Annotated in this window: 49 protein-coding genes (2 of these 49 only partly in view); 16 read left to right on the forward strand and 33 right to left on the reverse strand. The window is 63.6% G+C overall.

Going from position 1 to position 57,671, the window contains the following annotated elements:
• The 7 genes from EPB08_RS14105 to EPB08_RS14135 all read right to left on the reverse strand — a co-directional run.
• A protein-coding gene (locus EPB08_RS14105) for a glycosyltransferase family 4 protein (RefSeq protein WP_165418506.1) crosses the window boundary here: on the reverse strand, positions 1-989 show its 5' portion. The gene continues 7 nt to the left of window position 1, outside the view; 989 of the gene's 996 nt are visible here — the first part of the coding sequence; it begins with the start codon at positions 987-989; its stop codon lies beyond the left edge, outside the window.
• A gap of 100 nt (positions 990-1,089) precedes the next feature.
• Positions 1,090-2,307 (reverse strand): hypothetical protein, encoded by a 1,218-nt coding sequence (locus EPB08_RS14110; RefSeq protein ID WP_130619732.1) that lies wholly within the window; start codon positions 2,305-2,307, stop codon positions 1,090-1,092.
• A 103-nt stretch (positions 2,308-2,410) separates the two neighbouring features.
• Positions 2,411-3,655: a UDP-N-acetyl-D-mannosamine dehydrogenase gene (gene wecC / locus EPB08_RS14115; protein ID WP_130619733.1), complete on the reverse strand. Its 1,245-nt coding sequence runs from the start codon at positions 3,653-3,655 to the stop codon at positions 2,411-2,413.
• Between the two features lie 14 nt (positions 3,656-3,669).
• Positions 3,670-4,860 carry a non-hydrolyzing UDP-N-acetylglucosamine 2-epimerase gene (gene wecB / locus EPB08_RS14120; protein ID WP_130619734.1) on the reverse strand — a complete coding sequence of 397 codons (1,191 nt, stop codon included), beginning with the start codon at positions 4,858-4,860 and terminating at the stop codon, positions 3,670-3,672.
• A 108-nt stretch (positions 4,861-4,968) separates the two neighbouring features.
• On the reverse strand, positions 4,969-6,405 hold the full coding sequence (locus EPB08_RS14125) for an undecaprenyl-phosphate glucose phosphotransferase (protein WP_130619735.1): 1,437 nt from the start codon (positions 6,403-6,405) through the stop codon (positions 4,969-4,971).
• Positions 6,406-6,669: 264 nt separating this feature from the next.
• The gene (locus EPB08_RS14130) at positions 6,670-8,871 is read right to left on the reverse strand and encodes a polysaccharide biosynthesis tyrosine autokinase (RefSeq protein ID WP_130619736.1); all 2,202 of its coding nucleotides are present in this window, start codon (positions 8,869-8,871) and stop codon (positions 6,670-6,672) included.
• Between the two features lie 98 nt (positions 8,872-8,969).
• A complete protein-coding gene (locus tag EPB08_RS14135; protein ID WP_130619737.1) occupies positions 8,970-9,413 on the reverse strand; it encodes a low molecular weight protein-tyrosine-phosphatase in 444 nt (147 codons plus the stop codon).
• Between the two features lie 339 nt (positions 9,414-9,752).
• Here EPB08_RS14135 and EPB08_RS14140 point away from each other — a divergent pair, with 339 nt between their 5' ends.
• From EPB08_RS14140 to EPB08_RS14160, 5 genes are all read left to right on the forward strand, one after another.
• A complete protein-coding gene (locus EPB08_RS14140; RefSeq protein WP_205746355.1) occupies positions 9,753-10,115 on the forward strand; it encodes a hypothetical protein in 363 nt (120 codons plus the stop codon).
• Between the two features lie 83 nt (positions 10,116-10,198).
• On the forward strand, positions 10,199-11,299 hold the full coding sequence (locus EPB08_RS14145) for a polysaccharide biosynthesis/export family protein (protein WP_229238348.1): 1,101 nt from the start codon (positions 10,199-10,201) through the stop codon (positions 11,297-11,299).
• A gap of 94 nt (positions 11,300-11,393) precedes the next feature.
• Entirely contained in the window at positions 11,394-12,068 is a 675-nt protein-coding gene (locus EPB08_RS14150) for a YjbF family lipoprotein (protein WP_130619738.1), read from the forward strand.
• On the forward strand, positions 12,065-12,850 hold the full coding sequence (locus EPB08_RS14155) for a capsule biosynthesis GfcC family protein (protein ID WP_229238349.1): 786 nt from the start codon (positions 12,065-12,067) through the stop codon (positions 12,848-12,850). The genes EPB08_RS14150 and EPB08_RS14155 overlap by 4 nt, the downstream gene beginning before the upstream one ends.
• 110 nt (positions 12,851-12,960) lie before the next feature.
• Positions 12,961-15,024: a YjbH domain-containing protein gene (locus EPB08_RS14160; RefSeq protein WP_130619739.1), complete on the forward strand. Its 2,064-nt coding sequence runs from the start codon at positions 12,961-12,963 to the stop codon at positions 15,022-15,024.
• A 394-nt stretch (positions 15,025-15,418) separates the two neighbouring features.
• On the opposite strand, the gene EPB08_RS14165 is transcribed toward EPB08_RS14160, so the two are convergent.
• On the reverse strand, positions 15,419-15,763 hold the full coding sequence (locus tag EPB08_RS14165) for a Rieske (2Fe-2S) protein (protein WP_130619740.1): 345 nt from the start codon (positions 15,761-15,763) through the stop codon (positions 15,419-15,421).
• Between the two features lie 78 nt (positions 15,764-15,841).
• Here EPB08_RS14165 and EPB08_RS14170 point away from each other — a divergent pair, with 78 nt between their 5' ends.
• From EPB08_RS14170 to EPB08_RS14185, 4 genes are all read left to right on the forward strand, one after another.
• Positions 15,842-16,114: a hypothetical protein gene (locus EPB08_RS14170; protein ID WP_130619741.1), complete on the forward strand. Its 273-nt coding sequence runs from the start codon at positions 15,842-15,844 to the stop codon at positions 16,112-16,114.
• A gap of 196 nt (positions 16,115-16,310) precedes the next feature.
• A complete protein-coding gene (locus tag EPB08_RS14175) occupies positions 16,311-17,177 on the forward strand; it encodes a methylated-DNA--[protein]-cysteine S-methyltransferase (RefSeq protein WP_130619742.1) in 867 nt (288 codons plus the stop codon).
• A 168-nt stretch (positions 17,178-17,345) separates the two neighbouring features.
• Positions 17,346-18,269 carry a drug/metabolite exporter YedA gene (yedA, locus tag EPB08_RS14180; RefSeq protein WP_130619743.1) on the forward strand — a complete coding sequence of 308 codons (924 nt, stop codon included), beginning with the start codon at positions 17,346-17,348 and terminating at the stop codon, positions 18,267-18,269.
• 88 nt (positions 18,270-18,357) lie between these two features.
• Positions 18,358-19,770: a short-chain fatty acid transporter gene (locus EPB08_RS14185; RefSeq protein WP_205746357.1), complete on the forward strand. Its 1,413-nt coding sequence runs from the start codon at positions 18,358-18,360 to the stop codon at positions 19,768-19,770.
• A 112-nt stretch (positions 19,771-19,882) separates the two neighbouring features.
• Here EPB08_RS14185 and EPB08_RS14190 read toward each other — a convergent pair whose 3' ends face one another.
• From EPB08_RS14190 to EPB08_RS14205, 4 genes are all read right to left on the reverse strand, one after another.
• Entirely contained in the window at positions 19,883-21,199 is a 1,317-nt protein-coding gene (locus EPB08_RS14190; protein WP_130619744.1) for an ABC transporter permease, read from the reverse strand.
• A 10-nt stretch (positions 21,200-21,209) separates the two neighbouring features.
• On the reverse strand, positions 21,210-22,376 hold the full coding sequence (locus tag EPB08_RS14195; RefSeq protein WP_130619745.1) for an ABC transporter permease: 1,167 nt from the start codon (positions 22,374-22,376) through the stop codon (positions 21,210-21,212).
• A gap of 10 nt (positions 22,377-22,386) precedes the next feature.
• Positions 22,387-23,073, reverse strand: a complete 687-nt coding sequence (locus EPB08_RS14200) for an ABC transporter ATP-binding protein (RefSeq protein WP_130619746.1) — start codon at positions 23,071-23,073, stop codon at positions 22,387-22,389.
• 70 nt (positions 23,074-23,143) lie between these two features.
• Positions 23,144-24,388 carry an efflux RND transporter periplasmic adaptor subunit gene (locus EPB08_RS14205; protein WP_130619747.1) on the reverse strand — a complete coding sequence of 415 codons (1,245 nt, stop codon included), beginning with the start codon at positions 24,386-24,388 and terminating at the stop codon, positions 23,144-23,146.
• Positions 24,389-24,603: 215 nt separating this feature from the next.
• Here EPB08_RS14205 and EPB08_RS14210 point away from each other — a divergent pair, with 215 nt between their 5' ends.
• The 3 genes from EPB08_RS14210 to EPB08_RS14220 all read left to right on the forward strand — a co-directional run bounded on the left by EPB08_RS14210 (position 24,604) and on the right by EPB08_RS14220 (position 27,527).
• Positions 24,604-25,290 (forward strand): fumarylacetoacetate hydrolase family protein, encoded by a 687-nt coding sequence (locus EPB08_RS14210; RefSeq protein ID WP_130619748.1) that lies wholly within the window; start codon positions 24,604-24,606, stop codon positions 25,288-25,290.
• Between the two features lie 230 nt (positions 25,291-25,520).
• Positions 25,521-25,937, forward strand: coding sequence for a large-conductance mechanosensitive channel protein MscL (gene mscL / locus EPB08_RS14215; protein WP_130619749.1), 417 nt, complete (start codon positions 25,521-25,523; stop codon positions 25,935-25,937).
• A gap of 150 nt (positions 25,938-26,087) precedes the next feature.
• Complete coding sequence (locus EPB08_RS14220) at positions 26,088-27,527, forward strand: M20/M25/M40 family metallo-hydrolase (protein WP_130619750.1); 1,440 nt, start codon at positions 26,088-26,090, stop codon at positions 27,525-27,527.
• A 187-nt stretch (positions 27,528-27,714) separates the two neighbouring features.
• Here EPB08_RS14220 and EPB08_RS14225 read toward each other — a convergent pair whose 3' ends face one another.
• The 3 genes from EPB08_RS14225 to EPB08_RS14235 all read right to left on the reverse strand — a co-directional run bounded on the left by EPB08_RS14225 (position 27,715) and on the right by EPB08_RS14235 (position 32,732).
• Entirely contained in the window at positions 27,715-30,813 is a 3,099-nt protein-coding gene (locus EPB08_RS14225) for an efflux RND transporter permease subunit (protein WP_130619751.1), read from the reverse strand.
• A 13-nt stretch (positions 30,814-30,826) separates the two neighbouring features.
• The gene (locus EPB08_RS14230) at positions 30,827-31,957 is read right to left on the reverse strand and encodes an efflux RND transporter periplasmic adaptor subunit (protein WP_324615291.1); all 1,131 of its coding nucleotides are present in this window, start codon (positions 31,955-31,957) and stop codon (positions 30,827-30,829) included.
• A 310-nt stretch (positions 31,958-32,267) separates the two neighbouring features.
• Positions 32,268-32,732 (reverse strand): MarR family winged helix-turn-helix transcriptional regulator, encoded by a 465-nt coding sequence (locus tag EPB08_RS14235; RefSeq protein WP_130619752.1) that lies wholly within the window; start codon positions 32,730-32,732, stop codon positions 32,268-32,270.
• A gap of 67 nt (positions 32,733-32,799) precedes the next feature.
• Between EPB08_RS14235 and EPB08_RS14240 the strand changes: the two genes are divergently transcribed.
• Complete coding sequence (locus EPB08_RS14240; RefSeq protein ID WP_130619753.1) at positions 32,800-33,324, forward strand: O-acetyl-ADP-ribose deacetylase; 525 nt, start codon at positions 32,800-32,802, stop codon at positions 33,322-33,324.
• Here EPB08_RS14240 and EPB08_RS14245 read toward each other — a convergent pair.
• The 11 genes from EPB08_RS14245 to EPB08_RS14295 form a co-directional block, all read right to left on the reverse strand.
• A complete protein-coding gene (locus EPB08_RS14245; RefSeq protein WP_130619754.1) occupies positions 33,308-34,996 on the reverse strand; it encodes a BatD family protein in 1,689 nt (562 codons plus the stop codon). The two genes, EPB08_RS14240 and EPB08_RS14245, sit on opposite strands and share 17 nt — an antisense overlap.
• On the reverse strand, positions 34,993-36,897 hold the full coding sequence (locus tag EPB08_RS14250) for a tetratricopeptide repeat protein (RefSeq protein WP_130619755.1): 1,905 nt from the start codon (positions 36,895-36,897) through the stop codon (positions 34,993-34,995). The genes EPB08_RS14245 and EPB08_RS14250 overlap by 4 nt, the downstream gene beginning before the upstream one ends.
• Positions 36,894-37,874 carry a VWA domain-containing protein gene (locus EPB08_RS14255; protein ID WP_130619756.1) on the reverse strand — a complete coding sequence of 327 codons (981 nt, stop codon included), beginning with the start codon at positions 37,872-37,874 and terminating at the stop codon, positions 36,894-36,896. The genes EPB08_RS14250 and EPB08_RS14255 overlap by 4 nt, the downstream gene beginning before the upstream one ends.
• Complete coding sequence (locus tag EPB08_RS14260; RefSeq protein ID WP_324615293.1) at positions 37,867-38,412, reverse strand: DUF4381 family protein; 546 nt, start codon at positions 38,410-38,412, stop codon at positions 37,867-37,869. The genes EPB08_RS14255 and EPB08_RS14260 overlap by 8 nt, the downstream gene beginning before the upstream one ends.
• Entirely contained in the window at positions 38,409-39,341 is a 933-nt protein-coding gene (locus tag EPB08_RS14265; protein WP_130619757.1) for a DUF58 domain-containing protein, read from the reverse strand. Before EPB08_RS14265 ends, EPB08_RS14260 begins: the two co-directional genes overlap by 4 nt.
• The gene (locus tag EPB08_RS14270; protein WP_130619758.1) at positions 39,338-40,333 is read right to left on the reverse strand and encodes an AAA family ATPase; all 996 of its coding nucleotides are present in this window, start codon (positions 40,331-40,333) and stop codon (positions 39,338-39,340) included. Before EPB08_RS14270 ends, EPB08_RS14265 begins: the two co-directional genes overlap by 4 nt.
• Before the next feature lie 155 nt (positions 40,334-40,488).
• Entirely contained in the window at positions 40,489-42,627 is a 2,139-nt protein-coding gene (locus tag EPB08_RS14275; protein WP_130619759.1) for a type IV pilus secretin PilQ, read from the reverse strand.
• 54 nt (positions 42,628-42,681) lie between these two features.
• Positions 42,682-43,224, reverse strand: a complete 543-nt coding sequence (locus tag EPB08_RS14280) for a pilus assembly protein PilP (RefSeq protein ID WP_130619760.1) — start codon at positions 43,222-43,224, stop codon at positions 42,682-42,684.
• Positions 43,221-43,925 carry a type IV pilus inner membrane component PilO gene (locus tag EPB08_RS14285; RefSeq protein ID WP_130619761.1) on the reverse strand — a complete coding sequence of 235 codons (705 nt, stop codon included), beginning with the start codon at positions 43,923-43,925 and terminating at the stop codon, positions 43,221-43,223. The genes EPB08_RS14280 and EPB08_RS14285 overlap by 4 nt, the downstream gene beginning before the upstream one ends.
• Entirely contained in the window at positions 43,922-44,659 is a 738-nt protein-coding gene (locus tag EPB08_RS14290; RefSeq protein ID WP_130619762.1) for a PilN domain-containing protein, read from the reverse strand. The genes EPB08_RS14285 and EPB08_RS14290 overlap by 4 nt, the downstream gene beginning before the upstream one ends.
• On the reverse strand, positions 44,659-45,717 hold the full coding sequence (locus EPB08_RS14295; RefSeq protein WP_130619763.1) for a pilus assembly protein PilM: 1,059 nt from the start codon (positions 45,715-45,717) through the stop codon (positions 44,659-44,661). Before EPB08_RS14295 ends, EPB08_RS14290 begins: the two co-directional genes overlap by 1 nt.
• A gap of 248 nt (positions 45,718-45,965) precedes the next feature.
• Between EPB08_RS14295 and EPB08_RS14300 the strand changes: the two genes are divergently transcribed.
• Together EPB08_RS14300 and EPB08_RS14305 are read left to right on the forward strand one after the other, a co-directional pair.
• Entirely contained in the window at positions 45,966-48,461 is a 2,496-nt protein-coding gene (locus EPB08_RS14300; RefSeq protein ID WP_130619764.1) for a penicillin-binding protein 1A, read from the forward strand.
• A 64-nt stretch (positions 48,462-48,525) separates the two neighbouring features.
• Positions 48,526-49,200 carry a hypothetical protein gene (locus EPB08_RS14305; RefSeq protein ID WP_130619765.1) on the forward strand — a complete coding sequence of 225 codons (675 nt, stop codon included), beginning with the start codon at positions 48,526-48,528 and terminating at the stop codon, positions 49,198-49,200.
• Positions 49,201-49,287: 87 nt separating this feature from the next.
• On the opposite strand, the gene EPB08_RS14310 is transcribed toward EPB08_RS14305, so the two are convergent.
• From EPB08_RS14310 to rpoZ, 7 genes are all read right to left on the reverse strand, one after another.
• Complete coding sequence (locus EPB08_RS14310) at positions 49,288-50,583, reverse strand: citrate synthase (RefSeq protein WP_130619766.1); 1,296 nt, start codon at positions 50,581-50,583, stop codon at positions 49,288-49,290.
• Positions 50,584-50,831: 248 nt separating this feature from the next.
• On the reverse strand, positions 50,832-51,077 hold the full coding sequence (locus tag EPB08_RS14315) for a type B 50S ribosomal protein L31 (RefSeq protein WP_130619767.1): 246 nt from the start codon (positions 51,075-51,077) through the stop codon (positions 50,832-50,834).
• Positions 51,078-51,185: 108 nt separating this feature from the next.
• Entirely contained in the window at positions 51,186-52,112 is a 927-nt protein-coding gene (locus tag EPB08_RS14320) for a nucleoside hydrolase (protein WP_130619768.1), read from the reverse strand.
• A 93-nt stretch (positions 52,113-52,205) separates the two neighbouring features.
• Positions 52,206-54,326 (reverse strand): ATP-dependent DNA helicase RecG, encoded by a 2,121-nt coding sequence (recG, locus tag EPB08_RS14325; RefSeq protein WP_130619769.1) that lies wholly within the window; start codon positions 54,324-54,326, stop codon positions 52,206-52,208.
• Between the two features lie 80 nt (positions 54,327-54,406).
• Positions 54,407-54,790: a RidA family protein gene (locus EPB08_RS14330; RefSeq protein ID WP_130619770.1), complete on the reverse strand. Its 384-nt coding sequence runs from the start codon at positions 54,788-54,790 to the stop codon at positions 54,407-54,409.
• Between the two features lie 86 nt (positions 54,791-54,876).
• On the reverse strand, positions 54,877-57,042 hold the full coding sequence (locus tag EPB08_RS14335) for a RelA/SpoT family protein (RefSeq protein ID WP_130619771.1): 2,166 nt from the start codon (positions 57,040-57,042) through the stop codon (positions 54,877-54,879).
• A gap of 130 nt (positions 57,043-57,172) precedes the next feature.
• Positions 57,173-57,463: a DNA-directed RNA polymerase subunit omega gene (gene rpoZ / locus EPB08_RS14340; RefSeq protein WP_038614834.1), complete on the reverse strand. Its 291-nt coding sequence runs from the start codon at positions 57,461-57,463 to the stop codon at positions 57,173-57,175.
• 193 nt (positions 57,464-57,656) lie between these two features.
• Between rpoZ and EPB08_RS14345 the strand changes: the two genes are divergently transcribed.
• Positions 57,657-57,671: the 5' end (the start) of an MlaA family lipoprotein gene (locus tag EPB08_RS14345; protein WP_130619772.1), read on the forward strand. The gene runs 822 nt beyond the window's last position; 15 of the gene's 837 nt are visible here — the first part of the coding sequence; the start codon lies at positions 57,657-57,659; the stop codon falls past the right edge of the window.

Here is a 57,671-nt window from a genome sequence, read left to right on the forward strand (position 1 = left end):
ACTTCTTTGATCACCGAAGACAGCCGATGGCGCGTCCGCTCAATTCCAAACGAATCACACACCCACTTCTTTCCGCTACCAGGCCTCATCTCGGAATTGAGGTCATTGGCTTTTTTGATGGCCATCGCGATTGCCTTGGGATTCAGGGAATCCACAAAAACGCCACCATGCTCCCGTATGACTTCAATCACAGGCTCATGTGCGTACGCCACGATTGGTACATCGTAGACCTGCGCCTCAATGAAGCTCATCCCGAATGAGTCCACCCTGCTGGGCAGGCAAAAGACGTCCGCCGACAGCAGTAGCTCCTCCTTCTTGTCGCCCTCCACCCAGCCACTCATCAAGACTCGGCGACGGAGGCCAAGACTGTCGATTGCTTCACCTATGGCCTCATTGAGCTCACCTTCTCCGGCAATGATCAGCCTGTAGTTCTCGGGCAAATGCGGCATGGCATACAGCGTCTCCATGAAACCCTTGCCCTCAACAAGGCGCCCCATGGCTAGCACGGTAACTCCGCCATCACGCGAGAGCTGTCTTTCCTTGCGTGCGTCCGATGGGCTGTAAGGATTGGGTACAACTCGTGTGGTGTCCGCAAGCCCATGCGCCTCAAGCAGACCTAGCGCATAGGACGTCAGAACGATCACTCGATCCGCACACTTAACAAGACCCGATAACACGCCCCGCCAGTACCAGCCATTGAGGTAGCGATCGAGATAAGGCGTATGCAGGTACACGAGCACCGGACGCCTCAGGCCGTAACGCACAATTGCGGCCAATATCAGCATCCTGATCAGACAGAAGCCGGATCCCGGGTGGAGGTGAAACACGCACCTGGCATCACGATGGCGTCGCTTCGCACCAATGACACGAGGGAACGCCTTGAGCCATGGCCAAAACTTTCCCAGCGGGCCACCGTCATGCGTGGGGATGAACTCTACCGCACCCATAGCACCCAGGACTTCAAGATGCATGGGGACGACGGTGGCCACCCCACCCTTCCCACCTTTGGGTTCCGTCGACAGAACCACGTTACACATTCTCATAGGGAACTCTCTCGGCCTACCCGGACAGGTATGCACGAAGGCACTGTCAACCAGCCACAGCCGCGGGAAGAAGAAGCGATGCACTCTGCCGCTTGAGCATCACGTTTCTGAGCAGTGTTATAGCCAGGCACACGGCCAGCGTGAAAGGGAAACTGAGCTTGCCCGTAGACAGGTAGAAGGCGCCTAGCGCTGCAACGAATGCACCACACGACACCAGGTTTATGGTCACGGACATCCGACTCTCTTCACGAACCATAAGCACGCTGCTATAGGCCATTCCGAGCATGCTGATACAACCCTGCGCACAGATCGCCAGGCCGCAGATCAACGTGTACCAGAAGGCATCAGCGTCGGCTCCCTTGTAGAGCACGATCATCAAGACAATTGCGCTGTTGACCAGAAAGGCCGCGCCACAGGCAAGCGCAACCTCGCGAGCCGTCTGCGTCGTCAGCATCGTCAATGGCTGACCATCGCTCACCAACCGACTCAACTCGGGCAATCGATACATGGATATCGCTCGCGGAATCAGCGCACTGATAAGGCTGAACGATGCGATGAGCGAGATGACTCCAGCAAAGCGTGCGCCATCCGCGATATTCGCGATGGGAACAAGACTTAGTGCGATGCCACCGGAAAGGAAATTCGTGAATCCGAACTCCAGCCCCTTGGGCTCGAACTTCCAGCCCTGAGGTAACCGCCCCGGCCACCCAATATTCATCAGCATGAAGATGCCAACGGCGGCCAGTGCGATGCCGAGCGGCCAACCCGCAGGCACGCCGATCCGGTGCAGCGCCACGACGAAGGACGCCGTCGCGGAGAGAAGAACGAGGTCATAGGCGATAACCCGGCGATACTTCCGGTGGGCAAGGAAATAGTGCCTGGTCAGCTGATACACCGACCAGCCGATGAGGATCGCGATGATCTCGTTCCCTGAAATGTCGGACCCAAAGAATCGAGCCCACAGCAGTACACCCGCACAGACAACGACGGCAGAAACACCTCCCATGCACAGGAGCTCGTAGAAGCGCTGGATCGCAGCGTCCCTGCCCCGCGCCGCCGGCACGCGAACGAGAATCAGGCTGGCCCAGCCTATAGCGGTGAAGTACGCCAGTATCTGCGCCACAGAAAAGGCGGAAGCGGCCGTCCCCAGCTCGCCTAGCGAATAGATCTTCTGAACGCCAAAGAATGCGATGACCCTGTAGAGACCGGGCATCCCGGTCGCTACGACGGCCTCAGCTTTTCCAATCAATCGTCCGTACTTCATCGCTTACCCAGCCCCACCGGAGGCAACTACCACATGCACCGTCAAATGCGGACGGCCGAGGCACCGTGTGAACGTCTGCAGGTTCGGCTCGCCATGTACTTCATCATCGGTGCGCTAGAACACCGCGCGTATCGATCACTACCTTTGCCTGGAAAAGAACCGGATCAATTCGCTTGAACTGCTCATGATCCACAAGGATGACGATCACATCCGCTTCCGTCATGGCAGTGCGCAGATCACATAGCTCAATCCGCCCGTCCAACCCCGCCGGCAAGCTGCTGATGTTCGGCTCCACCGCGACAATCCGGCCCGGGAACCGCTCCGCCAGCTCCGACGTGATCTCGACGGCAGGGCTTTCACGCAGATCATCGATGTTGGCCTTGAACGCCAATCCAAGGCACGCAATGAGCGGTTCGCGGAAGCGGTTCGCTGCTCGCTCCACGCGCTCGATCACCCAGTGCGGCTTGGCGTCATTCACAATGCGTGCCACGCGGATGAGTTTCGCCTGCTCCGGCGCAGAATCCACGATGAACCACGGATCGACCGCAATGCAATGTCCGCCAACGCCAGGACCCGGCTGCAGAATATTGACGCGCGGATGCCTGTTGGCCAGCTTGATCAGCTCCCACACGTTGACATCCAAACGGTCGCAGATCAGCGAAAGCTCATTCGCAAAGGCAATATTGACGTCACGGAAGGAGTTCTCCGTAAGCTTGCAAAGCTCGGCAGTTCGAGCGTCCGTGAGAATGCACTCGCCCCGCACGAATACCTGGTACAGCTCCCGCGCGAGCTCGCCACATCGCGGCGTCATACCGCCGATCACACGATCATTTTCAACCAGCTCTCGAATGACGTGACCCGGCAGGACGCGCTCCGGGCAATGTGCAACGCGAATATCCGACTGCTCGCCGGCCTGCTGTGGGAAGCTCAGATCCGGTCGCATATCGGCAAGCCATGCCGCGATCTTCTCGGTCGTGCCCACGGGAGAAGTCGATTCGAGCACGACGAGATCGCCCTTCTTGAGCACAGGGGCGATCGCCCGGCTCGCTGCTTCGATGTAGCTCAAGTCCGGTTTGTGGTCGGTACTGAACGGTGTCGGCACGGCGATCAGGAATGCGTCTGCGGGCTCGACCTTGTCCGTGGCACGCAGGTGACCCTGCGTCACGGCCGCGCGAACGACCATGTCCAGGTCCGGCTCAACAATATGCACTCCACCACTATTGATCGTGTCGACGGTGGCGCGATTCACGTCCACGCCCACGACGGTCTTGCGTCGTGCGGCAAACGCGGCTGCGGTCGGCAGGCCAATATAGCCCAGCCCAATAACAGAAATGACTTCAAATGACATCGATGAATCTCGCTCTACGCGGGCTGCATATTGAGTGTGGCCGAAGGGGTCGGCTGCTCGATCGAGTCGACATGCCTGGCCACTAGCACGTCTACAATCCGTTCGCTGGCTTTACCGTCACCATAGGGGTTGTGGGCGCGACTCATCGCGCCGTAGGCGGCAGGATCTTCCCAAAGCTCCGTCACGGCGCGGACCAGACGATCAGAATCCGTTCCAACAAGCCTGACGGTACCGGCAGCCACCGCTTCGGGGCGTTCGGTGGTGTCCCGCATCACAAGCACTGGCTTGCCCAGCGAGGGCGCTTCTTCCTGTATCCCGCCGGAGTCGGTCAGAATTAGCCAGGCTCGATCCATCAAGTACACGAACTGCAAGTATTCCTGCGGTTCGATCAGAACGACATTCTCAAGACCACCGAGGAGCCGCTCGACCGGTTCGCGCACATTGGGATTAAGGTGCATCGGATAGACGATCTGGCAATCCGGGTAGCGCGTGGCGATAGTCGCTAACGCGCTGCAGATCTGCTCGATGCCGCGTCCGAAGTTTTCGCGCCGATGCCCTGTCACCAGAATCATCCGGCGATCATCGGAGAGGTACGGAAATTCGCTGCGCATCCGCTCTGCCTGCCGCGGATCACGCTGCAACTGCTCGACAGCCAGATGCAACGCATCGATCACCGTATTTCCGGTTACGTGGATCCGATTGCCCGCTACACCTTCGGATAGCAAGTTCAGCTGGGATGTTTGCGTTGGCGCGAAGTGGTGAAGCGCGAGCGCTCCGGTCAACTTCCTGTTTCCTTCCTCAGGCCAAGGCGCATAGAGGTCTCCCGTGCGCAGGCCGGCCTCGACGTGCCCAATCGAGATCCGTCGGTAGTAGGCGGCCAGCGAGGCACCGAGTGTCGTCGCGGTATCACCGTGCACGAGGACAAGGTCCGGCTGGAAGTCCTCCAACACCGGATCAAGCAATGTCAGAATCTGCGACGTAAGCCCACCCAACGTCTGGCCAGCCCGCATAAGATTCAAATCGTAATCCGGCGTGATGTGGAACAGATCAAGGACCTGGTCAAGCATCTGGCGATGTTGCGCCGTGACGCATACGCCACATCGCACGCCCTCGGTCGCCTGCAGGCGCCGGACGAGCGGAGCCATCTTGATCGCCTCGGGACGGGTGCCGAAGACGACGAGAATATTTTGTTGACGAATAGTCATCTATTTTCCCGCGAAAAAATTCCATCCGAGCAGCGGGGATTAACACGCACCCTAGCCGGCAGCACGCCATTCAGCGAATGACCGCAGCCCAATATGGCCTCCTCGGCCTCAGTAAGCATTGGTACGCCTCAAGAGAATGAATGGTGTACAGAAGATGATTTTCAGATCGACCCAAATCGACCAGTGCTTGATGTATTGGATGTCGCACTGCACGCGCATGGCCATCTTTTCCGTAGTGTCTGTCTCCCCACGGAAGCCACGTATCTGCGCCAGCCCGGTCATGCCCGGCTTCACACCGTGCCGCTGCATGTAACCCTGAAGCTTTTCGCTGAATTGGCGATTGTGCTCGACGGCATGAGGGCGCGGACCAACAATCGACATGTCTCCACGGAGTACGTTGATCAGCTGAGGGAGCTCATCAAGGCTGCTTGATCGCAGGAATCTCCCCAGTGGAGTCACGCGCGCGTCGTCGCGCCTGGCCTGGGTTACCTCCCCCTTTGCTTCCGCGTGCATGCGCATGGAGCGGAACTTCAGTACCTCGAACTCCCTGCCACCCAGTCCGTGGCGCCTTTGCTTGAAGAACACCGGGCCCGCCGAACTCAACTTGACGCAAAGTGCGATCAACAGCATCAGCGGCCCAAGCAAAAGCAGCATCAGCAGAGCTATGGAGCGATCTTCGATGGCCTTCCATACACCCGCATGTCCCTCCACGCGGCTTGATCTCAACGTGATGACAGGAACACCAGCGACAGCGGCCGCATGGTGATTTATGAGTTCGTAGCCGAAGAAATCGGGCACCAACCGAACGGTGACGGGTGTATCCAGAGTCATATGCAGGATTTTCTGGATGGTCTCTTCGGCACGCATGGGCAGCGCTATCCATATCTGGTCGGGCGCACATGCCGAGATATTCGCGGCAAGTGTGGATAGATCACCGAGCTCGGTCACCCCGGCAATTTCAACCTGGTCGAATGGCGTGCTGATATAGCCAACCACATCAAGGCCGAGCCAAGCACTGCTGCGTGCCGCAGCGGCTATGCGATGCCCAGCCTGGGTTCCACCGACCAGCAATACGCGGCGTGAATCGGTGCCAGCGGCTCGAACGCGGCCCAGGACCCAGCGAAGGAAAAGGCGATCGAAAGTCAGCAGTGCACCGGTTGCAATGAACCATGCACCGGCTGCGACACGCGAGTACGTATCTGTTGTCTTCAAGGCCCACGCGATGGCAAGCAGGACAACCATGACACCAGTCCACGCCACCCAAAGACGACCAATCTCGGCCAACCGATTTTCGCCGCGCCAGCTGCGATAGAGTCCTGCCGCCGGGAAGATCACCAGCGCAAGCAATACCGTACGGATCAGGCCCGAAATGTAGTGAGTATCCATGACCGCGGTACCAAATTCGCTTCGGTACACAACGACAGCGGCAAGCGCTATGAACAGCACGTCGCTTACGCGTAGCGTTATGTCCAGAAGCGCCGCATATTTTGAAAAGAAATGGGACTCCGCCCGCTTCAATTGCGGGACACCAGGAATAGACAACATCAGCGCACTCCGTCCTTGACTTCAATTGCAACTGCGCAACCAGCCGCATGCCTTTCTCGGCACAACTTCGACGCGCTCGCGCAAGGCAGCCCATCCCTTGGGCCAAACCACTTTATTTCAGTGCCCCTCATTCATCCCCCCGGTGAAAGAGCTGCGAGATCATCTCTAGCTCGCGTCAAGCAACCAATAGACTGTTCGCACTAGGTGGGCCCTAAGGCCCCATTGATGACATCCTGTTTTTCAATATTGCTTCGCAGATCCAACTCAAGCGGGATTGCTGCCGTACTCGTAATAGCCGTACGAGTAATAGCCTGTGCTCCTGCGCTCTACCGCATTGAACACTGCACCCTTGACCTGCACACCGTTTTGCTCGAATCGCTGCTTGGCCAAGGTAATTTCGCGCGCCTGATTTACCCCGAAACGAACCACCAACAGGCTGGTACCGACATGGTGTCCCATGATGGCTGCGTCCGTTACTGCCAGAATGGGCGGCGTGTCGATGATGATCAGGTCAAATTGCGGCTTCGCCTTTTCCAGCAGGTCGCCGAAATTCGCATGCATCAACAGCTCGGACGGATTCGGTGGCACCTTGCCGCGGCTGATGAAGGACAGGCCATCCGCACCAGGCACTGGACGGATGGCCTCCTCAAGCGCCAGCTGACCGGAGATGATTTCAGACAGCCCCTTGTCGGGACGCCCGCCAATCACAGTGTGTAGCGCACCTTTGCGCATGTCGCCGTCAATCAGCAGGACGCGCTGCCCCCCCTTGGCGATCACAGCAGCCAGGTTGGACGAGATAAAGGTCTTACCGGCGCCAGGGCTTGCACCCGAGATCATCAGAATGTTGTTCTTGGCTTCAATGCGCGCGAAGTGCAGGCTTGTACGGAGGCTCCGCAGCGCCTCGATGGCGAGATCGGCGGGCGCGTTGACTGCTAGCAGCTTCTGCTTGCCATCGCCGCGACCGCGGCGTCCTTGCAGGAAGCTTTGCCGCTCCGCCTCACTGCTGGGAATGGATGCGTATACGGAGAGACCGAGCTCCTCAAGGGCAGATGGGTCCTCGACGCCACGGCTGAGCATCTGGCGAAGCAGAACGAAGGCCACGGCCAGGAATCCACCAAGCAAGGTGCCACCCAGAACAACCAGTGCCTTTTTCGGCTTAGCCGGCTTGGAGATATCCACAGAGGCTTCGTCGATCACGCGCACGTTGCCGACAGTGCCAGCCTTGGCAATGTCCAGCTGTTGTGCCTGGTTTAACAACCCGGTGTAGGTGGCATTCAGCACATCTGCGTCCCGCGTCAGGCGCAGCAACTCCTGTTGGGTATCAGGCAGACCGCCCACCTGCTTGTCGATGCCGTTTTTCTGCGCCTGCAACTGCGCAATCTGCTCCAACAACGCCTTGTAGGCTGGATGCTCAGTGGTGAACCGGCGCTCCATGTCCGCCTGTTGCAGGCGCAGCTGCTGAATGCTCGTTTCGATGGCAACAGCCTGATCCAGTAGACCCTTGGTCTGCATCGTGATGTCGACCGAACGCGCCTTGTTCTGGAAAGCATTCAGCGCATCCTGCGCCTTGTCCAGATCATGACGAATACGCGGCAGCTGCTCGCGCACAAACGCGAGGCTATTTGCGGCTTCCGCCGAATTGCGATCCACATTCTGTTTGACGTAGGCGCGGCTCACACGATCCAACAGTGCGGCGGCCAGGTCCGGATCTTCGTGGTCATACGTCAGCTGGATGATGCCCGAATCCTTTCCCTGCTCCGTTGCATTGATATCCAGCTGAAGCTGGCTGATCACGGCCAAAGCAGTGTGATGCCTAACGGCAAAGTGGGTGCCAGGATTGGCACGCAACTCACTTACCTGAATGCTGAAGCCGTGCCCACTGACAAGCTGACCCACTCGGCCGTTCAGCATTTCGTCGCCGCGGTAGTTAAGCGTGTAGGAGCCCTGCTCACCGGCAATCAGCACCAGTTTCTCGTCTTCAACCGCAGCGGGCACCTTCATCTTAAAGATGCTGAGCTTCGAGCCACCCCAGTCGTAGCGGCTCAGGCCAAGCATGGGCGCGGCGACATCGGAAGGATCGTCCAGCACGAAGTGCCGGGAGATCCAGCCTCCAAAAATCGGAAAGTGATACGGCGCCACTTCGATCTGCATGTTGAGTTCATCAACAGCCTTGCCGATGACCGAGCGCGAGGTGATGAGCGCGATCTCGGTTGTGGCCTCGGAACTCGACGCGCCCAGAGTTTGGGTGATGGCGCTTAAGCCAGGGAGATCCGGCACCTTCTGCTCCACCTGCACGAGAGCATCGGCCTCGTAGACCGGGGTACCTAGCACGGCATAGCCGACGCTTAGCACCAGGAACACACCCGTAACGATGCCGATCAACCACTTGCTGTCGATCAACGTGCCCAGCAGCTCGCGCAGGTCAATCTCGTCGTCTTGCTGCGCAGTGTTCTGTGTTGCGGTCATGCTCAAACGATCCAGTGCAAACGATAAGGTTGAAGAAACGGTGAAATCTTTGACATGAGCGTCCGTCGCCAAGATGCGTAGGCGTCGCCCTACAAATTCTAGGAACTACGCAGATAAGGGAGCCACGCAGAAACGGCACGCTCGATCATTTCGTAGACGTGCTCGAAAGCTTCGCGACTCTGCCGGTAGGGGTCCGCCACGTCGCCGCCCCGCACCCAGCGATCGAGCAGCATCACCTTGCCGCTCGCCTCGGGGGCCATCCGCATCATGCTTGCCACGTGATCGCGCTCCATGGCCAGCACCAGGTCTGCTTCACGCAACATGGCTGGCGTCAGTTGCCGCGCCTGATGCGCACTGGCATCTACCCCATGCTCGCTGAGCAACTGCATGGCCGTCGCATCCATCGGCTTGCCGACGAGCGCACCCAGGCCGGCGCTCTCGATGGAGGCACCAGCAGATGAGAGGTGATGACGGAAGAGATATTCCGCCGTAGGACTACGGCAGATGTTCCCCACGCAGACAACCAAGATCCGTTTGAACACGACACCCGACACTTCTTGCAACCACAACCACTGGCATCGGAGGTCGCCGCTCCCACGGCTACGCATCCATGCCAGACCCCTGTAACAAACGACCCACGACGTGTTCCGGGTATTCGTGGCTGGCAGATGGAGCCCTTCCCCTACACGAACAGGCCAGAGCCCCTCTTGCCAGTCAAGCCCACTTTTTCACAAAATCACGACATAAGGCTTGCATTCAGCTTACAATCATAACTGCTACTTAGCGGCCCCGTCACGGATTGGATACATGACAGGTTCCGTTCATTTTCCAGTAAGGTTGTGTTACAGATGCGCGCCGAACCACTACCGAAGGGAGTTCTTGTGAAGAAGTTGCTTGCCGTTGTGTTGTTGACCTGCATGGTTGGACAGACGTTTGCCCAGTCGGCCCCGACGCCGCCGCCGGCCCAGGCTGGCGCTGCTGGCAGTACGGGTACCGGGGCTGGTGCGGCCGGTGGCGCAGCGCCGGGAGCCGCTGGAGCTGGCGCCGCGGCAACAGGTGGTCTGAGTGCCGGCGCCATTGCCGGCATCGCGGCAGGCGTCGTGGCGGCAGCCGGCGCAGCCGCAGCTGCGGCGAGCAGCGGCAGCAGCAACCCGGGCACCTCGAGCACGCCTCCGGGCACCGGTGGCGGCACGGGTGGCACCGGCGGTACCGGTGGCACGACGGGCACGACCGGCACCCACTAAGTCCTTTTCAGGCAAAACCGCATCCGCGCCGGATTCGTCCGGCGCGGATGTTTGCTGTCTGCAAGTTACTGAAAGTAGAAGTCATGAATGTACGTAACGCCGTGGCCCTCGTCGCCGCGACTTTTCTGCTGCACGGCTGCGTCTGGGCGCCGGGTCAGCACATGTCCACCAGCAGCATGATGCGCACGGCGGATGAGAACAGCCGCGTCGACATCGTGACGATCACTCCCAAGCAGATCGCGATGGACAAGGCGGCGGTTGCCGCGTCCTCGCTGCCACAGGAGTTGCTCGCCTATGTACCCGAGTCGTATCGCATCGGCGCTGGCGACACGCTCTACATCACGGTATGGGATCACCCCGAACTGACGTCGCCCGCGGGACCGCAGCAGCAGACGCTGGCAAACGGCCGACTGGTTCGCTCGGACGGCACTCTCTTCTATCCTTATGTCGGCGAACTGAAGGTCTCTGGCCAGACCATCGAAGAGCTCCGCAAGGCCATCACCAGCAAGCTGGCCCGTTATGTGGAGCAGCCGCAGGTCGACGTCAACATCATCGGCTACGGCAGCCAGCGCATCACGCTGCAGGGCGCCTTCCTCAAGACCGACCCGCAGCCGATCACGGCCATTCCGATCACGCTCGCGCAGGCACTGGGCACCGCCACCATCAATACGGAACAGGCTGACCTGTCCTCGCTGGTGCTGACGCGCGATGGCCACGAGTACCACATCGACCTCGATGCTCTTGGCCAGAACAAGTCGGTTACGCAAGACATCTACCTGAAGCCCGGCGACCGCCTGTACCTGCCGTACAACGACCGCCACGAAATCTATGTCATCGGCGAAGTGAACCGTCCGGCGCCGCTCACGTTCAAGACTACCGACCTCACCCTGACCCAGGCGCTCGGTCGCGCCGGCGGCCTCAACCCGACGACGGCGAAGGGCAAGGCGGTCTACGTGATTCGCGGCATCGAGAACCTGGACCAGGCCAAGGGCACGGTCTATCAGCTCGATGCACGCTCGCCTGACGCCTTCATCCTGGCTGACCAGTTCAAGGTCAAGCCCGGTGACGTGGTGTTCGTTGGTCCCGCAGGCGTCACGCGCTGGAACCGCTTCCTGACCCAGCTGTTGCCGCTCACGGGCATCATCAGCAACGCGGCCAACGCGTCGTACAACCTCGACCACTGATGTTGCGGCACGGCCTGCTCCTTCACCGGCAGACGCCGGCGCGATTTGTCGCGCTCGGTGGGTACGTCGTGTGCGCGGCACATGAGCTGAGTCCATGAGGCGCCAGCACGTTCGCGTTGCCGTCGCCCTGGCAGGCTTGTTCTCCCTGGCGCTCGCCGGTTGCACCGACGTTTCGCGCAGTAGCCTGGAGTCGATCCGCCAGACATGGCGCGGCGCGCCCAGGATGACGCCCTCGGCACAAGAGGTGCAGGCCAAACCCTTGTTCCAGATGCATGTCACGGCTGGTTCGGGCGATGCCATCGTGATTCTCGGCAACGTCGATGGCCAGCGCCAACTCTGGTACGGCAAGGACGGCGTAGTGATCGTGCTGGAGCACGGACGTGTCACGCAGACGGTTGGCCTGATCCAGAACCTCGACGCGAGCCGCATGCGCTCGGCCAGCGACCCGTTTGCGACGGGCCTGCACAAGCTCGAAGCGCCCGCGACATTCGAACGCGAGGACGACTGGTCCCCCGGCTATCGCTACGACGTTGCCGTGGAGAGCCGGCTCACGCCGTCCGGAAGCGCGGATATCGACATTCTTGGTACGTCTCACCACGTGCTGCTGGTCACCGAGGATGTCACGGCGAAGGCTGCCGGCTATCACGCCGTCAACCGGTATTGGGTGGACCCGCAGGATGGGTTTGTCTGGATGAGCGAACAGGAAGTTCTACCTGGCTTGACGCTCAAGCTGGTGCAACTCAAGCCGTATCGCGAGGCTTCGTCATGACGCCACGCTTGTTCGCCGCCGTGATGTGCGCTGCGCTGTTGGGCGGCTTTTCCTGCGCAGCATCTGCCACGCAAGTGGAGCTGCGTGGTGCAGTAGACACCACTGGCTCCGTACAGCTTCCCGCCAAGGCACGCCTCAGCGATGCTGCCCTGGCTGCACATGTTCGTACGGACGCCTATATGGCCGGAGCCGCCTGGCTGCGCCTGTCGCTGATGCTCGAACAGCAGCGCGCAAAAGCCGGGCTGTTGTTCGACCTGGACAGCGTGAAGCGGCAGGCGTTCAAGGGCGAACGCGACAACTTGGCGCAACTGGCCGCCACGCTCGCGACATGGCTGAACGCCATGCCCGTCACGGGAAGGCAGGTGGCGCTGCTTGATCCGCGCGCGGTCGAGGTAAACGCACAGGAAAATCGCCCTGTCGGCGAAGGCGACACGCTCTACTACCCGCGACGCCCCTCAACCATCCGCGTGGTCGGCGCGGTGCTGCAGCCATGTGATCTGCCTCTAGTCGCCCTGCAGGATGCGCGCAGGTATCTGGCCGACTGCAAGCCTTCTCCCGAAGCCGATGCCGACTGGATGTACGTGATCCAGCCCGATGGCCGTGTCATCCGGCAGGGCATTGCCCTTTGGAATCGCAGCGCTCCGGTATCGCTCGCGCCTGGCGCGATTCTCTACGTGCCCATCATCGACCGACACGTGAGCGCCGTGGCGCCCGATCTCAATAGCGAACTGGCTGCCTTCCTGGCGACGCAGCTGCTTGCCGACCCGGAAGCACATCGATGAAGCAGTACCGGGCAGGACGTCCCGCCGGAAGCGTTGGTACCTCACGAAAGCAGCATGCTCGGTTCCGTCGGCGCTGCGGCTGCGTGCTGCCCTTGGTGGGCTGCCTGCTCATGAGCGTCGCCCACGCAGACGACGCGCCGACACAAAGCGACTTCGGTGGTACCGGCCTATGGCAGACACCGTCTGCGCGCATGGCGGAAGATGGTGAGCTGGCGCTGACGGCCAGTCACGTGCATCCTTACGACCGTTACAACATTTCACTGCAGCCGATGCCATGGCTGGAAGCCATTTTCCGCTATACCGCCGTGAGCAATCGCCTGTATGGTGCGCACGCGCTAAGCGGCACGCAGAGCTACAAAGACAAGTCGATCGATCTGAAGATCAGGCTATGGGCCGAAAGCCGTTACCTTCCGGATCTGAGCATTGGTGCTCGCGACGTTGGCGGCACAGGCTTGTTCTCAGGCGAATACGCGGTGATGAATAAGCGATTTGGTCCAATCGATGCCAGCCTCGGCATGGGTTGGGGGTACGTCGGCGGTCGAGGGGACATCAAGAACCCGCTCTCCGTGTTTGGAGATAACTTCAACTATCGCCCGGCCCCGGTAGGTACTGTCAACAACGCAGGCAAGTTTGGAATAAACCACTATCTGCACGGCCCTACCGCCCTGTTCGGGGGGATTAGTTATCAAACTCCCTGGCACTGGTTGGTGCTGAAGGCCGAATACGACGGCAACGACTACCAGCACGAACCACTTAAGAACAATCTGCCGCAGAACTCACCGATCAACGTCGGCGCGGTTTTTCGTCCTACCCGCTACCTTGACCTCAGTCTCGCGTACGAGCGCGGCAATACGGTCATGTTCGGGTTCACCCTGCACACCAACCTCGCGGAAGGCACCGGGCCGACCAAGTCACTGGATCCGCCGCCGGCTACCCGCGTAACGACCAAACCCACGCAAGATCCCGAACAGGTCGACTGGGCAAACGTGGCGCGTGAGCTGCGCAAGAACGCCGGCATCCAGGTGTCGAGCATCACGCGTCGCGGCCGCGAGGTGGTCGTCAGTGGCGAGCAGGAACAGTACTTCTACTCGGCCAAGGCTGTAGGCCGCACGGCGCGCATTCTCGACAACCAGCTTGGACCGGGCATCGACTGGTTCACGGTGGTTTCGCAGCTGGAGGGTCTGACGACAGCGGAAACCAGCGTCAATCGCCAGCGTTTCAATGAGCTGCTCGATCACGAGATCGACCTGACGGATTTCCGCAGAAGCGCCGAACAGAACGCTCCGACGCCGCGCAGCGAAGAAGTGCTGTATAGCGCACCGCTCAAGCGCGTGGATCAGTCGTTCGCTCTCGTTTACAGCCAGAGCCTAGGCGGTCCGGACAACTTCCTGCTTTACCAGATCTCGGCCGTCTACAACCTCGACTACCACTTCACCCCGAATTTCTGGTGGAGCGGCCTGGCGAACGTCACGTTGTTCGACAACTACGACAAGTTCAAATACGACGCGCCCAGCGAACTGCCGCGTGTGCGCACGGACGTGCGCAAGTACATCACCAGCTCCACCATCACCATGCCGGTGTTCCAGCTGACGGGATCACACCAGTTGGGCAATGACCTCTATGGGCTTGCCTATGCGGGCATGCTCGAAAGCATGTTTGGTGGCGCCGGTGGCGAAGTGCTGTATCGCCCCTTCGGCGAGCGCTGGGCGATCGGCACCGACATCAACTGGGTCAAGCAGCGCGGCTACGATCAGGATTTCTCCTTCCGCGGCTATCACGTGGTGACGGGACACGTGACCGGCTACCTGGACCTCGGCGGCGACCACGACATCACGGTGGCGCTGAGTGCAGGTCGCTTCCTTGCTGGCGACTGGGGCGCCACGCTGGACGTCTCGCGCGAGTTCCGCAATGGCGTGCGCATGGGTGCCTACGCTACGAAGACCAATATCTCGGCGCAGCAATTCGGCGAAGGCAGCTTCGACAAGGGCATCTACGTGTCGATTCCGTTCGACCTGTTGCTGCCGCGCTCGACCACCAGCCGTTCCGGCTTCGTATGGGATCCGCTGATCCGCGACGGCGGCGCACGCCTGGCCAAGCGCTATACGCTCTATTCGCTCACCAGCGACCGTGATCTGGACAACTTCAACGACAACCTGGACAAGGTGGTCGAGTAAAGAGCGAGGGCTCACCACGCGGGCGATGAGCCAGCGAGGTACTGCGCATCCAGGGCTTGATCCGAAGAATGCGCCGCTGCATAGCCGTCGAGAGGTCGAAGGCAAAGGCACTGGATGACCAGCCTTCGGCTGTTTTGAAGCTCTTCCAGCGTTCGCTGGAATGACGGTTAGGCGAGCCTGCGCAGATGGAGTTACTTGGACATCGCCTGAAGGTCTTGCGCATCCGGAGCCGAGGCTGAAGGATACGCCGTCACATTGCCGTCGGGCCCCGGAAGCCACAGGCACTGGATGACCAACATTCGACTGCCTTGGAGCGCTTCCAGCGTTCGCTGGAATGACGGTGAGGGCAAGTCTGCGCAGCGGCGGCTGCGGGGAGTCGATGCTGGACTCGGCGCTACTCGTCGAGCCACACCTCGCCCTCGGCAAGGCGTACGGATACGGCGCGCAGGTGCTCACCACGGCACGGGCCGCCGACGCACAGGCCGTCACCTTCCTGGAACGTCGCCCCATGGGCGGCGCAGATCAGCAGGTTGTCCTTGATCAGGAACTTGCCCGGCGCCCAGTCGAGACGACGGCCCGCATGGGGACAAACATTCATATAGGCGCGCACCGCGTCATGTCGACGCAGCACGATCACGCTCTCTTCGCCGTCACGCAGCACGGCATCGACGGCGATCGCGCCGCCATCGGGAATATCGTCCAGCCGGCAGAGCGCCTGGTCGGGGGTAGCTGTTTCCATCGGCACTTGCCTCTTGGGCCGTAAGGCCCCATCGTTACGCACGTAAGTCGTTGATTTTACCACACGGATTTTTAACACATGCGTTTTTCGCTGCCCCTGCCGCGTCGTTCCCGCCATCCGCTGGTCCGTGCCCTGTCGCTTATTGTGGGGTTGGCGGTGGTCGGTGTGTTGATGGTCTTTGGCCTGGTGGTGGCTGGCGTGTTGTTGGTCGGTGGCGCCATGGTATTCGCTCTGCGCCATTGGACGCGCAAGCGCGCCGCTGCATCGCCGGCTGGCCGTCCTGCACACAAGCCTGAGGTCATCGAGGGCGAATACGTCGTGCTGCATCAGACGCGGCACGCCGCGCACTGAGGCAAGCCCCACCTATCTCTCTGTAGGAGCGCACCCAGTGCGCGAAAGGCGCTTGGCCAGAAAGACGTCGCCAGCCCGCAATCGCGCACTGGGTGCGCTCCTACAAAAGATGAAGCGGTCGCGTCAGGCGCAAGATCCGGATGGTGACGATGCCGGGTCGACCGTAGGCTGACTCCATCGCATCAGGGACAACGCCATGAATGCCCGTGTCGCAACCGAGTCCGTCCTCGAACAGGTCCGCCTGCTGGTGGAGCGTGCCGATGAGGCGCCCACATTGCAGGCGCTGGCCGATGCGGTGCAGTTGAGCCCGAGCCATCTGCAGCGTGCATTCCGCCGCCACTACGGCATGAGCCCTTCCGAGTATCACCGGGCCCGACGCTTCGGCCAGCTCAAGACGGCCTTGCGGAAAGGCGCGGCGGTCACCGATGCGGTGTACGAGTCCGGTTTCGGTTCGGGCAGCCGCGTTTACGAACACAGTGACCGCCTGCTGGGCATGACGCCGGCGAGTTATCGTGCGGGCGGCGCAGGTGCGGATATACGCTACACGACCACGGGAACGCCACTCGGGCGCCTGCTGGTCGCCACGACCTCACGCGGCATCTGCTCGGTGACGCTCGGCGATACGGACCGCGAACTCGAACAACGTCTCGCCGATGAATTCCCCCAGGCGACGCGACAGCGCGTCGATGCAGGTCGGGAGGAATGGCTGGATGCGGTCATCGCGCGCATCGCGCACGAACTTGGCTGGAGCCAAGAGGACGCGCCGGATCTCCCTCCGTTGGATGTAGCCGCCACGGCATTTCAATGGCGCGTGTGGGACGCGCTGACTCGTATCCCCAGTGGCACCACCAAGAGCTATGGCGAACTCGCGGCAGAACTCGGCGTACCCAAGGCCGCACGCGCCATCGGCCGGGCATGCGGCAGCAACAAGCTGGCCTTGATCGTGCCCTGCCATCGCATCGTGCGCGAGGATGGCACGCTGGGTGGCTGGCGCTGGGGCGTGGAACGCAAGCGCGAACTGCTGGCGAGCGAGCGCAAGGACCCGGCGCGCTCCGCCGCCTGACGCATCAGCATCACCAGCAGCGCAAGCCGACGCGGCTCGACTTGAGCGCCACTCAACGCTGCCTTGCAGAAGCCTCGCTTCCGCCCGCTTCCTGGCCGGATTAACGTTGTGATGGCTGTAAACTATGGCTGGCATCCAGCGCGCGATGCTCCCTACCTACCCCATCCCATGAACGATACCGTTTCGACATCCGCCGCAGCTGTGGCGCCGAGTCCCGTTGCCGACGGCCGCCTGCTGGTGCCGCTGGCGCTCTTTGCGCTGTACATCATCTGGGGTTCCACCTACCTCGGCATTCGCTTCGCGCTGGAAAGCTATCCGCCGTTCCTGCTCGCCAGCGTACGTTTCATCGGTGCCGGCGTGGCGATGTTCGCCTTCCTGCGCCTGCGTGGCCATGCCTTGCCGACACCGCGCCAGTGGCGCAACGCGGCCATCACCGGCGTGCTGCTGCTGGGTTTCGGCAATGGGCTGGTGTGCTTCGCGGAACAGCATGTGAGCTCCGGCATCGCCGCCGTCGTGGTGGCGAGCATGCCGCTGTTCGCGGCGCTGTTTTCGGGGATGTACGGTGAATGGCCTTCGCGCCGCGAGCTGGTCGGCCTGATGATCGGTTTCCTGGGCGTGATCGTGCTCAACCTGGGAGGCAGCCTGTCCGGTTCGCGCATTGGCGCATTCGCGCTGCTGATCGCCGCCATGAGCTGGGCTTTCGGCTCGGCCTGGAGCCGTCGCCAGGACATGCCTGCGGGCCCGATGAATACGGCCGCGCAGATGCTGTGCGCCAGCGTGGCGATGCTGGTCGTGGGCCTCGCTACCGGCGAGCGGCTGCCGGCCCATCCGACGGTGCGTGCCACGGCAGCACTGGTCTATCTCGCGGTGTTCGGCTCCATCGTGGCGTTCAGCGCCTACCTTTACGTGCTCAAGCATGCGCGCCCGGCCGTGGCCACCAGCTACGCCTATGTGAATCCTCCGGTCGCGGTGCTGTTCGGCGTGCTGCTGGCGGGTGAAACTGTTGGCCCGTTCGATCTGGCAGGCATGGCGATCATCCTGATTGGCGTGGGCGCCATCACGCTGGCCAGACAGCGCCGCACGGCCCGCTGAGGCCGCCGCTTCCGCTTCGACCATGGTCGGCTTGCCCGGCTGGCCGCCGGGCGCTCACCATGGCTCGGTCCTTGGCCGGGGAGCACCCATGAACACCACAAACGAAGGTCTGCTGGCCCGCGCCGCACTACGCAGCGCCGCCTGGTCCGAACGCTGGTTTCCCGATGCCTGGGTGTTCGCTGCCCTGGGCGTGGTGATCGTGGCGATCGCGACACTGTCCTTCGGGGCCACGCCCAGCGTCACGGTCAACGCATTCGGCGACGGCTTCTGGAGCCTGATTCCCTTCACCATGCAGATGGCCTTCGTGGTCATCGGTGGTTACGTGGTCGCCACCGCACCAATCGTCGCTCGCTTCATCGATGTATTGGCACGTGTACCGCGCACCGGCCGTGGCGCGATCTGCTACGTCGGCCTGGTCAGCATGCTTGCCTCGTTGCTCTCGTGGGGCTTCTCGCTGGTGTTTGGCGGCTTGCTGGTGCGTGCGCTGGCACGCCGCGAAGACCTCCGCATGGACTATCGCGCGGCAGGTGCCGCCGCCTACCTGGGCCTGGGCGCGGTGTGGGCCATGGGCCTGTCGTCTTCCGCAGCGCAGTTGCAGGCCAACCCCAAGAGCATGCCGCCCGGCTTGATCAACATCACGGGCGTGCTGCCCTTCAGCCAGACGATTTTCCTGTGGCAGTCGATCGCGCTCACGACGATCCTGATCCTGGTCTCGCTGCTGATCTGCTGGTTCACCGCTCCATCAGAGAGCAATGCGCGGACCGCCCATGACTACGGCGTGACCGAAACCGCTACGCCCGCGCTGCCACCGCGGCAGCGGCCCGGCGAATGGCTGGAGTACAGCCCGCTGCTGTCGCTGCTGATCGGCCTGCTCGGCCTCGGTTGGCTGGGTTACGAGTTCGCCACCAAACCGGCGGTGACGGCCATCGCCAACCTCAACACGTACAACTTCCTGTTCCTTACCGTCGGTCTGTTGCTGCATTGGCGGCCGCGTAGTTTTCTCAATGCAGTGTCACGTGCGGTGCCGAGTACGGCCGGCGTGCTGATCCAGTTTCCACTGTATGGCGGCATTGCCTCGTTGCTCACGCACGCACCGGGGTTCGGCGACCAGACCCTGTCGCATCGCCTGTCGGGCCTATTCGTGCATATCGCGTCGACCGATACGTTCACCCTGGTCATGGGCGCGTACTCGGCGATTCTCGGCTTCTTCGTGCCTTCGGGCGGCGGCAAATGGCTGGTGGAAGCGCCCTATGTGATGCAGGCGGCGAACGATCTGCACGTGCACTTGGGCTGGGCCGTGCAGGTGTACAACGCGGCGGAAGCGCTGCCGAACCTGATCAATCCGTTCTGGATGCTGCCGCTGCTCGGCGTGCTGGGGCTGAAGGCGCGCGACGTGGTGGGTTTTACCTTCATGCAGTTGCTGGTGCATGTGCCGCTGGTGTTGGGGTTGCTGTGGGCCTTAGGGCTGACGTTGACGTATGTGCCGCCGGTGATTCCGTAGGACCGAGGCGGGTTGATTCGCGCACTGGGTGCGCTCCTACAAAAAGCGTCGTGCCTTTGTAGGAGCGCACCCAGTGCGCGATCGGGGCGCGGCAGGCCGCGCCCCGTCATCATCACAACTCGCGCAACGCGGTCGTCACCGGCAAGCGCGCCGCGCGCATCGCGGGGTAGATGCCGCCGATGAAACCGATCGCAAGCGCCCACTTCAGGCCGGTCCACAGCAACGCAGGCGAAACGCGAAGTTCAAAGCTCAACTTGCCGACCGTACCCGCCGCCAGTGTCGATGCGCTGTAGCCATTGAACACGAGCCAAGCCAGCACGCCACCGATCACGCCACCGATCAGCGCCAGCAGCATGGTCTCCAGCATCACGGCCACCACTACGGGCAAGCCGCGGAAGCCGATCGCGCGCAGCGTAGCGATTTCGCGCGCACGTGCCGCCACCGCCGCGAACATGGTGTTGAGCGCGCCGAACATCGCACCGATTGCCATGATCAGGCCCACCGTGATGCCCATGATGCGGATCACCTTGGTCATGCCTTCAGACTGCTTGTTGTAGTAGTCGATGGTGGTGCTGACGTCGACCTTCAGCTGCGGATTGCCATCGAGCGAGGCCTTGAACGCATCGTAGGCCTTGGGATTGGTGAGCTTCACCGTCACCGAAGCGCGACTACTGCCGCGGCGATAGGTGTCCGCCACCACGCTGGCATCGCCCCAGACTTCCGAGTCCATCGCGTCGCCGGATGAGAACACGCCGACCACCGTCCACTGCTGGTTGCCCAGGCGAATGACATGGCCCGGTTCCAGCCCGGCGAATTGCTTCGCCGCGCCCTTGCCCACGATCAGCTCGCGCATGCCGGGTTGGAAGTTGCGGCCCGCGACGATCTTCACGTTGGGACGCACGGCCCAGGCCTGGTCACTCACGCCACGCAGCTGCACGCTGCCTTCGTCGTCAGCCGTGCCACCCTTGAGCGGAAGATTCGCCGCGACCACCAGCTCCGACGAGGCGATCGGCTGCCCCTTGGCATCGCGCGCGATGCCGGGTGCCTGCGGAATCAGCGTGACGCTGTCGTGGTCGAGCACCGACATCACTTCGGAGGCCGATGAACCGCGCATCACGATGGCGGTGTCGGCGCTACCCGTCTTGCGCAGCGTCTCGGCATAGCCCTCGCCCATCGCGAGCAAGGCCACCAGCACGCCAACGACACCGGCGATGCCGATCACGATGACTGCCGACGATCCAAGCCGTTGCCCCAGCGTGCTGATACCCACGCTGGCGACGGACAGCGCCTGGCGACCGCGTCGGGTGATGAACAGCCACGCCGCGAACAGCACGGCCAGCAAGACGGCGCCCTGCCATGGCAAGACGATCCACGCCACGATCACGGCGACGATCAGGAGCAGCAAAAGGAGATTGATCAGAAATTTCATGGTGCGTCCCTCAGCGTCCAGCCAATGCATCGACGATGTTCAGGCGCATGGCGCGCAGTGCGGGCAGCGCGCCCACCAGCAGGCCGATCGCGACCATCAACACCAGTCCCAGGATCCAGCTGTTCGCCCCGACGCTCGGCAGGTTGAGCATGCCGCCGCTGCCGGCACTCACCGCAGGCACGATCAGTGCGGCAATGCCGAGCCCGATCACGCCGCCGAGTACGAGCAACAGCACCGATTCCGCCAGCACGATGCCCAGCACGCTGCGGTTGGAAAAACCGATGGTCTTGAGCACCGCCAGCTCGCTGGTGCGTTCGCGCACGGCCTGCATCATGGTGTTGCCCGACAGCAGCAGCAGGGTGAAGAACACCGCACCCATGATCGAGCCCACGATCAACCCGATATCGGCCAGCTGCTTCATCCAGCTCGCCGTGGCGGCCTGCTCAGTCTGCGTGCGCGTCTCGTGGTCGGAGTTGGCCGAGATGGCGTCGATGGCCTTCGCCACGCGGTCGGCCTGGTTCACGTCGGTCACACGCGTCACGTACCAGCCCACGGTGCCGCGATTGAACGGCGTGGTCTCGTCGAAGTACTTCCAGTGCAGCAACAGCATCTGGTCGTAGAAACCGCCGGCCTTCTTGTCCTTCGAGTGAAGGATGCCCACGATGTCGAACGTCCAGTTCTTGCTGCCCTGGCGATTCGGGAAGATGGTCGACTGCAACGGAATCTTGTCGCCTACTTTCCAGTTGAAACGCTTGGCGAGTCGCTCACCCACCAGGATGCCGGTGCGCGTATCGTCGAACGCCTTACGCTCGGCGGCACTCACTTCGATCTCCGGATAGAGGTCGATGTAGTTGGGCTCCACCGCAAAGCTGAAGACCTGGTTGTGCGGGTCCTGGTAGGCGCCGCCGAACCAGTTCGCGTACGTCACCATCTTCACTCCCGGCACTTGCTGGATCTGTGCTTCCAGCGACTGCGGCAAGGTCTGGATGAAGGAGAGCTTCGAACCGGTCTGCAGGCGCTGCGCACCGTTGGCGCTCTGGCCGGCCTGGTTGAACGAGGTACGCACGGCGTCGAGCATGCCGAACAGCAGGAACGCGGCGATGATCGATACCAGCGTGAGTGTCGTGCGGGTCTTGCGCCGGAACAGCGCGGCCCAGATGAGATGGAAATATTTCATCGCCGTATCCTCACGCGATGGCCTGTTCGACCAGGGTGCCCTTGTCCAGATGCAGGGTGTGGTTGGCGTATTCGGCCGCCTTGGGATCGTGCGTGACCATCACGATGGTCTTGCCATGTTCGCGATTGAGCACGCGCAGCAGACCCAACACTTCTTCAGCCGACTGGCGATCCAGGTCGCCCGTGGGCTCGTCGCACACCAGCAACGTCGGATCGGACACGATCGCACGCGCGATGGCGACACGCTGTTGCTGACCGCCGGACAGTTCGCTGGGCTTGTGCGAAGAGCGCTCACCCAGGCCCACCAGCTGCAGCGCGATGGAGGCATTCTTGCGCCGCTGCGCCGCGGACAGCTTGGTGAGCAGCAGCGGCAGTTCCACGTTGCGCTGCGCCGAGAGCATCGGCATCAGGTTGTAGAACTGGAACACGAAGCCGACGTGCGAAGCGCGCCACTTGGCCAGCGCGCCGCCACCGAGCTGATCCAGCCGCTGGCCGGCGACGGTGATGCTGCCGCCGGTCGGCGTATCGAGGCCACCGATGAGGTTGAGCAGGGTCGTCTTGCCCGAGCCCGAAGGGCCCATCAGCGCGAGAAAATCGCCCTCGGCAATGTCGAGGTTGATATGATGCAGCACTTCCACTTTCTGCTTGCCGCGCTCGTAGACCTTGGAGAGGTCGCGGGTTTCGATCAACGTGTTCATGCCTGAGCTCCCGTTTCGGTTCGCGTCGCCGTCGCGGCGCGCGTGATCATTCGCTGCGATGGAGTACTGCTCAATCCTTCGGCTTCGCGGTAGTTACCCGCGCACCGTCCTTCAATGCTTCCGGTGGCGACACCACCAGCGTGTCGCCCACCTGCACGCCAGCCGGCACCAGGCGCACGTCATCCTTGCCGGTCGTTTCCGGCGTCACGGTGTGTTGCTGCGCCTTGTCGCCCGTCACCAGGAAAACGACGGCGTGGCCATCACGCTGGGCAATCGCGTTGCTGGGAACCAGCACGCCCTGCGGCGCCTGTGCGGTCTGCTGGGCTTCCTTCGATTCGAGGAAGGAAACGCGCACGCCCATGTCCGGCACGATGCGGGCATCCTTGTGCTCGAGCGCCACGCGCACTTTCACGGTGGCCTTGCCGCGGTCGGCGGCAGGCACGATGGCGATGACGTGGGCGGGGATCTTCCAGTCCGGGTACGCGTCCAGCACCGCCTCGGCGGGCATGTTCGGCTTCACTCGACCGATGTACGCCTCGTTGACGTCCACGTCCACTTCCAGCGAATCCATGTCCACCACGGTGCCGATGCCGGTACGGGTGAAACCGCCGCCAGCAGAGAACGGCGACACGATCTCGCCCACCTGCGCGTCCTTGGTGGTGATGACGCCGTCGAACGGCGAGCGGATCACGCAGTAATCGAAATTGACCTGCGCCTCCACCACCTGCGCGTCGGCCGAAGCGGCGTTGCGCTGCTGCGACACCAGTTGCGCACGCGTGCTGTCGACCAGGGTGCGCGCCTGTTCCGCAGTCTGCTTGGCCACCAGGCCTTTTTCGGCGAGCGATTCCATGCGCACGGCGTCGCGCTGGTTCTGCGCCAGTTGCGCCTGGAACTGGTCGACCAACGCATGCGTCGCGTCAGCCTGCTTGCGCGCGGCTTCCAGTGCGGCGCGGTACTGGGAATCGTCGAGGCGGGCCACGATCTGCCCCTGCTTCACGTGGTCGCCTTCTTCGATCAGCACATGCGTGAGCGTGCCGGTGATCTGCGCCGAGACCGTGGCCTGCCGGCGCGCGGTGACATAACCCGTCGCCTGCAGCACCGCGCCTGCCGCGGTGTTCGAGGCCGGGGATTGCGCCTGGGCCGTCTCCACCTCGATCGCCCGCGTGCCCGTCAGCCACCAGCCGGCCGCACCCGCAAGCACGACCACCACCAGCACACCGCCGACGATCCATGGCCAGCGAGCCGGCCCGCCGCCATGCGCTTCGCGCTGGTGTTTCTCGATGCGCAGTTCCTTCAGTAGATCCGCATTCGCCACAAGCTCTCCCTGCCGGCCCCCGCCGGTTCCTCGATGCCGTACACGATGCTGGAGCGGCCGCACCGCCGCCAGAGGTCCCCATCAACCATTGGCAATGACAGCTGTCACCCGCCGGGACCAGAAACCGGCTCCTTGTACAGGCTAGCCGCAGGCGAAAAAAGCTAACGTGACAGGCGACTGGCGTCGCCGTGCCAGGGTGATAACCTTGCCTGACTATGTCCTACGCCATCACGCCTCCCGCCATTCCCAGCCTGCCGGTGCTTGGCAGCGATCTCCGCTTCCCGGTCCGCCGCATCTTCTGCATCGGCCGCAACTACGCCGAGCATGCCCGCGAAATGGGCGCCACGGTGGACAAGGACACCCCGCTGTTCTTCTGCAAGCCGGCCGATGCCGTGGTGACCGACGGCGCCGACGTGCCCTACCCGCAGGCCACCAGCGACCTGCACCATGAAGTGGAAATGGTGGTCGCACTGGGCAGCGGCGGGCGCGACATCCCGGTGGCGCAGGCCGAAAGCCTGGTCTGGGGCTACGGCGTGGGGCTGGACCTGACCCGCCGCGACCTTCAGGCGGTAGCCAAGGCCAAGAGCCATCCGTGGGACGTAGCTAAGGCATTCGACCATTCCGCCCCGGTGTCGGCCCTGCGCCCCGCGAGCGAGGTGCACCTGAGTGCTGACACCACGCTGACGCTCACCATCAATGGCGAACAGCGCCAGCTGGGCAAGCTGGGCGACATGGTGCATGGCGTGGCCGAGGTCATCGCCATCCTGTCGACCCTGTTCGAGCTGAAGGCAGGCGACCTGATCTTCACGGGCACGCCGGCCGGCGTATCGGCGCTGAAGCGTGGCGACCGCTTCCATGCCGAGCTGGCAGGGGTGGCGGTGCTGGAAGGGCGCGTGGCCTGAGGAAAGGTAGCCCGGCCTTTTATCCCGTCATTCCTGCGAGACGCCTTTCAACAACCGTAGGCGGGTCAAGCAGGGATCCGGTGCCGCTGGAAGGCTGGAAAGACGCTGGATCCCTGCTTCCGCAGGGATGACGCGCTGGGGTTCAGGGCGTTGCCGGGAGCAATGAACGCCTGTTGCGCCATGCTTCGCTGCGTTAGAGTTCCCCTGCCATCCAGCCCAGGGAGAAAAGCATGAGCATGATCAAAGAGTTCAAAGAATTCGCCATGCGTGGCAACGTCATCGACCTGGCGGTCGGCGTGGTCATCGGCGGCGCATTCGGCAAGATCGTCACCTCGCTGGTTGACCAGCTCATCATGCCGCCGATCGGCTTGCTCACCGGTGGCATCGATTTCTCCCAGATGAAATGGGTGCTCAAGCCGGCCGACAACAGTGACCCGGCCCACAAGATCGCCGAAGTCGCGATCGGCTATGGCACCTTCATCAACACCTTGATCCAGTTCATCATCATCGCGTTCGCGATCTTCCTGGTGGTCAAGGCGATCAACAAGCTCACGCGCCGCCAGGAGGCCGCACCCGCAGCGCCGCCGGCCGACGTGGTGCTGCTCACCGAGATCCGCGACCTGCTCAAGTCGCAGAACCAGAAATAAGCGCGCAGCGCGCGACGGGAGAGGCGCCTTCGGGCGCCTTTTTCATGCGCGAAATCCATCCGTTTCCTGCTGAACCAGCCCATGACTTCTGGCCTAAGCGCCGCTTGGCGGGCACGCCATAATCGTGGTTTCCGCCCGAGGAGCTGTTCCATGCGCCGTCTGCCCCTTTCCCTGCTTGCCGCCAGCCTGATGCTCGCCATCGGCTCGGCAAACGCAGCTACCCAAACCACCGTTCCTGCCGCAGCCGTAAAGACGGCCGAACAGCTGCGCGACAAGGCGATGAGCGACAACACCGCCTACGACATCGTGACCTCGCTGACGACGGAAGTCGGTCCGCGCCTGGCCGGCAGCCCGGCCGATGCGCGCGGCCGCGAGTGGGCCGTGGCCAAGTTCAAGGCGCTGGGCTTCGACAAGGTCTATACCGAGGAAGTGAGCTACCCGCTGTGGGAACGCCGCAGCGAACACGCCGAGATCGTCGGCCCGTTCCCGCAGCCGCTGGACCTGATCGCGCTGGGTTATTCCGCTGGCACGCCGAAGGGCGGCCTCACGGCGGAAGTCGTGCGCTTCGATAGCCTCGACGCACTGAAGAAGGCGGATCCGGCCAGCGTGAAGGGCAAGATCGTCTATGTCGACGTCCGCATGGAACGTCACAAGGATGGCCATGACTACGGCATCGGCTCGGCCGTGCGCGTGGGCGGCCCGGTGATCGCCTCGAAGATGGGCGCTGCGGGCTTCCTGCTGCGTTCCGCCGGCACCGACGCCAATAGCCGCACGCCGCACACCGGCGTCACCGGCTTCCGCGATCCGAAGGAAGCGATCCCGGCGGCAGCCCTGTCCAATCCGGATGCTGACCAGCTGACCCGCATCGTGGCCTACGGCAAGCCCGTCACCATCAAGCTCGACCTCGACTGCGGTATCACCGGCACGTATCACGGCGCGAATGTGATCGGCGAAGTCACCGGCAAGAAGCATCCGGACCAAGTGGTCGCGATCGGTGGCCATCTCGATTCGTGGGATCCGGGCACGGGCGCGATCGACGACGGCGCCGGCGTGGCCATTGCCATGGCCGCCGGCAAGCTGATCCACGACATGCCGCAGCGCCCGGACCGCACCATCCGCGTGATCGCGTTCGCGAACGAGGAAATGGGCCTGTGGGGCGGCCGCGCCTATGCCGACAAGCACGGCGCTGAAGTGAAGAAGTTCCAGCTCGGTACCGAATCGGACTTCGGTGCGCGCAAGGTGTGGCGCATGAGCGCCAGCGTGAAGCCGGAAGCGCGCGGTGCGATCGACCAGATCGCCAAGGTGCTGGAGCCGATTGGCGTGGCTTACGACGCGAAGGCGCCGGGCGGCGGCGGTTCGGACCTGTCGCAGATGCATGGCAAGGGCATGGCAGCGCTGACGCTGACGCAGGACGGTACCGACTACTTCGACTATCACCACACGGCCAACGACACGCTCGACAAGATCGATCCCAGGGAACTGGCGCAGAACGTGGCGGTGTACGCGGCGTTCTCGTACATGGCCGCGCAGGCCGATGGCGACTTCGGTTCGGCACCGGACGCGTTCAAGAACGACGGCGCGGAAGAGTGACCGTCGCGTAAGCAAGCAAAAAGGGCGGCCCGAGAGCCGCCCTTTTTTATTGCCGGAACGCCCAGGTTTCCGTAGGAGCGCACCCAGTGCGCGATAAGCCTTCGGGTATACCGCAAGGTCCGTTCACCAGGTGGTCGTTGCCGCGCTGGGGTCGCGCACTGGGTGCGCTCCTACATCAGGCGAATCTTCAGGTTGCCTCAGCAGGCTGCGTCTTCCGCTTGCTCGAAAAGCGCTCATGAAGGCGATCAAGGTACAGATAGATCACCGGCGTCAGGTACAAGGTCAGCACCTGCGACACCAGCAGGCCGCCAACCACCGCAAGGCCGAGCGGACGGCGCGTCTCTGCGCCGGCGCCGAGGCCCAACGCGATCGGCAGGGTGCCGGCGAATGCCGCCATCGTCGTCATCATGATCGGGCGGAAGCGCACGTGGCAAGCCTCGACGATGGCCTTGGCGGGTTCGATTCCCGCACTGCGCTGCCGTTCCAGCGCGAAGTCGATCATCATGATCGCGTTCTTCTTCACGATGCCGATAAGCATCACGATACCGACGAAGGAGAACAGATCCAGCGGAGCCTGGAACACCATCAGCGTCAGCAGCGCACCGACACCCGCGGACGGCAGGCCCGAGAGAATGGTGAGCGGGTGAATGAAGCTCTCGTAAAGAATGCCCAGCACCAGGTAGATCACGAATACCGCGAGCACCAGCAGCAGGCCCATGCCCTGCATCGAATCCTGGAACGCCTGCGCCGTGCCCTGCACGCTCCCGGTGATCGTCGCCGGCAGATCCATCTGCTTCATGGCGCCGTCGATGCTGGCCACCGCTTCGCTGAGGCTCACGCCGGGCGCGAGGTTGAACGACACCGTCACCGCGGGAATCTGGCCCTGATGGTTCACCGTCAGCGCCTGCGGCTTGCGCTCAAAACTCGCTACCGCATTGAGCGGCACCAGCGTGCCGCTGCTGGAGGTGACGTAGAGCTGCGAGAGAACGTCGAGATCGTTCTGCAACGCGTAATACACCTGCAGGATCACCCAGTACTGCGAGGCCGAACCGTAGATGGTGGAGATCTGGTTGGCGCCGAACGCCGAACCGAGCGCGCTCTGCACCTGGTCCATGGTCAGGCCTAGCGTGGCGAGCTTGTCGCGATCCACGTTGACGCGCACGGACGGACCATTGAGATCGAGGTCGCTGGTGACGTCCTGGAAGCCCGGCAGTTTGCTGAAGGCCTGGATGACCTTGCCCGACCAGCTGTACAGCGCATCGGTGTCGATGGACTGCAGCGTGTATTGATACTGTGCCTTGGACTGGCGCCCGCCAATCTGGATCGACGGCGGGTTCTGGAGATAGGCGCGTATACCCGGCACCTGCGCGAACTTCACGCGCAGCTCCTGGATGATGCCATTGGGGTCCAGCGGACGTTCGCTGGCGGGCTTGAGCCGCAACAGCAGTGAGCCGTTGTTGGTGGTGGTGCGTGCACCACCCGCACCCACGGAGGACATGTACGCCTCGATGTTCGGATCGTCGGCGACGATCCTGGCCAACGCCTGCTGCCGCTCGCCCATCGCGCGCACGGAAATGTCGTCCGGCCCTTCGACGTTGACGTTGAGCTGGCCGGAGTCGCCCGAAGGAATGAAGTCCTTGTTCACCACCGCGAACAGCACACCCGTGAGCACCAGGCTGCCGAAGAACGCGCCCAGGATGATGCGCGGATGCCCCACCGCCCAACCCAGCGAGCTGACGTAGCCGCGGCGCACGCGCTCGAACCCGGCGTCGAACCACAGCACCACGCGGGCCTTCTTCTCATGCTCGGCGTGGCGCAGGAAGCGGCTGCACAGCATTGGCGTGAGGGTGATCGAGACGAAGCCCGAGATCAGGATCGCCACGCTCAAGGTCACCGCGAACTCATGGAACAGACGGCCGACGATGCCGCCCATGAACATCACCGGCAGGAACACCGCCACCAGCGACAGCGTCATCGAGAAGATGGTGAAGCCGATTTCGCTGGCGCCCTTGAGCGATGCCTCGTACGGGTCCATGCCGTCCTCGACATGGCGCACGATGTTTTCCAGCATCACGATCGCGTCATCCACCACGAAGCCGACCACCAGGGTCAGCGCCAGCAGGGAGAGATTGTCCAGGCTGTAGCCCAGGGCAAACATCGTTCCGAAGGTGCCGACGATGGACACCGGTAGCGCCAGCGCCGGAATCAAGGTCGCCGATGCATTGCCGAGGAACAGGTAGATCACCAGCACGACGAGCACACCCGCCAGCAATAGGGTGAACTGCACGTCGTCTACCGAAGCACGGATCGATTCCGATCGGTCGTACAGCACCGCCAGCTTGATTGATGGCGGCAACGTCGCCTCGAACGTGGGCAGCACCGCGCGGATGCGGTCGATGGTGGCGACGGTGTTGGAGCCAGGCTGGCGCTGGATGGCCAGCACGACCGCGCGCTCGCCGTTGTACCAGCTGGCCACCTGGTCGTTCTGCACGCTGTCCTCGGCCTTGCCAAGGTCCGACAGCCGCACCGGCGCACCGTTGCGATAGGCGACGATGATGTTGTTGTACAGGTTGGCACGCTGCAGCTGGCCGTCCGAACGGATCGACAGCAGCTGTCGGTTGCCGTTGAGCGAACCGGTGGCCAGGTTGACGTTGGCATTGGAGATCGCGGTCTGCACCGTGTCGATGCCGATGCCACTGGCGGCGAGCTTCTGCGGATCCACGCTGATGCGCACCGCGTACTTCTGCGAGCCGTACACGTTCACCTGCGCCACGCCGTCGATCATCGACAGGCGCTGCGCCAGCTGCGTCTCGGCGTAATCGTCGACCACCGACAGCGGCTGGGTGCGCGAACGCAAGGTGAGATAAATGATGGCCGCGTCAGCCGGGTTCACCTTGCGGAAGGTGGGCGGCGTGGGCATGTTGGTCGGCAGCTGGCGCTGTGCGGACGAGATGGCCGCCTGCACGTCCTGCGCTGCGCCGTCGATGTTGCGGTCCAGCTCGAAGGTGATGGTGATCGAGGTGGAGCCCAGCGCGCTGGTCGAGGTCATCGACTGGATGCCGGCGATGGTCGACAGCTGGTTTTCCAGCGGCGTCGCCACGGCCGTCGCCATGGTTTCAGGTGCCGCGCCAGGCAGGCTCGCATTCACCGTGATGGTGGGGAAGTCGACGTTCGGCAGTTCGTTGACCGGCAGCTTGGGATAGGCCGCGATGCCGAACACCAGCAGCGCCACCATCAGCAACGTGGTCATCACCGGCCGCTGGATGCAAAGTGCAGGCAGGTTCATAAGCGATGCCGGCTCAGCTGTTGTCAGTCACGATGCGCACGTGCGCACCATCCACCAGCAGCAGCTGGCCATCCACCACCACGCGCTCGCTGCCGGCCAGACCTTTCTCGATCACGATCTGGTTGCCGCTGCTGGGACCCGAGGTGACCATGCGCTGCGATACGGTGCCGTCCGCATTGAGGACAAACACGAAGCTGCCCAGTGGCGAATTCTGCAAGGCCACCACGGGCACCGTGACCACGTTGGTGAGGCGCGTGGTCGGCAACACCACTTCGACGAACTGGCCCGGCGTGAGCCGGTCATCGTCGTTGCCATAGCGTGCTTTCAGCTGGATGGTGCTGGTGGTCGGATCCACCGCGTTGTTGATGAAGTCCAGCTCGGCCTGCATCGGCGTCTGCTGGGTGCCAGGGATGCTGACCGTCGCCGGCACGCTGCCGCGCGTCATCGACTCCTTGATGCCGGCGAGGCCGGTTTCGGGAATGGAGAACGTCACATGGATGGGGCGAATCTGGTTGAGCACGACAACCGACGTATCGTTCCCACTGACCTGGGCACCCGGGTAGATCAGCGGTGCGCCGGCGATGCTGTCGAACGGTGCCGTGATCGTCGCATAGCCGAGCTGCGTGCGTGCAAGTTCCACCGCCGCCTTGTCGGCCTTCACCGCCGCGGTGAACACGCCTTCGTTGGCCTTGTAGGTGTCGTAGTCGGACTGCGCGACATAGCCCTTGCCCAGCAACGGCTGGTAACGCTTGATGATGGTCTGCGCGTTCTGCAGTTGTGCCTCGTCCTTGGCGAGGTTGCCCAGCGCCTGGTCCAGCTGCGCCTGCAGCAGGCTCGGGTCGATGCGAATGATCGTTTCACCCTGCTTGACGTGGCCACCGGGCTTGAACAGCAGCTCCTGCAACTGGCCGCTGACGCGCGCCTGCACGTTGACGGTGGAATAGGCTTCGGCGCGACCGATCACCTTCAAGGTGAGATCAAGGTCGCCATGATGCGCGTCCACCACCTTGACCGGCACCGACGCCTGTTGCGCCGGTGTCTTCGCCGATGTGCGGCTGCCGCCGCGGAACCACTGCACGGCCATCACGGCCGCAATCAGCACCGCTACGAGCAGCACCAGTTTTTTGGGGGACATACGCTGCATGATTTCTCCGACCATCGACCGTGGCGAGCCACCGGCATGCACCGGAACGACGCGCTAGCGGATGCGATGTGCATCACAGGGAGTTGCCGGCACCTTGCTCCACCCCGGTGCACTGCACCGGCCATTCTGATGCACGCAGCGCCCATGACCCGCACGACCGACAGCACTTGGCAAATGGCTCACCATGCGGCAGGGCTTCGCTCGCGGCGCGATATCTCACGCCATGGATGGCGGATCAGGCAGCCGAGGTCACCTTACTGTCACACCGCTGCCGCGCAAACGGCGCGACGCAGCGGCGTAGCGCGGCCGGTTAAGCCTCGCCATCCTCCGTCGATGTTCCGCCGTCGAGCGCCTGCAGGTTGTCCTTCATGCGATTGAGTACGTCCAGCGCCTGCTGCAGCTCGGGCACCGTAATGCCGCGTGTGGCGTCCTTGCGCAAGCCGAGTGCAATCTCTTCCATGTCTGCGATCACGCCACGCGCCTGGTCGGTGACGTACAGGCGCCAGGCGCGGCGATCCTTGGGATCGGGGCGGCGCTCGACGAAGCCGGCGGCCTGCAGGCGATCGATGACGCGCCCTACGGCGATAGGCTCCATCTCCAGCTGCTCGGCCAGCTCGGTCTGACGCAGGCCTTCGCGGTAATAGAGCATCTTGGTGGCCCGCCACTGAGCGCGGGTCAACCCGAATTTCACGGCACGTCTGTCGAAGTGCTTGCGGAACAGCAAGGTCACATCGCTCAGCAGATAGCCAAAGGAAATCTCTTCCGCCTTAGTCATAGATGTGATGCCAGTACGCGCCGGTCCAGTGTAACGTCAAGCATACGTCGCAAGTTCTCACGAATCCATGGCCATTCAAGTCGTCACCGCCGATATCACCGAGCTGAACGCGGATGCCATCGTCAACGCCGCAAACCCTACCCTGCTGGGCGGCGGCGGCGTTGACGGAGCGATCCACCGCGCCGCCGGGCCCGAGCTGTTGCAGGCCTGCCGTGCCCTTCCACAGCTGACGCCCGGTGTGCGCTGCCCTACGGGCCAGGCCCGCATCACGCCGGGTTTCCGGCTGCCGGCGCGATACGTGATCCACACCGTGGGACCAGTGTGGCATGGCGGCACGCAGGGTGAACCTGCACTGCTCGCCGGTTGCTATGAAAACAGCGTGGCCTTGGCGCTTGCGCATGATCTCGATTCCATCGCCTTCCCCGCCATCAGCTGCGGCGTCTACGGCTATCCGCCGGAGCTTGCGGTTCCGGTCGCCTTGCTCAGCCTGCGGAGTTCGCTGCCCGCGGATGCAGCGATACAGATCGTCATCTGCTGCTTTGGCGAGGCGATGGCGTCGCTCTGGCATGCGGCGCTCAACGACGCAGATTGAACGGATAGAGCGGGGGCAGCGGAGATGCATCCGCTGTTGCATCTCCCTCTTTCCGCCAATCGAAACCGTCACGGAATGCCGCGGCCAAGCGATCGCCCAACCCGCTTTCTTCCGCGCCTGCGTAACGCTTGCGCTGCAGCGCGGCGATGACCTCGCGCTGGGGTCCCGATGCGAGAGCCTGCGACAGCTCACCTAGGTTCTGTATCTGTGGGCGCTCCGCCCGCGCCCAGCTCAACAGGCTGCCGACCTGTGCAGCCACGTCGGCACCACGCGCTGCCGCCAGAAAGGCCGCGCGCAAACGCGATGGCGAGGATGTCGATGCCGTCTCCTTAGGCGCGGCTGCGCCGCGCGAACGCCGTTGCCACCACCAGGCTGCGATGCTTGCAAGCCACAGCGCCAGGCTGGCCAGTGCAATCCAGCGCCACGGCGCGCCGTGTTCGACCGGCGCCGCCAGTGCGGGTGCCGCCTCCTGCGTCGCTGCTGGCTCCGTCGACACCGGGGTCTGGTTCGGCGCATTCGCGGCCGGGAGCACCGTGAAGGTCTGCGCCGGGATGCGCGCCACCTCGGGCTGGTCCGTCGACACGTTCCACCAGGTCAAGGTGGTTTCGGGAATGGTCAGCGTGCCGGGGCGATTGGGCACAATGGCAAAGCCCTGCTGACGGCGTCCCACCATCGACTGGCCATCCATGTGCGTGGCGTTGACCGGTTTGTCGGGATACACCGTGGCACCATCCAGCGATGGCAGGCTCAGGGCAGGCAACGCCTCGTAAGGCAGTCCCGTGGCCTGCACGCTCATGACCAGGTTCAAAGGCTGCCCCACACGCAGGTCGCCGTGCGAGGGACCTCCATCGAGACTCAGGCTGAGATCGCGTACCGGCAACCACGTCGTATGCCCCGCCCGTGCAGGTACCGTCTTTGCATCGAGCGTCACCGCCGGCGAGGAAGCCGACACCGGCGTACCGCTGCCGAAGAAGGCATTGGGGTCGGCCATGCTGACCATGTCGCCCTGGAACGCCACGGGAGGAATATCCAGGCGCCCTTCACGCTGCGGCGTCAGCGCATAACGGCGCTCGATGACGTTGTAGCGACGACCGCCCCGTTCCGCCTGGTAGTTGATCTCGTTGCCGAGCCGACGCACGTCGACGCCGGCCAACTGGGGATCTTCCAACGCACCATTGGTCAAGTCAGCGGCGAAGAACAGCCGCAACGTATAGACACGCTGCTGACCGACATAGCCATCTGCAGGATCGATCACGGCCTCGAGAAAGACGTCTTTACGGCCCGACGCCGCAGCATTGGGATCGGGCTGGTCCACCTGCAGCTGCAAAGCAGCCGTCGTGCCACCTGCAAACGCCAGCGGAGGGATGCGCAGGCTTCCCGTGTGCAGTGGACGCAACGCGACGCCAACGGTGACCTGGGCCGAACGCTGACCGTTGATGATGCTGATGCTGGTATTGCTCGAGGATCCGAGCACGGCGAAGTCATGCGACAAAGCGCTCAGGTCCGGGGGCTGCACCATGCCGCCGCCCTGTGAACGCAGGTTGAGCGTGACCGTTTCACCAAGTTCCACGTGCGTGCGATCGAGTGTGGCCTGCACGTCCGCGGCAGCAGCGGCCAGCGGCCACAACAGGGCAAACAGGCAGCACAGGATGGCGAGGTGGCGAAGCTTCACGGGGTATCGTCCTCCGGTGGCGTGGCGCCGTGGCGCTGCCGGTATTCGAGATCGAACTTGCGGCGCAGCAGCGCACCCGGATCATCGGGCACCCGTTGCAAGGCTTGCCGAACATCGGCGGGAAGCTTCGACTGGGCATCATCCGCCGGCACTTCACCAAGCTCGTGGGAGCTGCCTTCGCGCGACCTCTGCGACTTGCCCAACGCCTGGTCCATCTGCTTCTGCAATGCCTGTTGCGCCTGTTGCTGTTGCGCTTGCTGCCTGGCCTGCTGCTCCGCGGTCTGCGGCTGCATGCCGGACGCATCATCGGGTTGCTGGCCGGACTGATTGCGTCCGCTGGCATCCTTGTCGGTGCCGCTGCCTTGCGCATTGCCCTGCGCATGCTGCGAACGCTTGCCCTCGTCGCCGTTCTGCTGTTGCTCGTTCTGCCGCTGTCCGGATTGACCCTGGGCGTCATCAGGAGGCGTTGTCGACGGCCCCTGCCCCGCCTTCCCCTTGTTGTCCTGCGCGCCCTTTTCCTTGGGTGGCTGGGACGGTTGCTTGCGCATCCAGTCCTCGACGGCTTTGCGGTTGGAAGCCGCATCCGCATTCGCGGGATTTGCCTTGAGCGCCCGCTCGTAAGCGTCGAGGGCTCCCTGGTAATCGCCCTGCTTGGCAAGGACGTTGCCCAGGTTGTACTGCGCGTCACTGCCAGGTAGACCGTGCAACGCCTTGGCGGCCGCTTCGTAATCGCCGGCGCGGTAAGCCGCGGCGCCACGCAGCGCTGGATCGCGCGCGAGTTGCTGGGCTTCTTTCGCCTGGCCACGATCGAGCGCAGACGCCGCCTGTTGATCGGGGCGCTGCCACAGGTCGGACCAGCGGCTCGCGTGTGCCGTTCCCGGCAAGCCAGGAAGCAGCAACAGGGCCAGCATGACCAGCCAACCGCGCCGGAACGCCATGGCCGCCACCGGCAACAGCGGCAGCAACAGCCATGGGCCACGATCCTGCCATTCGTCACCGCGCTGATCCGCGGCCAGCATGGCGGCGCCGTTGGCTTTCAGCTCGCCGCGCAGGGCGTCGACATCAGCGTGTTCATCCGTCATCGGGACATAGCGGCCACCGCCCGCGTTCGCCAGGGCCTGCAGTGCTTCATCATCGCGACGAGCCATCGACAGGTCGCCCTGCGCATCGCGCTGGAAGCTCTGATCCGAAAGCGGTACAGGACCACCCTGCAACGTACCCACGCCAAGCACCGAGACGCGCACGCCGCCCTCGCGCGCCTTGCGGGCAGCGGTTTGCGCCGCGTCGTCCACGGTATCGGTGATCAACACGAGCGATCCCCCGCCTACCTTGGCATCCCGGATCAGCGCCGCGCCGCGTTCGATGGCCTGCGCCGCGTTGTCGCCGTCGACGGGCATCGTATCCGGGGCCAGCGCGTCGAGCAGTTCATTGAGGCTGGACGCATCCGTGGTGAGCGGCGCCACCACGAAGGCCTCGCCGGCATAAGCAACCAGTGCGTTGAGACCGTCGTGATTGGCTGCCAGGAGATCGCGCGCTTTGTAGCGGGCGCGGTCCAGACGACTCGGCGCCACGTCGCGCACCAGCATGTGCTGAGACAGCGACAGTGCCACGACCTGGGCGGCCCGTTGCGCATAGAGCGGCTGCGCGACGCGACTCCAGGTGGGACCCGCCATGGCCAGCGTCACAAGCAGCCACCCGATCGTGATCAACGCCGCGGGCGAGCGACGACGCTGCTCACGCCCCTGCAACAGGTGTGGCAACAACTCCGCATCGACCAGACGGACCAATGCCTCGCGCGCCACGCTGCGCCGTGCAACCAGCGCCAGCATTACCGGCAACGCCAGCAGCGCGAACAACCAGGCTGGTCGCAGGAAGTGGAACTGCTGCCAGGCTTCGCTCACGTCGCCATCTCCAAGCGGCGCGCGCGTGGCAGCGCAGTCGCAAGCCACGCCAGCACGGCAAGCGCGAGAGGCCAGCGGAACAGCTCATGACGAGGGCGCAGGGAGGGCCCTTGTTGATGCATGGGCTCCAGGGCATCGATGGCGCGATAGGCGTCCGTCAGTTGATTGGCATCGGTCGCGCGGAAGTAGCGGCCGCCCGTCTGCGATGCGATCTCGTGCAGCATGCCCTCGTCCAGGTCCGCCGAAGGATTGATCGTGTGCGTCCCGAACAGATCGGGGATGCTCATTTCGGTGGCACCGATGCCGATCGTGTAGACGCGCACGCCTGCGGCCTGTGCCGCATGAGCGGCATCCAGTGGCGCGATGTTGCCCGCATTGTTCACACCATCGGTGAGCAACACCACGACGCGCGCCTGTGCCGGCAGGTTGGCCAGCCGCTTCACCGCGACCGCAATAGCGTCGCCGATGGCGGTCTCGGTGCCTGCCAGGCCCACGGCGGCGCCCTGCAGCTGGGCGCGAACGGCATCGAGGTCATAGGTCAGCGGCGTGACGAGGTAGGCCCGGCTGCCAAACAGGATCAGGCCCAGCTCGTCGCCACCGCGGCGGGATATGAAGTCGCCAGCGATGGCTTCCACCGCTCCGAAGCGGCTGATGGAACGGCCGCCCAGCTGCATGTCATCCGTACGCATGCTTCCGGACAGGTCGACCGCCAACATCAACGCGCGTCCGCTTCGCTGCTGCGCCTGGGGTGGCCCCACCCATTGTGGACGAGCGGCCGCCGTCAGCAAACATAGCCATGCCAGCATCAGCGCCCACTGGCGCCAGCCACCCCGCGCCTGCTGTTCCGCCGAGGCCAGGTGAAGTCCCGGATGCGGCAGATGCAGCGCCTGGCCTGGCGCCGCGGCGCGCAGCAGGCGACGCAACAGCCACGGCAAGGGCAGCAGCACGAAAATCCAGGGCCACGCAAACTCAGACATGCCCACCCTCCGACGACAACGCAGCCAAGCGCACGCCCACCACCTTCTTGCCCTGTTGCCGCCACGCGGCCACGAGCCAACGGCGAACCGCAGCAGCAACGGCATCGACGTCGATATTTGCCTGAGGTCGATACAACGCGGTCTCTAGCGACATCAGCGCATCCAACGTCGGGGCATCCGTTGTCACCGAGGCCAGCACCGTTCGCCAGGCGTCGCCCCGACGCTGCGTCGCTCCGGCATCGAGGCGCAACGCGGCGCGCCGCAACAGCGCGTGAAGATCGGCTGCCAACCGCTGTGGATCCTGGCCATGCTGCGCCACCAAGACGTCGACTTCGGCCAGCAATGCGCCCTCGCATTCGCTGCGACGGTGTTGCCGCCGCCAAAACCAGAAACCTGCCACACATCCCAGCAACAACAACGCCATGACAATCCACCACCCCGGTGCGGGAGGCCACCAGGCGGGTGGGGGAGGCAGATGGATGTCCTTCAGAGCAGGCCCATGGGAGGGTGCGGTGAACGCCGCCGAGGCCATCGTCATCGGCGCACTCCCGGCGAGAGCAATGCCATCACCGCATCCAGCGGGTCGCTGGCCGTATCGATCGTGCGATGAAGCAGGCCGAGCGATTGCGCCATCGCATTGAGCCTGCTCTGTCCTGCGCCCAATGCCTGTTGGAACTCGCGGCGTTGGCGTTCACCGAACAGCACAACTTCCCGCCGCTCGCCTTCATGCTCGAGCGGGTAACGTCCTGCGGGCGGCAACGACAACTCCAGCGCGTCAGCCACCACCAAGACGCGTACGCCAGCCTTGCTGCTCAGATCAAGCAGACGGCCACGTGCGGATTCATCGCAACTCAGCCCGTCGCTGATCAGCAGCACGCGATTGGCGCCACGCATGAGCCGGCCCGCGCGCAGCACCGCATCCGACAGCAGCTCGCCATCAGATGACGCGATTGGCTGATCCCAGTCGGCAAGCGCCCCGCACACAGTAAGCGCACCACGCGTACCAGCCAGCGGTCGCAGCAGGCGGTGACCAGCACCGAACTCCATGAGACCGACGCGCTCGCCGGCACGGACCACGTACCACGCTGCCAGCGCAGCGGCACGAGCAGCCTGCACCGACTTGAAGCGCGCACGTGTACCGAAACGCATGCTCGCATGCGTATCCAGCAGGATCAGCAGGCGACCCTCGCGCTCTTCCTGGAACAGCTTCGTATGCAGCCGGCCGCTGCGCGCCGTCAGGCGCCAATCCATGCGGCGTACGTCATCCCCAGGCTGGTAGACGCGCGATTCCGCGTAATCCATGCCTCGGCCATAGAGACGGCTGGTCTGCTGCCCGGCACGCATGGCGTGGCTTTCGAGACGAGGCAAGGCGGCCTTGGCTACGCGCCCGCGGAGCGCCACGAGCTCGGCAAGTCGGACGCGGGTACGACCATCGCCATCGGGCGGAGTATCCAGTGTCGCGTTCACGGCAGCGGCACGAGATCCAGCACGCGCCTGATCACCTGATCGGACCGTACGCCCTCGGCCTCCGCCTCATAGCTGAGCAATACGCGATGGCGCAGCACTTCGTGGGCAATGGCGTGCACGTCTTCCGGCAGCGTGTAATCGCGACCCGCGAGCCATGCATGCGCGCGCGCGCACCGATCGAGCGCAATGGTGCCGCGTGGGCTGGCGCCCCATGCGATCCATCGCTTGAGTTCGGGGCCGTAGGCTCCCGCGTGACGGGTGGCCAACACCAGTTGGGTAAGGTATTCCTCGAGCGCCGGCGCCATATGCACGGCAAGCACCGCGTCACGGGCACTGAATACGTCCGCCTGGCTCAGGCTGGGGCGCTGCGCCGGCACGGGATGCAGACTGCGTCGGGCCTGCTCGCGCGCGAGCTTGAGAATCGCCAGTTCCGCGGCAGGATCCGGATAGTCGATCGTCACATGCATGACGAAGCGGTCGAGCTGGGCTTCCGGCAAGGCAAACGTGCCCTCCTGCTCAATCGGGTTCTGCGTCGCCATAACCATGAACAATTCGGGAAGCGCCCAGGTGCTGCGGCCGACAGTGATCTGCCGCTCCGCCATCGCCTCCAGCAGGGCCGACTGCACCTTCGCGGGCGCGCGATTGATCTCGTCAGCCAGGACGATGTTGTGAAACAGCGGGCCGCGCTCGAATTCGAAGTTGCCCGACTGTGGCCGGAACACGTCGGTACCGGTCAGATCCGCGGGCAGCAGGTCAGGTGTGAACTGCACACGGTGGAAATCCGTTTCGATGCAGCCCGCCAGGGCCTTCACCACCGTGGTTTTCGCCAAGCCTGGTGCGCCCTCCACCAGCAGGTGTCCATCGGCCAACAGTGCGATCAGCAGGCAATCGATCAGGTGCGGCTGGCCGATCACGCTTTGCTGCAGCTCATCGCGCACGCGCAGGAACGCCTGTTGCAGGCGAGATGAAGGCTGGGCCTCGGGCATGTCCATCGATGTTTCCGTCATGGGGGAGCGTAATGACAGACCTTACCGCGCCCCGGAAGTTTAATGCCCATGACTTTTGGCGGCATCGGTAACTTCCCGGTACCCAAAAAGAAAAAGGCGGCCGAAGCCGCCCTTTTCTCGCATTACCGCGAAATTCGCGATTACTGCAGGCTTTCGCTCAGAATGCGCGGCGTCACGAAGATCAGCAGCTCCGCCTTGTCGCTCTGGCGAGAGGTAGTCCGGAACAGGATGCCGAGACCCGGAATATCACCCAGCCCAGGCACCTTGGTGGCGCTGTTCTGCTTGGTGATCTCGTAGATACCGCCCAGCACCACCGTCTGGCCATTGTCGACCAGGACCGAGGTGTTGATCTCACGCGTATCGATGGTGGGGACCTGGCCACTGCCCGGCGCCGTCACATAACCGGCCAGCGCATCCTTCTTCACATTGATCATCAGATAGACGCGGTTATCCGAGGTGATCGTCGGCGTCACTTTCAGCTCAAGCACCGCGTCCTTGAACTGCACAGTGGCCGTGCCGCTACCAACCGCACCGGTGGTGCTGTTTTGGTACGTAACGTAGCCGATTTCCTGACCCTGACGGATTACCGCCTCTTGCTGGTTGGCGGTAATAACACGCGGACTGGAGATCACTTCGCTGCGTCCCTCGGTCTGCGCTGCCGACAATTCGAGGTCAAGAGCATAGTTCTTGCCAAGAATTCCCAGGGCGAAGCTGCCACCAGCGGTTTGAGTCGGCAGATTGACATTGAGGCCACTCGGCGAACCCGGATCGGTAGCGTTGGTCTTGCCGCCGGTAGAAAGTACCTGACCACTGGGATTGGTACGGCTACCCTGCACACCGAACTTCGCACCCAACTCACGGGTAAACGTGTCCGTAGCGATCACGATGCGCGATTCGATCAACACCTGCTGGACCGGTTTGTCCAGGATGGCGATGAGCTCACGCAACTGGCGAATCTTCTGCGGGTTGTCATTGATGAGCAGTGTGTTCGTGCGCTCGTCATACGACACGCTGCCACGTATGGAGAGAAACCCTCGCTGCGCGTTGGCTGCATTACCACCACCACCGCTGGTCGAACTATTCAAGCTTCCCTGCGTCAACAACTTAGCGATGTCCTTGGCCTTACCGTAACTGATCGGAACATAATCGGTGATCAGCTCGGCATTGTCCTCGGCCTTCATCCGCGCATCGGCAATGCTCTGCTCATACTTGGCCAACTCATCCTGCGGGGCAATCCAGATCACGTTGCCGTTACGGCGCTTGTCCAGACTCTTGGCACGCAGCACCACATCCAGCGCCTGGTCCCAAGGCACGTTCACCAGTCGCAGTGTAACGCTGCCACCCACGGTATCGGAGGCCACGAGATTCAGGCCAGAGATATCAGCCAGCAGTTGCAGCGCTGAACGGACAGGAATGTCCTGGAAGTTGAAGGTCACACGATTGCCGGTATACGTGGGCTCCTGCCCCTTGGCGAGCCTTGCGTCCGCCTTGGCGTCCTTCTTCTTCGGAGCTACCTCGACCACGTACTGGTTGCCACTCTGGTAGGCCGACGTTTCAATGGCACCGGTGGTGGCGATCTCCATATGAGCGCCGCCGCGCACGCCCGCCTTCGTCACAATGGACTGCACGGGCGTGGCGAAATCGAGCACATCCAGACGCTGGGCGAGGTTGGAAGGCAGACTGGCGTGGTCAATATCGACCACGACCTTGTCACCCTGGCGCTTCATGTCGGCATTGGCACCCGCGCTGCTGAAGTCAATGAGGATGCGACCCTCCCCATTCGGGCCACGACGGAAGTCGATATTGGACACCGACGGACCATTGGCCATCGAGGGCAGCGCCTTCGACGGATCGATCGTTGCTGCCGTGGTGGTGGTGCCAGCCTCGGTGCCGTTGTTCACGGTCAACACCAGGCTGTTGCCCTCCACGCGGGAGCGATAGGTGGAATCGCGTACCAGTTCAACCACGACGCGGGTGCGCCCGCCCGCGGAGACCGCGGAGACGCCTGTTGCCGCACCCTTGCCGATATCCAGGTGGCGAGGCGCCGCGTTGTCCGTGTCCGCAAAGTCAACCGCGATGCGGGGCGGATTGCCGGTAGTGAAGATCTTCGGTTCCGGCACCGGCCCCTGCGCGAAGTTCAGATGCAGCTCGATGCGGCCTCCCGGCAGCGTGTCGTAGCTGATGTCCTTCAGGGTGCTGGTGGCAGCCGCGGCTGCACTCGACCAGGCAGCGCCCAGTGCCAGCAGGCCTGCGATCATCGTATGGCGAGCCTGGCGCATGACACGGCCTCGAGCAGTTTTGGTTTGGTTCGTCATTGCATCAGCCCCTGTTTCTTATTTCTCGCCAAGCGCGATGCTGGCGGGACGTTCCATCCAGCCACCATTTCCGTTGGATACCAGCTCCACCAGGTCGATATGGTCCTCGCCGATGGCGGTAACCCGACCGTAGTTCTGGCCCATGTATTCGTTGCGGTGGACTCGGTGGATCACTCCCCCAGGATCCTTCACCAGCACTTCCATGCCTGCGCCGGTACCCACCGTGCCAACCATCTTCAGGCTGTCCAACGCGAACATTTCCAGCGGTTCCTTCGTACGGTTTTCGTCCGGACGCGGCCCCGCATTGCCGTTGCCCTGCTGCAGTTCGGCCGTACTCGGGCTGAATGGATCGCGCTTGTCCTGATCGGCGTACTGAAACGTTTCGAAAGTCTTGATAACAGGTAGCGCAGGAACCGGCGCGCCCTTTTTATGCTTTTCCTGATCGACCCAATCGCGTAGGTCGGACATACCGCGCGTGCAGCCGCTGAGCACAAGTGCAACAGCCAGCGTCAATACGATGCGCGTCACCTGGGCGGGCCTGATGGCAGTCAACTTGCTCATTTCTGCCCCCCTGTTTTCGCGCTCGCCTTGCCCGGCGGCGCCTTGCCTGTCACCGACTTCGCATTCGCCGCCTTGGCCTCGGCGCTCTCATCGTCCTCGAGATACCGGTAGGTCTTTACCGTACCCTGCAGCACCAGCAGGCCACTGCTGGCACGCCCCGTCTTCGTATCCTTGTCCTTCGGTGTCAGCGAGACGTCGTGCAGGGTGAGAATCACCACGCGAGGTAACGAGGCGACGCCGCTGATGAAGGTGCCAAACTGGTGATAGGTACCCACCATGCGCAACTGGATCGGCTTCTCGGCGTAGAAGTCCTTTGGCGCCTCGGGCCCCGGCTGGAACAGCTCGGTTTCCAGACCCGCCGACAAAGCCGTTTGCGAGATATCCACCAGCAGCTCGGGCATTTCCGTTTTGCTGGGCAGCTGGCGCAACAATTGGCGCAGCATGTCCTGCATCTCGTCGAGTTGCTGCTGCAACGCCTCGAGATTCACCGACTTGGCCTGCTTCTGGGAGAACTCCTGCTTGAGCTGGTCCTCCTTCTTGGCCGCCTGCTCCAGGGTGCTCTGCTGGTCACTGACGTACAGGTACCAGCCCAGGAACACGACCACGACAAAGACCAGGGCGGTGAAGAAGATCTTGATCGATTTCGGCCAGCCGCCGATGTTGTTGCGGTCGAGGCTCTGCAGGTCATTGAGGAACTTCATGACTTGGCTCCTCCATTGCCTGCCTGGCTCTCAGGCTTTGTTCCCACGGTGGCCGCGGAGGCCGGCTTTGCCGACAGCGCGCCAGCGCCACGGCCCGCCGCCGCGTTAGACGCCGGTTTCGCGCCCGCTGGCGTTGTGTTCGGAAGGACCGGCGTATGCGAATCATCTTCGCCGTTGTCGCCGTCCTCCTGCTTCGGACGGCTCAATGCCACGTCCAGGCCAAACGCGTAAGGCATGCGGGAGTCGCCGTGCGTGTTCTCGGTCTTGCGCAAATCGGCATGCCCCATCCAAGGCGATGCCTCGATATTGCGCATGTACTCGGCGACGCTGGCATTGGACTGCGCCACACCTTCGAGCGTCATCGAATCGCCGACCTGCTTGAGGCCTCCCAGGCGTGCGCTAGCCGGAATGGTCTTCACCAGCTCATCGAACAGGTGGACCATCTGCGAGCGGTTCGCCTGCAGCTGCTCGATAATCTGCTTGCGGGCCAACAAGCGCTCACGAACCTTTTCCAGATCCTTGATCTTGGCAATCCGCTCATCGAGCTGCTTGATCTCCCCCTGCAGGTAAGCATTGCGGTCGCCCTGGTTGTCGATGCGCATGCCCATCCAGAACACCCACAGGACCAGGACCAGCACCGCCGCCACGAAGGCGGCGCCCAGCTGCATGAAGAACTCGCGCTCGCGCTGCTTGCGGCGCTCGGCGCGCCACGGAAGTAGGTTGATGTGTGCCATCAGTCGAAGCTCCTGAGCGCGAGGCCGACCGCGATCATCAGCGCCGGTGCGTCCTGGGCCAGCGACTGCGCCTGCACGCGCGACGACAGCGACATGCGCGCCAACGGATTGGCCACTACGCACGGCACGCCCAGCTGATCCTCGAGCATCGGACCGATGCCCTCGATGGATGCGCAACCACCGGCCAGCACGACCTGGTCGACCTTGCTGTATTCGCTGCCGGCGAAGAAGAACTGCAGCAGGCGGCTGATCTGCTGGATCAGCGATTCCTTGAACGGTTCCAGCGCCTCGCTTTCATACGATTCGGGCAGACCGCCCTTACGCTTGGCGCGACCGGCTTCCTCGTAGGAGAGACCGTAGCGGCGCATGATTTCGTCGGTGAGCTGCTTGCCGCCGAAGACCTGTTCGCGCGAGTAGATGGTGCGCTGGTTGCGCAGCACCGACAGCGTGGTCATGGTGGCGCCGATGTCGACGACCGCGACCAGGGCGTCACGCCCCACGTTCAACTGGTCGGCCACCATCGCGAACGCGTTTTCCATCGCGAAGGCTTCGACGTCGATGACCTTGGCGGAGAGTCCGCCGAGGTCCAGCGCGGCCACGCGCATGTCCACGTTCTCGGTGCGCGAGGCAGCGAGCAGGATGTTGTTCATTTCCGGGTTGTCGCGCACCGGTCCCAGCACCTCGAAATCGAGACTCACTTCCTCGATCGGATACGGGATGTATTGGTTCGCCTCGACCTGGATCTGGCCTTCGAGGTCGTCGTCGGAGAGTTCACTCGGCATCGGAATGATGCGGGTGATCACCGCCGAGCCCGCCACCGCTGCCGACGCATGCTTGAGCTTGGAGCCCGAGCGCGCCAGTGCGCGACGAATGGCCTCGCCCACCGCCTCGACCTCGACGATGTTCTTTTCGACCACTGCATTAGGGGGCAGTGGCTCAACCGCGTAGTGCTCTACGCGATAGCGACCGCCGGCTTGGCTGAGCTGCAGCAACTTGACGGCTGTCGAACTGATGTCGACACCAACAAGCGGCGGCTTCTTGGGTGTAAAGAGCCCCACGATTTTCCCCCTTGCCCCTGAACGCCCCCACCTGTATCGGAGGGATACGCGACGGCATTAAAACCAAAAATTAATGTAATGGCAACGGCCTACGAGCTTTTTCTCGACTCATTCGCGTGACGGCATCCACACTTGGCCGAACTTGTCGATGGCCTGTTTCTTGCTGTGATGTGCTCGGTTCATGCCTGAGATACTGCTACATCTATACTCTGAGTTGTTTTGACTCACGTCTCGCTAACACCCAAACCATGCAAATTCTCAAGCGGTTGCTGCGCTGGATCCTGGTCCTGGCTTTCACGGGTTTGCTGCTGGGCGTTGCGGCGATCGGCGTGGCCTACTGGCTGATTTCCCCCCGTCTCCCCTCGGTGGCCGTCCTTAAGGACTACCACATGCAGGTGCCACTCCGTGTGCTGTCCGCCGACGGCAAGCTGATCGCAAGCTTCGGTGAGACGCGCCGCATCCCGGTGGGCATCGGCGAGGTCCCCGAGCGCCTCAAGCACGCCGTGCTGGCCGCCGAGGATGCCAGTTTCTACCAGCACCCGGGCGTGGACTGGCATGGCATCGCCCGCGCGGGCTGGCATGTGGTCGTGTCAGGCGGTGACAAGGGGCCCGGCGGCTCCACCATCACCCAGCAGGTGGCGCGCAACTTCTTCCTGAGCCCCGAAAAGCTCTACTCCCGCAAGCTGACCGAGATCTTCATCGCCCTGCGCATGGAGAGCGAGCTGACCAAGGACCAGATCCTGGAGCTCTACCTCAACAAGATGTTCCTGGGGCATCGCTCCTATGGCGTGGCCGCCGCCGCTTCCTTCTATTACGGCAAGACCCTGGATCAGCTGAGCGTGGCCGAGTGCGCCACCCTGGCCTCCACCTTCCAGCTGCCGTCGGTGGTCAATCCGCTGAATAGCCCCAAGCGCATGATCACCCGTCGCAACTGGGTGCTGGGCCAGATGCTGGAGAACCATTACATCAGCAAGGCCGAGTACGAGCAGGCGGTCGCCGAGCCGAACAATGCCTCGCCGCATGAGCCGCCGATCGAGGTGGACGCCCCTTACCTGGCTGAAATGGTCCGCCTGCAGGCCCTCGACCGCCTGGGCAACGACGCCCTCACCGAGGGCTATGTGGTGAAGACCACCGTGGTCAGCACCCGCCAGCAGGCGGCCGTGGACGCGGTCCGCTCCGGGCTGGTCGAGTACGACCATCGCCACGGCTGGCGCGGCCCCGAGGCCCACCAGGAGCTGGGCAGCGATGCCAGCAACGAGGATCTTGAGCGCGCCCTGGCAGGCTTTACCGACATCTCTGGCATGCAGCCGGGCATCGTCACCGGTGTCGCCAGTGGCGAAACCAGCGTCTATCTGGCCAGCCGCGAGACCGTGAAGCTCGGCGCCGAACAGATGGCGTGGGCCCGCCCCAAGAGTGGGACCAGCCTGCTCAAACGGGGCGACATCGTGCGCCTGGCCCGCGATGAGAAGGGCAATTGGCAGCTCACCCAGATTCCGGCGGCGCAGGCCGCCCTGGTCTCCATCAACCCGGAGGACGGCTCGCTGCAGGCCCTGGTCGGCGGCTTCAACTTCCTGCGCAGCAAGTTCAACCGCGCGATCATGGCGGCCCGCCAGCCGGGCTCCAGCTTCAAGCCGTTCATCTACTCGGCGGCGTTCGAGCGCGGGTTCACCCCGGCCTCCATCGTCAACGATGCACCCCTGGCCCTGCCCGATCCGTCGCGCCCCGGCGGTCTGTGGACGCCCTCCAACGACGATGACAAGTTCGACGGCCCGATCCGCCTGCGTGAGGCGCTGGTGCAGTCCAAGAACCTGGTCTCGGTACGCCTGCTGGACGCCATCGGCGTGCGTTACGCGCGCGATTACGTGACCCGCTTCGGCTTCAGCCTCGACTCCCTGCCCAGCAACCTGTCGATGGCCCTGGGCACGGCATCGGTGTCGCCGATGAGCATGGCCCGCGGCTATGCCGTCTTCGCCAACGGTGGCTACCTGGTGACGCCGTTCTTCATCAGCGAGATCGACGACCGCGACGGCAAGCCCGTCTACGTCGCCAACCCGGCCCGCGCCTGCCGCAATTGCGCCGAGCGCCTGCTCGACACCCGCCCGCCGGGGCCGCCGCAGCCGGCCGGTTCCGTGGCTGCGCCAGCCAACACTGTCGCCACGGCCGGCACCGTCGCCGCGCCAGCTGCCACCAGCAGCATCGGTGGCGCCATCCTGCCGGCCGACGCCCATGGCGAAGGCGCCCATCCGCCAGCCCTGGCGCCCCAGGTCATCGACGTGCGCAACGATTACCTGATCACCTCGCTGATGCAGGACGTGGTCAAGCGCGGTACCGGCTCGGCCGCCATGGCGCTCGGTCGCGACGACCTGGCCGGCAAGACCGGCTCCACCAACGACCACCGCGATGCCTGGTTCGCCGGCTTCAACGGCAACGTGGTCACCACGGTTTGGGTCGGTTTTGACGACTTCAGCTCGCTGGGCAAGGGCGAATTCGGCGCCAAGGCCGCGCTTCCGATCTGGATGACCTATATGGGCTCCATCCTGAAGGATCTGCCGTCCACGGTCTTGCCGATGCCGCCCGGCATCAGTACGGTTCAGATCGACCGCTACAGCGGCCTGCCAGCCGGCGCGGGTGATCCGAACGCCATGCCCGAGATCTTCAAGGTCGAGGACGTGGACCGACTGCGCAACCAGGCCAACCAGCAGCAGGAGGACCAGGACCAACAGCACGCCTACGACATCTTCTGACCCCCGGGACATCCGTCCCGCCCGCGTTCGCCGAGGCGAACGCCAGCTACCGGGAGGAACAGGCATGGCACGCGGCCAGCATCACCGCATCCACGCGCAGGATCGTCTTCAGCGCAACAGGCTGCGCGTCGCCCAGGAGGCGGCGCGACTGATGAGCGAACACGGCATCCGTGATTTCCACCACGCCAAGGTCAAGGCAGCCGAGCGGCTTGGCATCCTCGACGCACAGGCGCTGCCACGTAACAACGAGATCGAAGATGCCCTGCGCGAACACCAGCGCATCTTCCACGCGGAAAGCCAACCCCAATTGCTGCAGGAACGCCGCGAAGCGGCTGCCGAGGCGATGCGTTTTCTCGAACGCTTCGAACCTCGCCTGGTCGGTGCCGTACTGGAAGGCACCGCCGACGCCCACTCGGCCGTCTGCCTGCACGTCTTCAGCGATACGCCCGAAGCCGTCGTGCTGTTCCTGCAGGAACGCGGCGTGCCACTGACCCAACAGACGCGCCGGCTGCGCATCAGCCGCGATGAGCAGAGCGAGTACCCCGTGCTGTTGTTTGCTGCCGATGGCCTGCCCTTCGACATCACCGTGCTGCCACTCGACGCGCTCAAGCAGGCGCCGATGGATCGCATCGATGAGAAGCCCATGAAACGAGCCTCGCTCGCGGCAGTCGAGGAACTGCTCGCCACTGACGACAATGATGATGAGTTCGAGCGGATGCTGCAGTCCGCGCTGCGCTGAATCGACCAGGGCAAAACAGCAACGTGCCACATAAAAAAACGCCCCGGCATGACCGGGGCGTTTTCTTTATGGCAACCGCGGACAGGCTTAGCGCTTGTCTGCCGGCACGTAGTTGCGCACATCGGCGCCGGTGTAGATCTGGCGCGGACGGCCGATGCGGGCGCCCGGGGTTTCGTGCTGCTCGATCCAGTGGGCGATCCAGCCGGCGGTACGGGCGATGGCGAACATCACGGTGAACATCTCGGTCGGGATGCCCAGCGCCTTGTAGATGATGCCCGAGTAGAAGTCGACGTTCGGGTACAGCTTGCGCTCGACGAAGTAGTCGTCCTTCAGCGCCGCCTCTTCCAGCTTCATCGCCACGTCGAGCAGCGGGTCGTTGACGCCCAGCTCGTTGAGCACCTTGTGGCACATCTCGCGGATGATCTTCGCGCGCGGGTCGAAGTTCTTGTACACGCGATGGCCGAAGCCCATCAGGCGGAAGTTGTCGTTCTTGTCCTTCGCGCGCTTGACGGCGGTCTCGACCTTGTCGGCCGAACCGATTTCTTCCAGCATCTTCAGCACGGCTTCGTTCGCGCCACCGTGTGCCGGACCCCACAGCGCGGTGATACCCGCGGCGATCGAGGCGTACGGGTTGGCACCGGTCGAACCGACCAGGCGCACCGTCGAGGTGGAAGCGTTCTGCTCGTGATCAGCGTGCAGGATGAACAACAGGTCCAGCGCCTTGGCGGCGACCGGGCTCATTTCCAGCGGCTCGCTCGGCACTTCGAACATCATGTGCAGGAAGCGGTCGACGTACTCGAGGTTGTTGCGCGGATAGCGGAACGGCCAGCCGATCGAGTAGCGGTAGCAGGCCGCGGCGATCGTCGGCATCTTCGCGATCAGGCGGATCGCGGCGAGCTTGCGGTCGTCGGCGTTATCGACGTCGATGTCGTCGTGGTAGAAGGCCGACAGCGAAGCCACCGAAGCGGCCAGCATGGCCATCGGGTGCGCGTCGTGGTGGAAGCCCTTGAAGAAGTCCTTGAGGGACTCGTGCATCATCGTGTGATGCGTGATGTCGTGCTCGAACGCCGAGAACTGGTCCTTGGTGGGCAGTTCGCCGTTCAGCAGCAGGTACGAGGTCTCGAGGAAGTTCGACTTCTCGGCCAGCTGCTCGATCGGGTAGCCGCGATACAGCAGGACGCCCTGGTCACCATCGATGTAGGTGATGGCGCTCTTGGTGCTGGCCGTGCTGCCGTAACCCGGGTCGTAGGTGAAGTGGCCCGTGTCCTTGTACAGCGTGCCGATGTCGATGCATGCGGGACCAAGGGTACCGCTGAGCAGGGGTAGTTCACTGCTGCGGTTGGTCGACTCATCCACCAACTTGACGATCTTGGATTCGGACACGGAAAACCTCCTTCACAAATGGCGTCGCCTGCGTGCCGCGGGACGCGACAGCGGGCGATTAGGGTTGATGCCGCCTTGGGGAAAGTGACGACACCTCGCCGCCCATTATCGCATATCGACCCGACAACATGCCCTAGCGGATGGTCGGATGGTGGACGCAAAAAAACACGGGGCGAGCCTGGGCTCGCCCCGTGTTCACATGCGTGCTCACACCCCGTACCGGCTGTGTGGCGGCAGCTGCCTCGCGCTTACTTCTGCGCGTAGCGACGACGGAACTTGTCGACGCGGCCGCCGGTGTCAAGCGACTTCTGCTTGCCGGTGTAGAACGGATGGGAATGGCTGGAGATATCCACCTTGATCAGCGGGTACTCGTTGCCGTCTTCCCACTTGACGGTTTCCTTGGTGGAGATCGTCGAACGCGTAAGGAACGCGAAGTCGGACGACAGGTCCTGGAACACCACCGGGCGATAATTCGGATGGGTATCGGGCTTCATGACTGGCTCAAAGCGGCGGGTGAAAAGAGCGGCATTTTAACTACAGATCGAAGCCTTTGGCAAGTCGGTCAGTCACTTGGACCTGCCAGACCCCGCCGACAGCCGTTTTCAGGCACCCAAAGCCCGGCGCACCATGGCACTGAAGCGCGCCTGGTCCACCTCCATGACGATGCGTGCATTGGCCGGGTGTCCGAAGCGACGCGACCAATCGACCACCGTAGCGCCGCGCGTCAGTCGCCCGTCCATCTCGATCGCCACATGGCGCTCTTCGATGCGCGTGGCGATCGTCGGGTCGATGGCCACGGCCATCGCAAGTGCATCGGCCGCGATCACACCGCGACGGCCACGCTTGAGGTTGAACGAGCGCGCCGTACGGAACACCTGCTCGAAGAACGTGGCGCGCTGATCACCTGCCGACAGCCAGCCATCGAATTCGAGATCGTCGAACGCATGACGAAGCACGACTTCCCAATCGACCAGGTCGAACGACGGGAACGCCTCGAATACCACGTGAGCGGCTTCCGGATCGAAGCCGATGTTGAACTCGGCGGGAATCTTGCCGGTATTGCCGAGGCCGGTAACCGCACCTCCCATGATCACCAATCGCTTCACGCGCTGCGGCAGGGACGGATCCAGGCGCACCGCAAGCGCGAGATTGGTGAGCGGCCCCAGGGCCACCAGGGTGAGGTCGGAGCGCTCGCGCGTCAGGCGCAGGATCGCCTGTACGGCATGCTCATCACTGGCGATCGTCCTCGGCTCGGGAAAGCCCACGTCGCCCAGGCCATCGGCGCCGTGCACATGCACGGCGTCCTCTTCCGGCAGACGTACCAGCGGCGTCGGGCAACCCGCGAACACCGGCGTCGGTGTACCCACCAGATCCACCAGCGTGCGCGCATTGCGCGTTGTATGGCCCAGCCCGACGTTGCCCGCCGCAATCGTCAGCCCGTGGACGTCGGCGTGCGCGTGTGCCATCAGGATGGCGAGCGCATCATCCACGCCGGGGTCGGTATCGATCAGCAGCTGCGGCTTGGTCATGGAGAGTCTGTTCGTCTTAGGGGGTAGTTAGCTTAGGCCGTTGGGCGCGAGGCGCAAGGGCTGACCGCGATGGCCGACAGCACGACGTCGGCGTCAGGCGTGGGCGTATCGCGCAGCGCCGCCAATCCAGCGCATGATCAGCTGTTCGGCCTGCTGCGGGTACTGCGCCAACAGATGCGCACCCACCTCCTGCACGGCGGGCAGCAGGTGCGCGTCACGCGCCAGGTCCGCGATGCGGAAGCTGAGCTGGCCAGTCTGCCGCGTGCCCAGCACCTCGCCGGGACCGCGCAATTCCAGATCCTTTTCGGCAATGCGAAAGCCATCGTTGGTGTCGCGCATCACCTGCAGGCGTTCGCGTGCCAGCTGGCCAAGCGGAGGCTGATAAAGCAGCACACAATTGGAGGCGACCGCGCCGCGCCCCACGCGGCCACGCAACTGGTGCAGCTGCGCCAGGCCCAGTCGCTCGCTGTTCTCGATCACCATCAGGCTCGCATTGGGCACGTCGACACCCACTTCGATCACCGTGGTGGCCACCAGCACCGACAGCTCGCCGGCCTTGAACGCATCCATCACCGCCTGCTTTTCCTTGGGCTTCATGCGCCCATGGATCAGGCCGATTCGGCAATCGTCCAGCGCGGCCGACAGTTCGGCATGCGCCACTTCGGCGGCCTGCGCGCGCAGCTGCTCGGATTCCTCAATCAGCGTGCATACCCAATAGGCCTGCCGCCCCTCCTGGCAGGCCGCGTGAATGCGTTCGATGACGTCGAAGCGGCGCGCATTGGAGATGGCGATGGTCTGTACCGGCGTGCGACCCGGCGGCAGTTCGTCAATGGCAGAGACATCGAGATCCGCATAGGCACTCATGGCCAGCGTGCGCGGAATCGGTGTGGCGGTAAGCACCAACTGGTGCGGCACCAGACCCGTGCCGTGGTCGGCGCCCTTGTCGCGCAGCGCCAGGCGCTGCTGCACGCCGAAGCGGTGCTGTTCGTCGACGATGACCAGGCCCAGCTGCGCGAACGTGACGCCTTCCTGCATCAGGGCATGCGTGCCCACGACCACATGTGCGCCAGACGCCACACGCTGCAACGCCTGCTGCCGCGCCTTGCCGGCCACCTTGCCGGCCAGCCACGCCACTTCGAGGCCCAAGGGCGTGAGCCAGTGGCGGAAATGATGCAGATGCTGCTCCGCCAGCAGCTCGGTCGGCGCCATCAGGGCCACCTGATAACCCGATTCCACGGCAGCGACAGCCGCCAACGCAGCAACGATGGTTTTGCCGCTACCCACGTCACCCTGCACGAGCCGCAACATCGGGCTCGACTGCGCGATGTCGGCGGCAATCTCGGTCGTCACGCGCTGCTGTGCGCCAGTGAGCCCAAACGGAAGGCTCGCGAGTAGACGCTCGCGCAGCGCACCCGTGCCGCGCAGCGACGGCGCATGCCGGCGACGCACGGCCTCGCGCATGCGCTTGAGGCTGAGGTGCTGGGTCAGAAGCTCCTCGAATGCCAGGCGCTGCTGGGTGGGGTGCCGCCCCGTGGTGAGTTGGCCGAGATGTGCGTCCGGCGGTGGCCGGTGCACATACAACAGGGCTTCACGCAGTGATGTGAGTCCATGCGCCTTGCATAGCACGGGCGGAATCAGCTCGAGCTGCGCATCGGGCGGCAGCAACGCCAGCGCCTTGGCGATCACGCCCGCCAGTCGCTTCTGCCCCAACCCCTCGGTCGTGGGATAGACGGGCGTGAGCAGCTCATCGACTTCCGCGGGCTCGTCGCCACTCAGTCTCTGGTACTGCGGATGCACCATTTCCAGTCCCTGCGAGCCCTGGCGCACTTCGCCGTAACAGAGCAGGCGCGTGCCCGGCTGCAGTTGATCGGATTGACTGCGACGGAAATGGAAGAAGCGAAGCACGAGCGTCTGATGCGAATCGTCGCCGATCGCCACCTTCAATTGCGGTCGGTAGCGAAAGCCGCGCTCGACCGCCTCAACGACGCCCTCGACCTGCGCGCGCTCGCCCGGTCGCAGATCGGCGATCGCGGTGACGTGCGTCTTGTCTTCGTAGCGCAGCGGCAGGTGAAACCAGAGATCCTGCACGCGCTCCAGCCCCAGCCGTGACAGTGCCTCGGCCAGCGCCGGCCCGACGCCGGGCAATGACGCGACCGGCGTGGCGCCGGGATCGGCAGGCGCGATCAGGTTGGGAGAGGTGTTACGCGCGGGCATCGGCGAAGCCTAACCGAGCAGGCGCCTTCCGCGCAGCCGGCAGTACCCTGCCGGCTGTCGGCGCATACGAATGCGTTGAATCAGTCCAGCACCATCACGGCATCCACTTCCACATCGGCGAGCTTCGGCAGGGCCGACACCTCGATGGTGGAACGGGCCGGGTACGGGGCCTTGAAGTACTCACCCATCACTTCGTTGACGGAAGCGAAGTGGCCAAGGTTGGTGACGTAGATGCCCACGCGCACGATCTTGTCCATCGAGCCGCCAGCGGCTTCGACCACGGCCTTGAGGTTGTCGAACACGCGACGCGTCTGCAGCGTGATGTCGCCTTCGACCATCTGACCGGTGGCCGGATCAAGCGGAATCTGGCCGGAGAAGTACACGGTATTGCCGGCGCGCACGGCCTGCGAATACGGGCCGATGGCGGCCGGTGCCTTGTCGGTGGTGATGATCTGGCGGGACATGGGAAGGCCTCGTGGTTGCACAGACCCATCAGTCTAGAGCGAGACGCGAACGATGAGGAGGGACGGAACGTCCCGGCACCCCTGCCTCAGAGCGGATAGCGGTAGGCGCCGCTGACCACGCCGGTGCGGCGCACGCGGCGGATCACCTCGGCCAGATGCTTGCGGTTCTTCACTTCCAGGGCGAACAGCAGGGTCGCCGCCGCGGCATCGCGCTCGACGTACTCCACGTTCTCGATATTGGAGTTGGCCGCCGCGATGGCCGCCGCCACCGTGGCGAGCACACCCGGGCGGTTGATGACCTCGATGCGCAGCTCGGCACGGTAGTCGCCCTGTACGTCGCGGTCCCATTCGATCGCCACGCAGCGCTCGGGCGACTTGCGCAGCTCCACCACGTTCGGGCATTCCACCCGATGCACCACGATGCCCTTGCCCGACGACAGGTAACCGATGATCTCGTCGCCCGGCAGCGGATGACAGCAGTTGCCGAAGCTGAGCACGCCGCGCTCGGCACCGGTGATGCGGATCTTCTCCATCGCGTGCGGCGCCGTCTGCACGTCGGAGGATTTCTTGCCGCGCGCCGCCACCAGCTGGCTGGCCACGAGGTGCGGCATGCGGTTGCCGAGCGCGATGTCGGACAGCAGCTCTTCCAGGCGCTTGAGTTTGGCCGTCTCGAGGAACCGGTCCAGCACGGCCGGCGGGATCGCATCCAGACTGGTGCCCAGGGCGTCCAATGCGCGGTCGAGCATGCGATGGCCGAAGTCCACCGCATCCTCGTGCTGCAGATGCTTCAGGTACTGGCGGATCGCAGTGCGCGCCTTGCCCGTTACCACCGATTCCAGCCACGCCGGGTTCGGCACCGCGGACGGCGCGGTGATGATCTCCACCAGCTGGCCCGATTCCAGGCGCGTGCGCAGCGGTACCAGCTTCTTGTCCACGCGCGCAGCCACCGCGTGGTCGCCCACGTCGGTGTGCACGGCGTAGGCGAAGTCCAGCGCCGTCGCGTTGCGTGGCAGGGCCAGGATGTCGCCACGCGGCGTGAACAGATAGACCTCGTCCGGGAACAGGTCGATCTTGACGTTCTCGATGAACTCCGACGATGAGGCCGTATGCGCCTGGCTGTCGGCCAGCGAGGACAGCCATTCGCGAGCGCGCGCCTGCGCGCTGTTGGCCGGGCCGGAATCGGTCTTGTACGCCCAGTGCGCCGCCACGCCGCGCTCGGCCACCGAATCCATCTCCGCCGTGCGGATCTGCACCTCGATCGGTGCGCCGAACGGCCCAAGCAGCACGGTGTGCAGCGACTGGTAGCCGTTCGCCTTGGGAATGGCGATGAAATCCTTGAAACGACGATCGACCGGCTTGTAGAGGCTGTGCACGGCGCCGAGCGCCATGTAGCAGGTCATCGCCGAGTCGACCACCACGCGAAAACCGTAGACGTCCATCAACTGCGCGAACGTCTTGTGCTCGCTGCGCATCTTCGAATAGATGCTCCACGGCGACTTGATGCGCCCCACCACGCGCACCGCGATGTGCTCGGCGGTCAGGCGCGTGGACAGCGCCGCTTCGATCTTGCCCATCGCCTCGCGCCGGTTGCCCAGCGCGGCGCGGATGCGCTCGCTGATGACGCGGTAACGGTCGGGATAAAGCGCGCGGAAGCCCAGGTCCTGTAGCTCCGCCTTGAACTTGTTCATGCCCAGGCGCTGCGCAATGGGCGCGTAGATCTCCAGCGTCTCGCGCGCAATGCGGCGACGGGACGGGGCATCTTTCGCGCCCAGGGTGCGCATGTTGTGCAGGCGGTCGGCCAGCTTGATGAGGATCACGCGCAGGTCGCGCGCCATCGCCAGCAGCATCTTCCGGAAGCTTTCTGCGTCCGCTTCCTGGCGGCTGGAGAAGCGCATCTTGTCCAGCTTGGTGACGCCGTCGACCAGCTCGGCCACGGTCTCGCCGAACTCGCCGGAAAGCTCCGTGCGGCTAAGCGCCGTGTCTTCCAGGGTGTCGTGCAGGATCGCCGCGATGATGGTCTCGGCGTCCAGGCCCAGCTCGGCCAGGATGCCGGCCACGGCCACGGGGTGGGTGATGTAGGGCTCGCCGCTCTTGCGGGCCTGGCCCTCGTGAGCCACGGCACCCACCTGATAGGCGCGCACCACGCGTTCGACCTGCGGCTCGGGCAGGTAGGCCACGCGTTCCTTCAGGGCCAGCACGTACGGGGGCAGCGTCGACGTATCCAGGGCAGAGGAGTCCGTGACAGCCGGCATGGATGTACGGTCCCCGCTCAGGCGACCGCCTCCATGCGTTTGGATGACATCAGGGTGGCGGCTTGTTCCAGACAGCGCAAAACGCCGGACATGCCGGCGCTCAGGAGGCGCTGTCTACAGCCGCCGTCCATCAGTCGTCTCCGCCCTTGGAGAGGTCGTCGTCCACTTCCGCGGCGGCCCACTCCAGCGCCTCGCGCTCGGCGCGCTCACGCTCGGCCTTGTCGATCTCGTCGATGGTGGCCTGGTCGATGCGGCGGTCAGCGATTTCGCGCAGCGCCAGCACGGTCGGCTTGTCGTGGTCGGGATTGACTGCCGGCTCGGCACCCTTGGAGAGCTGGCGGGCGCGCTTGGTCGCCATCAGCACCAGTTCGAAGCGGTTGTCGACTACCTGCAGGCAGTCTTCGACGGTAATGCGGGCCATCTGAAATCCTTAGAGAATAAAGCGACTTATCACCTGTCAGTGTAGCCAGCGGCCGCTTTGCTGGCAATGCAGCAAACCGTAGAATGCGTGGTTCAGCCGGCCTGCAGCCGTTCCCAGAAACACTGCGAGGGCTGTACATAATAAAAAACCAACCAGTACAATATTCTACTTGCCTCCAGGACTGTTGCCAGCGATGCCGTCCGCCCTC

Source organism: Dyella amyloliquefaciens (assembly GCF_004296575.1).
GTDB lineage: Bacteria > Pseudomonadota > Gammaproteobacteria > Xanthomonadales > Rhodanobacteraceae > Dyella > Dyella amyloliquefaciens.

Excerpts from the sequence above, each read along its gene's own strand:
- EPB08_RS14270 (WP_130619758.1), bottom strand. The coding sequence starts at position 40,333 with ATGGACATGCCCGAGGCCCAGCCTTCATCTCGCCTGCAACAGGCGTTC.
- wecB (WP_130619734.1), bottom strand. The coding sequence starts at position 4,860 with ATGACTATTCGTCAACAAAATATTCTCGTCGTCTTCGGCACCCGTCCC.
- EPB08_RS14315 (WP_130619767.1), bottom strand. The coding sequence starts at position 51,077 with ATGAAGCCCGATACCCATCCGAATTATCGCCCGGTGGTGTTCCAGGAC.
- EPB08_RS14285 (WP_130619761.1), bottom strand. The coding sequence starts at position 43,925 with ATGAAGTTCCTCAATGACCTGCAGAGCCTCGACCGCAACAACATCGGC.
- EPB08_RS14260 (WP_324615293.1), bottom strand. The coding sequence starts at position 38,412 with ATGACGATGGCCTCGGCGGCGTTCACCGCACCCTCCCATGGGCCTGCT.
- recG (WP_130619769.1), bottom strand. The coding sequence starts at position 54,326 with ATGCCCGCGCGTAACACCTCTCCCAACCTGATCGCGCCTGCCGATCCC.
- EPB08_RS14160 (WP_130619739.1), top strand. The coding sequence starts at position 12,961 with ATGAGCGTCGCCCACGCAGACGACGCGCCGACACAAAGCGACTTCGGT.
- EPB08_RS14235 (WP_130619752.1), bottom strand. The coding sequence starts at position 32,732 with ATGACTAAGGCGGAAGAGATTTCCTTTGGCTATCTGCTGAGCGATGTG.
- EPB08_RS14155 (WP_229238349.1), top strand. The coding sequence starts at position 12,065 with ATGACGCCACGCTTGTTCGCCGCCGTGATGTGCGCTGCGCTGTTGGGC.
- EPB08_RS14290 (WP_130619762.1), bottom strand. The coding sequence starts at position 44,659 with ATGGCACACATCAACCTACTTCCGTGGCGCGCCGAGCGCCGCAAGCAG.
- EPB08_RS14210 (WP_130619748.1), top strand. The coding sequence starts at position 24,604 with ATGTCCTACGCCATCACGCCTCCCGCCATTCCCAGCCTGCCGGTGCTT.
- mscL (WP_130619749.1), top strand. The coding sequence starts at position 25,521 with ATGAGCATGATCAAAGAGTTCAAAGAATTCGCCATGCGTGGCAACGTC.
- EPB08_RS14185 (WP_205746357.1), top strand. The coding sequence starts at position 18,358 with ATGAACACCACAAACGAAGGTCTGCTGGCCCGCGCCGCACTACGCAGC.
- EPB08_RS14275 (WP_130619759.1), bottom strand. The coding sequence starts at position 42,627 with ATGCGCCAGGCTCGCCATACGATGATCGCAGGCCTGCTGGCACTGGGC.
- EPB08_RS14335 (WP_130619771.1), bottom strand. The coding sequence starts at position 57,042 with ATGCCGGCTGTCACGGACTCCTCTGCCCTGGATACGTCGACGCTGCCC.
- rpoZ (WP_038614834.1), bottom strand. The coding sequence starts at position 57,463 with ATGGCCCGCATTACCGTCGAAGACTGCCTGCAGGTAGTCGACAACCGC.
- wecC (WP_130619733.1), bottom strand. The coding sequence starts at position 3,655 with ATGTCATTTGAAGTCATTTCTGTTATTGGGCTGGGCTATATTGGCCTG.
- EPB08_RS14330 (WP_130619770.1), bottom strand. The coding sequence starts at position 54,790 with ATGTCCCGCCAGATCATCACCACCGACAAGGCACCGGCCGCCATCGGC.
- EPB08_RS14225 (WP_130619751.1), bottom strand. The coding sequence starts at position 30,813 with ATGAACCTGCCTGCACTTTGCATCCAGCGGCCGGTGATGACCACGTTG.
- EPB08_RS14150 (WP_130619738.1), top strand. The coding sequence starts at position 11,394 with ATGAGGCGCCAGCACGTTCGCGTTGCCGTCGCCCTGGCAGGCTTGTTC.
- yedA (WP_130619743.1), top strand. The coding sequence starts at position 17,346 with ATGAACGATACCGTTTCGACATCCGCCGCAGCTGTGGCGCCGAGTCCC.
- EPB08_RS14320 (WP_130619768.1), bottom strand. The coding sequence starts at position 52,112 with ATGACCAAGCCGCAGCTGCTGATCGATACCGACCCCGGCGTGGATGAT.
- EPB08_RS14280 (WP_130619760.1), bottom strand. The coding sequence starts at position 43,224 with ATGAGCAAGTTGACTGCCATCAGGCCCGCCCAGGTGACGCGCATCGTA.
- EPB08_RS14255 (WP_130619756.1), bottom strand. The coding sequence starts at position 37,874 with ATGTCTGAGTTTGCGTGGCCCTGGATTTTCGTGCTGCTGCCCTTGCCG.
- EPB08_RS14165 (WP_130619740.1), bottom strand. The coding sequence starts at position 15,763 with ATGGAAACAGCTACCCCCGACCAGGCGCTCTGCCGGCTGGACGATATT.
- EPB08_RS14190 (WP_130619744.1), bottom strand. The coding sequence starts at position 21,199 with ATGAAATTTCTGATCAATCTCCTTTTGCTGCTCCTGATCGTCGCCGTG.
- EPB08_RS14170 (WP_130619741.1), top strand. The coding sequence starts at position 15,842 with ATGCGTTTTTCGCTGCCCCTGCCGCGTCGTTCCCGCCATCCGCTGGTC.
- EPB08_RS14130 (WP_130619736.1), bottom strand. The coding sequence starts at position 8,871 with ATGACCGCAACACAGAACACTGCGCAGCAAGACGACGAGATTGACCTG.
- EPB08_RS14305 (WP_130619765.1), top strand. The coding sequence starts at position 48,526 with ATGGCACGCGGCCAGCATCACCGCATCCACGCGCAGGATCGTCTTCAG.
- EPB08_RS14110 (WP_130619732.1), bottom strand. The coding sequence starts at position 2,307 with ATGAAGTACGGACGATTGATTGGAAAAGCTGAGGCCGTCGTAGCGACC.
- EPB08_RS14230 (WP_324615291.1), bottom strand. The coding sequence starts at position 31,957 with ATGCAGCGTATGTCCCCCAAAAAACTGGTGCTGCTCGTAGCGGTGCTG.
- EPB08_RS14145 (WP_229238348.1), top strand. The coding sequence starts at position 10,199 with ATGAATGTACGTAACGCCGTGGCCCTCGTCGCCGCGACTTTTCTGCTG.
- EPB08_RS14300 (WP_130619764.1), top strand. The coding sequence starts at position 45,966 with ATGCAAATTCTCAAGCGGTTGCTGCGCTGGATCCTGGTCCTGGCTTTC.
- EPB08_RS14125 (WP_130619735.1), bottom strand. The coding sequence starts at position 6,405 with ATGTTGTCTATTCCTGGTGTCCCGCAATTGAAGCGGGCGGAGTCCCAT.
- EPB08_RS14200 (WP_130619746.1), bottom strand. The coding sequence starts at position 23,073 with ATGAACACGTTGATCGAAACCCGCGACCTCTCCAAGGTCTACGAGCGC.
- EPB08_RS14195 (WP_130619745.1), bottom strand. The coding sequence starts at position 22,376 with ATGAAATATTTCCATCTCATCTGGGCCGCGCTGTTCCGGCGCAAGACC.
- EPB08_RS14175 (WP_130619742.1), top strand. The coding sequence starts at position 16,311 with ATGAATGCCCGTGTCGCAACCGAGTCCGTCCTCGAACAGGTCCGCCTG.
- EPB08_RS14240 (WP_130619753.1), top strand. The coding sequence starts at position 32,800 with ATGGCCATTCAAGTCGTCACCGCCGATATCACCGAGCTGAACGCGGAT.
- EPB08_RS14220 (WP_130619750.1), top strand. The coding sequence starts at position 26,088 with ATGCGCCGTCTGCCCCTTTCCCTGCTTGCCGCCAGCCTGATGCTCGCC.